The sequence below is a fragment of the Streptomyces sp. HUAS TT7 genome (assembly GCF_051550175.1).
GTDB lineage: Bacteria > Actinomycetota > Actinomycetes > Streptomycetales > Streptomycetaceae > Streptomyces.
On the sequence record NZ_CP196175.1, the window covers coordinates 2,720,822 to 2,778,492 of the forward strand.

Below are 57,671 nucleotides of genomic sequence, written 5' to 3' on the forward strand. Positions count from 1 at the left end.
GTTGCCGATGAGGGCGAGCGCGATGAACAGGCGCTGCTTCTGTCCGCCGGACAGCTTGGCGAAGCGGGTGTTCAGCTTCTCGCCGAGTCCGAGGCGTTCGGCGAGCGGGCGCCAGTCGGCCGGGTTCGGATAGAAGGCGGCGTACAGTTCGAGCGACTCGCGCACGGTCAGCTTGGGCTGGAGCTCGCTCTCCTGGAGCTGGGCACCCAGGATGCGGGTCACCTCGTCGTGGTCGGCGACCGGGTCGTGGCCGGCCACCCGGATCACCCCGGCGTCCGGGACGCGGAGCCCCTCGACGCACTCGACGGTGGTGGTCTTGCCGGCGCCGTTGGGGCCGAGGATGCCGAAGATCTCGCCCTCTTCGACGGCAAAGCTGACGCCGTCGACAGCGGACCTGCGGCCGTATGCCTTGCGCACTCCGGTGACTTCGATGATTGCCATGGCTTGAGAATCCCGTTCGGCGGGGGTCCGCCACATCGCCCATCGCGCTCGACCGCGCATCAACCGATCGGTTGATGGCCGGTACGACCCCCTGCGCGCCCGCTCCCGGAACGGCGCCCCCGAGCCGCCCTGCCGGTCCTAGGACCAGCGGACCAGTGGGGCCCGTCCGAAACTCGGTGGGCACTGTCAGTGGCCGTCCGTAGGCTCGGCAACGATGCCCGATACACATGCAGCTACCAAGGACCCGTCGGCCACGCGCTCGCTCCTCAGGCTCTGGCCGTATGTACGCCCCGTGCGAACTCGCCTGTTCAGTGCGGCATTTGTGGCGATCGTCGCCTCCTGTCTCGGTCTGGTGATCCCGCTCGTACTGAAGTGGATCGTGGACGGGCCGGTGGCCGACCACGACCCCGGCGGGGTGTGGCTCGGCGCGCTGTACCTGCTGCTGCTCGGGGTGGCGGAGGCGGCGCTCTTCGGGTTCCGGCGGTGGCTGGTGGCGCGGCCGCTCGCGAGCGTCGAGGCGGACATGCGGGCCGATCTGTACCGGCATGTGCAGCGGCTTCCGGTCTCCTTCCACGACCGGTGGGCGTCGGGCCAGCTCCTGTCGCGCGGCACCACGGATCTCATGCTGCTGCGGATGTTCCTGGCGTTCCCGCTGACGTTCCTCGTCGTCAACGGGGTGACGATCCTGGCCGGGTTCGCCATCCTGCTGTCGCAGCAGTGGAGCCTCGGGCTCGTGCTGCTCGTCCCGGTGATCCCGCTGGTGGTCCTCTGCTCGGTCTTCGAGACCCGGTACTCGCTGGTCGCCCGGCGGGCGCAGGACCAGGTGGGCGACCTGACGACGGTCGTCGAGGAGAGCGTGCTCGGCATCCGGATCATCAAGGGTTTCGGGCAGCACCGCAGCCAGGCGCTGGCCTTCCGCGAACTCTCCCGGCGGCTGCGCGGCACCGAGCTCGCCAAGGCTCGGCTGCTCGCCGGGCTCTGGGGCCTGATCACCACGATCCCCGAACTCGCCATCGGCGCGGCGCTGGTGCTCGGCACGGTGCAGGTGGCCGACGGGGAGCTCTCGGCCGGAACGCTGGTGGCGTTCCTGTCCACGGCGCTGGCCCTGCGGTGGCCGGTGGAGTCGATCGGCTTCCTGCTGGCGATGAGCCAGGAGTCCGCGACGGCGACGGTGCGGTTCTTCGAAGCGATGGACGTCCCCGAGGAGACCGAGGGTGCCGCCTCCCCGAACCTCCTGGGCTCCGCCCCGGACCCCGCTCCCGCCTCTTCGTCCGCGGACCGTGCGCCGGGGGCTCCGCCCTCGGACCCCCGCTCCTCGAACTCCCCCAAGGACTCCGTCCTGGGGGTACCCCCAGGGGCTGATTCTGCGCTGATCAGTGCGTCTCCGGAACGGGCTGAAGTGGCGCTCCGCGGCACCGATGGGGCGCCGCACGGCAGTACCGCGCAACCGCCGCCGGACCACCTCGGCATCCGTTTCGAGGAGGTCATGTTCCGCTATCCCGACGCTGCCCCCGGCACCTCACCGGTCCTCTCCCGGATCGATCTGCACATACGGGCGGGCGAGACGATGGCGCTCGTGGGCGGGACCGGGTCCGGGAAGACCACGCTCACCGCGCTCGTGCCGCGTCTGCACGAGGTCGGTGGGGGGCGGATCGCTCTCGACGGGGAGGACATCGCGCTCATGTCGCGGGAGCGGCTGCGCGGTCTGGTCTCCGTCGCGTTCGAGGAGCCCACGCTCTTCTCGGCCTCCGTGGGGGACAACGTCCTGATGGGCGGCGGGAGTTCGGACGATCTGGAGCGGGCGCTGGACATCGCGCAGGCCCAGTTCGTACGGCGGCTGCCGCAGGGCGTGGACACGCAGGTCGGGGAGCAGGGGCTCAGCCTGTCCGGCGGGCAGCGGCAGCGGCTCGCGCTGGCCCGGGCGGTCGTGGGGCGGCCGAGGTTCCTGATCCTCGACGACCCGCTGTCGGCCCTGGACGTCCACACCGAGGCGCTGGTCGAGGCGGCGCTGCGGCGGGTGCTTCAGGACACCACCGCGCTGGTGGTCGCCCACCGCCCGTCCACCGTGATGCTCGCCGACCGGGTCGCCCTGCTGTCGGGCGGACGGATCACCGCCGTCGGTACGCACCAGGAACTGCTGCGCGGCAACGCCGAATACGCCTGGCTGATGTCGGGCGCCGAAGAACGTCATGACGGCAAGGGGGAGGACGGGCGATGACCACGACTGTCGGGGAGGAGACCGCCACCGGGGAACAGGGGGCGCCCGCTGTCGACGATCCCTTCGATCGCGACGAGCTGCCCGCGCCTCCGGGGGCGACCGGCGCGCTGCTCAGGGCCCTGCTGCGGCCGCTGCGCGGACGGGTGGTGATCGCGACGCTGATGCTCGTCGTGCAGCAGGCCGCGGCCCAGGCGGGCCCGCTGCTCGTCGCGTACGCCATCGACCGGGGCGTGCCGGCGTTCCGCGCGCACGACTACGGGCCGCTGATCGCGGTGGGCGCCGGGTATCTGGTGTCCGCGCTGGCCTCCGGGTTCTTCCAGTACGCGTTCATTCAGACCTCCGCCCGGGTCAACCAGGACGTGCTGCTCGATCTGCGCGGGCGGATCTTCCGGCACGCGCAGGCGCTGAGCGTGGACTTCCACGAGCGGTACACCTCGGGACGGCTGATCTCGCGGTCCACCACCGACGTCGAATCGCTGCGGGAGCTGCTCAGCGAGGGCTTGCAGGAGCTGATCGGGGTGATCCTCTCCGCGGTCTACATCTGCGCGATGCTGCTCTGGCTGGACTGGGGCATCGGCGCGGTCGCGGTCGCCTCCTACGTTCCGCTGCACTTCCTGATCCGCCTCTACCAGCGCCGCGCGGGCGCGGTGTTCGCGGCCAGGTCCACCGCGATCGCCGCCGTGATCGTCAAGTTCGCGGAGACCCTGAACGGCATACGGCCGGTGCAGGCGTTCCGGCGCGAGCGGGCCAACGACGCCGAGTTCCGGGAGCTGAACCGCCGTCACGAGCGGACGAACGGCGACGCGATGCTGGAGATGGCGCGCTACGTGGTGGGCTCCCGGCTCGTCGCCAACACGGCGGTCGCGGCGATGGTGCTGTGGGGCGCGACCCGGGTCGCGGACGGCGACCTGGAGCTGGGTGTGCTCGCGGCCGCGGTGCTGTACCTGCGCCGCCTGTACGACCCGATCGACCGGCTCGGCATGTTCCTCAACTCCTACCAGTCGGCCGCGGCCTCGCTGGAGAAGGTCGCCGGGCTGCTGGCCCAGACCCCGTCCGTCCCGGAGCCCGCGCAGCCGACCGCGCTGCCGGAGCGGAAGGCCGGACTCCCGGGCCGCCGCGTCGAGTTCGAGCAGGTCGGCTTCGGCTACCGGACCGGCGGCGAGGTGCTGCCCCGCTTCGACCTGACCATCCCGGCGGGCCAGACCGTCGCCGTGGTCGGCTCGACGGGCGCGGGCAAGTCCACCCTCGCCAAGCTCCTGGCCCGCTTCTACGATCCGACGGCTGGTCACGTGCTGCTCGACGGCACGGATCTGCGCGAGCTGTCCGTACGGGATCTGCGGCGCGGGGTCGTCATGGTCACCCAGGAGGCGTTCCTGTTCTCCGGCACGGTCGCCGAGAACATCGCGATCGGCCGCCCGGACGCCACCCGGGACGAGATCGAGCAGGCCGCGAAGGCGATCGGCGCGCACGACTTCATCGCGGGCCTGCCCGACGGCTACGACACCGACGTACGCAAGCGGGGCGGCCGCATCTCGGCCGGGCAGCGCCAACTCGTCGCCTTCGCACGGGCGTTGCTCGCCGACCCCGCCGTCCTGATCCTCGACGAGGCGACCAGTTCCCTCGACATCCCGGGCGAGCGGGCGGTACAGCGCGCCATGCACACCGTCCTCAAGGGGCGTACGGCGGTGGTGATCGCGCACCGCCTGTCCACGGTCGAGATCGCGGACCGGGTCCTGGTGATGGAGCACGGCCGCGTCGTCGAGGACGGCTCCCCCGCCGACCTGATCGCGGGCACCGGCCGCTTCGCCGACCTGCACCGCGCCTGGCGGGACAGCCTGGCCTGACCTGTGGGTTTCCCGGTACCTGCCGCGTGGCGACCGGAAGGGAGTTCGTAGGATCGGGGCGTGGCAACGGGGACGGGTACCAACTGGGCGGCGCCTACGGAGACGGAGTGGCTGCTGCACTCGGCGGGGCTGCGCGGCGATGTGACGGCGCAGTTGCGGGTGCTCGCCCGCGAGGAGCTCTACATCGCCGCGCCGAAGGCCGAGGTCGACGCGCGGCCAGACCTGATCCGCTGGCCCGCCTACCGGGACGCGTCGGGCTGGCTGTGCAAGCCGGTGCTGACCCGGGGGATGCTGCCGCCGTGGCATCCGGACTGGGTGTTCCACGGGGTCTCGCTCAAGTGGATCGCCGACTCGGGCCTCCTGGACGCAGGGACGCTGCTCGCGGTCAACGCCGGCACGCCGGCCCAGCTGTTCCTGCCCACCGCCGCCGACCACCTGGCCCTGTGGCGCCGGCTCCACGAGGAGGTCGAGCGTCCCGACCGGCTGATCGGCCTGCGGCACGGCGCGCTGCGCGGACCGCTCGCGTACGGCCTCGCCTGCGGCGCGCATCTGGCGGTCGGCAACGATGTGCCGTGGAACGAGGTGGGCTCGGTCTATCAGGAGTACACCAGCGAGCTCCGGATGCTCCGCGAGTCCTGGGACATCACCGACCGGGCGGGCTGGCAGCAGCAGTTGGACTTCCTGCTGGACGCGCGCAACAGCCCGGCCGAGCCCGACTTCGTACTCCGCGTGCGCGAGGAGCTGCGGGCCGGTCTCGACGAGGCGCCGCCCGTCGATCTGTGGCGCGAGACGGCCGCCGGGCACGCCCAGGACATCGGCGTCGGCCATGGTGCCGTCAAGGACATCGAGGAGCTGGTGCGGCGCATCATCCGGTACGAGGCCCGGTTCCGGGCGGACGGGCTGCTCGCGCCGGACGGCCGGGTCACCACCACCGTCGCCTACGACTACGGGCGAGCCGTGAACCTGGCACGCTGGGGGCTCTCTGCCCGGTTCTGCACCCCGCACGAGGCGGAGCAGGCGATCGTGCACGCGGGCGCGCTCAGCAGGTCGGCGTACCGCTCGTGGGAGGACTTCTCGGCGGGGTACGCGCTCGGCCGGGTGCTGCGCTTCGACGAGGAGTCCTACGGCCGCTACTACCGGCAGAACGTCGACGCGCACCGGATCCTGACCGAGCACGAGGCCAGCCCCTGGCGGAACATCCCCTGGCGCTGAGCGCGGCCGTCAGGCCCCCACGGTTCCGTCGATGCCCTCGCGCAGGAGGTCGGCGTGGCCGTTGTGGCGGGCGTACTCGTGGATCATGTGCAGCATCACCATGCGCAGCGACACGTCCTCGCCCCAGCGCGGCTGGTGGCCCGCGAGGTCGAGGGATTCGGCCTCGCGCTCGATCCGCCGGGAGTGCTCGACCTCGGCCTCCCAGGCCCCGAACGCCTCGGCCCTGGTGGAGTTGCTCGCGTCGTACGCCGCCTGGAAGTCGATCTTGTCCGACCACACCATCGGGATGTCCTGGTCCTCGAAGACCCGCCGGAACCAGGTCCGTTCGACCTCGGCCATGTGCCGTACGAGGCCGAGCAGCGAGAGCGTGGACGGCGGCATCGACCGGCTGCGCAGTTCCTCGTCGCCGAGTCCCTCGCACTTCATGGCCAGCGTCGCGCGGTGGTAGTCGAGAAAGGCGCGCAGCATCTCGCGCTCGCTGCCGAAGTGGGGCGGGCCTATGCGGTGGTCGGTCACGGGTGGCGCTCCTCGCGGTGTGCTGGCTTGGCGGCTCGAACATACCCGCTCACTGGGCCGGTGTGATGAGGTGGCGGTCATGACAGCCATGGAGACGATCACGGTTCCGGCCCACCTCCAGGGGTACCCGGGGGTGGCTTTCGGCGGCTATGTGGCGGGCGTGCTCGCCGGGCGGGCGTTCCCCAAGCTCTCAACTGCGTTCGAGCAGGGGAGACCTCAACCGAAGACGGTACGGGTGGACTTCCGGCAGCCGGTGCCGACAGGTGTGCCGGTGCGGCTCGCCGAGACCGCGGACGGCGGCGCCGAGCTGACCTCCGGCGAGAAGGTGCTTGCCTTCGCCCTCCCGGCCGAGCAGAGCGTCGAGGCGCCCGAGGCGCCGTCGTGGGCCGAGGCGTCGGCCGCGGCCGAGGCCTACCGGGCCGCGCCGCCGTCCGGCAGCGTCGACTGCTTCGGCTGCGGCCTGGACCGCACGCCCGACACGGGCCTGCGCCAGCACTGCGGCCCGGTCCCCGGCCGCGCCCTGGTGGCCACGGCCTGGACCCCTGGTCCCCAACTCGCCGACGCGGAGGGCATGTTGCCACCCGAGCTGGTGTGGGGCGCGCTCGACTGCCCGGGCAACGCGGCGGGCCGCCTCCTCGGCACCCAGCGCCCCGGCGCGGTGACGGCCTCCCTCACGGCGACCCTGTTCCGCCCGGTGGGGGTGGGCGAGCGGCTCATCTCGTACGCCTGGCTCCGCTCCGAGGAAGGCCGCAAACACCACATGGGCGTGGCCCTTGCCTCGGCTTCGGGCGACCTGTGCGCGGTGGCGACGTCGCTGTGGGTCGACCCCAGGGTGTAGGGGGCCGCACCGCTGCGTTCGACTGCGGACCGCGCGTGGCCGGTCGCGCAGTTCGCCGCGCCCCCAAAGGGGATGCCACTCAGCCGAACACCCACCCCGCCCCCCCCGGGGCGGGGACTGCGCGCCCAGCCCTCGACCACCCGCAGCCGAAACACCCCACACCCGGCCGAACGCCGAACCCCGCCAGCCCACACCCCCAGGGGCGCGGGGAACTGCGCGCCCAGCCGCGGACGACCCGCAGTCGAAGCAACCGCAAGCCCCCGAGCGAGCGGAACCCTCCGCACCTCACCTCCCCGAGGGAGCAGAACCCCCCTCACCCCGCCTAGCCCTCAGCAGCGTCAGGGCCAGCACCGCCGCCCCCGCCATCAGCGCGGCAGCGCAAAGCGCCGCGTAGTCCAGGCCCCGGGTGAACGCCGAGAACGCCGCCTCCAGCGCACCCCCGTGGACGCTCGCCACCGCCCCGCCCAGCGTCTCGCGCGCCGCGGCCGGCGCGTCCGCCATGCCGTGGCGGTAGACCGCCGCCCCCACCGAGCCGAGAACCGCCATCCCCAGCGCGCCGCCCAGCTCCTGCCCGGATTCCAGGACGGCCGCCGCGGACCCGGCTCGCTCGGGCGGGGCCGCGCCCAGGGCGAGTTCGTTGGCCAGGGACATGGCCGCCACCAGGCCCGAGGTGTAGACGGCGCAGGCGGCGAGGGTGAACCAGAGCGGCGAGTCCGTACGCACCCATGCCAGTGCCCCGAAGCCGCACGCGGAGACCGCGAAGCCGCCCGCCATGACCGCCCCCCGGTCGAAGCTCCGGGCCAGCACCGCCCCGGTCGGCGCCCCCACGAACGCGCCCGTCGCCGGGACCAGGCTCCACAGCGCCGCCTCGAACGGGCTCTTGCCCAGCACCGACTGGAGGTACTGGGTGAGGAACACCGCCATGCCGATGGTCGCCGCGATGGCGAAGAGGTTGGCGAGCACCGCGCCGCCGTAGCTGCGCCTCCTCAGCAGTTCCAGGTCGACCAGAGGGTGGGCGAGCCTCGACTGGCGCCGGACGAACACGTACAGAAGAACAGATCCGGCCATGATCATCAGTACGGGCGGCAACTCCACCCCGTCCCGGGCCAGTTCCTTGACTCCCTGGATCACCGGGAGCAGCCCGGCCAGGGACAGCACCGCGCTCGGCCAGTCGAAGCGGCCGGAGGACGGCTGCTTCACCTCGGGCAGCAGCAGCGGCGCCAGGATCAGCAGCAGGAGCATCGCGGGCAGGTTGATGAGGAACACCGAGCCCCACCAGAAGCGTTCGAGCAGGGCCCCGCTGACGACCGGGCCGAAGGAGATGCCGGCCGTCATGACGCCGGTCCAGGCGGTGACCGCGGTGGCACGCTGCTTCTCGTCGTGGAAGAGGTTGCGGATCAGGGCGAGCGTGGAGGGCATGAGCGCCGCCCCGCCGACACCGAGCAACGCCCGTACCGCGATGAGGAGTTGGGGAGAGTCGGCGTAGGCCGCCGCCACCGAGGCGAGGCCGAACACGCCCGCCCCGGCGAGCACCAGCTTGCGGCGGCCCATGCGGTCACCCAGCGCACCCATCGTGATGAGCAGCCCCGCGAGCACGAAGCCGTACATGTCGAGGATCCACAGCTGCTGGGTGGAGCTGGGCGCCAGGTCCTCGCTGATGAAGGGGATGGCGAAGTAGAGGACGGAGACGTCCATCGAGACGAGGAGCAGCGGCAGCATGAGGACGGCGAGCGCGGTCCATTCCCTGCGTCCGGCGCGCTGCGCGGCCGGGTCCGTGCGGCCCGCGAGGGGGCCGGTCGTAGTGTCCATGCCGGGTAGCGAAACAGCCTTGCGCGTACGGCGCCATCAGTGGGCTAGTACACCCCTGGAACTCCCTTGTCCTCACTGGGCATTACGCCGTCCCGCGCACTAGTACACTGCCCGCCGTGACCGAGCAGCCGCCCTACCTCGCCATCGCCGCCGGCATCCGGCGCCGCATCGCTTCCGGGGAGCTCGTGCCCGGCGACCGGGTGCCGTCCACGCGGGCCATCGTGCGCGAGTCGGGGGTGGCGATGGCGACCGCGACCAAGGCGCTCGCGGCCCTCGCGCGCGAGGGCCTGGTGCGGGCGGTACCGGGTGTCGGCACGGTGGTCGCCGAGGCGCGTCCGGCGCGCGCCCAGGACGAAACGGCGCCGTTGAGCCGCGAGGCCGTGGTGGCCACCGCCGTCCGGATCGCGGACGCCGAGGGCCTGGCCGGGCTCTCGATGCGGCGGGTGGCCGGCGACCTCGGCACGTCCACTATGGCGCTGTACCGGCATGTGCCGAGCAAGGGCGAGCTCGTACGGCTGATGACGGACGTGGGGTTCAGGGAGGCGCACCCGGGCCGGCCGACCGGGGACTGGCGGGACCAACTCGCGCACGCCGCACGAAAGTTGTGGGCGACCTATCGCAAGCACCCGTGGATGGCGCGGGCGATGGCGTCGTTCATCCGGCCCGATCCCATGCCCGAGGCGATGAAGTACACCGAGTGGACCCTGCGGGCCCTGCGCGGCACCGGCCTGGGCGTGCACCAGGTCATGCACGCGCATCTGACCCTGATCGCCTTCGTCCAAGGCCTGGGCGTGGCCATGGAGTTGGAGGGACACGCACTCCAGGACACCGGCGTCTCCAACGACGAATGGATGGACCGGAACGGGGGTCGCTTTGCGGCCATCGTGTCGGGCGGCGGCTACCCCGTCCTGACCACCATCTTCGAACACGAGCCGTTCGAGCTGGACTTGGACTCGCTCTTCGGTTTCGGGCTCGACCGACTCCTCGATGGCATCGCCGTCATCATTGCCGAAACGTCCGCTTAACGAACGGCAACCTTCGGACAACGGACGTTTTTCGGCCAACTTATTGACGCGCTCCTGACAGTAGTTCTCCTCTGCTGGCACTCTCTCCCCGTTCCACGCACAAAGTTTTCACGCACAACACGTTGTTGCCGCACTCGCTCCGCACAGCTCTGCCCGGCCGACCCCACCCAGTCGACCGGAACCCCCTCGCAGAAGGAGTTCGCGTGAGATCCACGCACCGTCGTCGTGCCACCGCCACCGGCGCCCTGATCGCCGCAGCCGCCATGCTCAGTGTCGGCGTCCAGGCAGGTAGCGCCAGCGCACGCCCCGACGACTCCGCGGCCACCGCGGCCCTCAAGGCCCAGGCGGTACGCAACCCGGGCGCCCTGCCCGCCGGCCTCAGCCCCTCCCAGCGCGCCGAGCTCATACGCCAGGCCACGGCCACCACGGCGGCCACGGCCAAGGAGCTCGGGCTCAGCGCACAGGAGAAGCTCGTCGTCCACGATGTGTCCAAGGACCAGGACGGCACCACGCACACCCGCTACGAGCGCACCTACGACGGTCTGCCCGTCCTCGGCGGCGACCTGATGGTCGACACCGCGGCCGGCAAGACCAAGGGCGTCAGCAAGGCCAACAGCGCGCAGCTGAAGGGCATATCGACCGCCGCCCCCGCCAACGCCCCGGCCGCCGCCGAGGGCCAGGCTCTCAAGGCGGCCAAGGCCGCCGGCTCGAAGGCGGACAAGGCCGACAGCGCCCGCAAGGTCATCTGGATGGTGAAGGGCGCGCCGACCCTCGCGTACGAGACGGTCGTGGGCGGGCTGCAGGACGACGGCACCCCGAACCAGCTGCACGTCATCACGGACGCCAGGACGGGCGCCAAGCTGCACCAGTGGCAGGGCATCGAGACCGGTGTCGGCAACACCCACTACAGCGGTCAGGTCACGCTCGGCACCTCGCAGTCGGGGTCGAACTACACCCTGACCGACGCCGGGCGCGGCGGGCACAAGACGTACAACCTGAACCACGGTTCGTCCGGTACGGGCTCGCTGTTCACCCAGACCAACGACACCTGGGGCGACGGCACCAACTCCAACGCCGCGACGGCGGGTGCGGACGCCGCCTACGGCGCCGGCGAGACCTGGGACTTCTACAAGAACGTCTTCGGCCGCAGCGGCATCCGCGGCGACGGCGTCGGCGCGTACTCCCGCGTCCACTACGGCAACGCGTACGTCAACGCGTTCTGGGACGACAGCTGCTTCTGCATGACGTACGGCGACGGCTCGGGCAACAACGACCCGCTGACCTCGCTGGACGTGGCGGGTCACGAGATGACGCACGGCGTCACCGCCGCCACCGCGGGCCTGAACTACGCCGACGAGTCGGGCGGCCTGAACGAGGCGACCTCCGACATCATGGGCACCTCGGTGGAGTTCTACGCGAACAACGCGTCGGACCCGGGTGACTACCTCATCGGCGAGAAGATCAACATCAACGGTGACGGCACCCCGCTGCGCTACATGGACAAGCCGAGCAAGGACGGCGGCTCCGCGGACAGCTGGTACTCCGGCGTCGGCAACCTCGACGTCCACTACTCCTCGGGCCCGGCGAACCACTGGTTCTACCTGGCCTCCGAGGGCAGCGGCGCCAAGGTCATCAACGGCGTGAGCTACGACTCGCCGACCTCCGACGGCCTGCCGGTCACCGGCATCGGCCGCGACAAGGCCCAGCTCATCTGGTACAAGGCGCTGACCACCAAGTTCAACTCCAGCACGGACTACGCGGGCGCCCGCGACGGCACCATCGCCGCGGCGACCGAGCTGTACGGCGCGAACAGCGCCGAGGTCACCAACATCACCAACGCCTGGGCGGCCATCAACGTCGGCGCCCGCGCCGGCGGCGGCGACCCCGGCGGCAAGGTCTTCGAGAGCACGGCGCAGGTGGCCATCCCGGACTACCCGGGCGCGGCGGTCACCGACCCGGTCACCGTCTCGGGCATCACCGGCAACGCGCCGTCCGCCCTCAAGGTCGGTGTGAAGATCACCCACACCTACATCGGTGACCTCCAGATCGACCTGGTGGCCCCGAACGGCACCTCGTTCCGTCTGCAGAACTCGTCCTCGGACTCGACCGCGAACCTGAACAAGACGTACACCGTGAACGCCTCCAGTGTCGCGGCGAACGGCGTGTGGAAGCTGAAGGTCCAGGACAAGGCGCGGCAGGACGTCGGCACCATCACCGACTTCAAGCTCTCCTTCTGAACCGCTTCGGTTCAGAACCGCTCCGACTCCGAACTCCCGGCAATCTCCCGGAAGTTCACCCTCTGGAAGCTCACCTTCTGACCAGGCGGCTGGCCGGAAAGTGAAGGTGCCCGGAGCCCACGAGGCTCCGGGCACCGCCCATGTCCGCGGGTGTACGCGGCTCAGCGCATGAGCACGCCCGCGCCCTCCCCGGTCGCCTCCGTCGGGCCCGCCATCAGGCCCAGCTCCGCGTGGGTGGCCAGGTGGCGGTGGGCGGGCAGCACGCGGACCGTGTAGCCGAACGGGCCCGTGCGGTCGAGCGCGAGGGGGCCCTCGTACATCCAGCGGCCCTCCAGGTCCGGGCCGCCCGCCGGTTTCAGCGGGAAGGTCGCCGCGTCCGCGATGGTGTCGGCCGCGTCCACCCGGCCCGCCACCGCCTGCACCTCGACGTCGTCGGGCCCGAGCTCGCCGAGTGCGACGCGGACCCGCAGCGCGAGGGTGGAGCCGAGCTCCGCGGTGCCGTTGGGGGCCGCTGCCGCCGGGGCCAGGGCCTCGACGTGGTCGACCGCGACCCGCGGCCAGGCACCCCGCACCCGCCCCTTCCAGTGCGCCAGCTCCCTCGCCGTGGAGGGGTCCAGGGCCCGGTGGGCCGCGGCGGCGGGCGCGTACAGGCGGGTCACATACTCCCGCACCATCCGCCCCGCGAGCACCTTGGGGCCCAGGGTGGTGAGGGTCTGGCGGACCATTTCGATCCAGCGGTCGGGGAGCCCCGCCGGGCCCCGGTCGTAGAAGCGCGGGGCGACCCGGTCCTCGATGAGGTCGTACAGCGCGTTGGCCTCCAGCTCGTCGCGCCGGTCCTCGTCGGTCGACGCGCCGTCGGCGGTCGGGATGGCCCAGCCGAAGTCGGGCTCGAACCACTCGTCCCACCAGCCGTCCAGGACGGACAGGTTGAGGCAGCCGTTGAGGGCCGCCTTCATGCCGCTCGTCCCGCAGGCCTCCAGGGGCCGCAACGGGTTGTTGAGCCACACGTCGCAGCCGGGGTAGAGCTTCTGGGCCATGCCCATGCCGTAGTCGGGCAGGAACACGATCCGGTGGCGGACCCTCGGGTCGTCGGAGAACTTCACCAGCTCCTGCACGAGCCGCTTGCCGCCGTCGTCGGCGGGATGCGCCTTGCCGGCGACGACGATCTGCACCGGCCGCGTCGGATGAAGCAGCAGCTCCATCAGCCGGTCCCGGTCGCGCAGCATCAGCGTGAGCCGCTTGTACGAGGGAACGCGCCGGGCGAAGCCGATGGTGAGCACGTCGGGGTTCAGCACCCCGTCGATCCAGCCGAGCTCGGCCGACCCCGCGCCGCGCTGGCGCCAGGAGGCCCGCAGCCGCTCGCGGGCCTCGATGACGAGCTGTTCGCGCAGCTCCCTGCGCAGCTCCCAGATCTCGGAGTCCGGGATGTCGGCGACCGCGTCCCAGCGCTCGGAGCCGCCGACGGTCAGCGCGTCCTCGGTGCGGCCCGCGCCGATCTGACGTGCGCCGAGCCGGAAGACCTCGGGCGCGACCCAGGTCGGGGCGTGCACGCCGTTGGTGACGGAGGTGATCGGCACCTCCTGCGCGTCGAACCCCGGCCAAAGGCCCGCGAACATCTCGCGGCTGACCGCGCCGTGCAGGGTCGAGACCCCGTTGGCGCGCTGGGCGAGCCTCAGGCCCATGACGGCCATGTTGAAGAGGTTGGGCTCGCCGCCGGGGTAGGTCTCCATGCCGAGCTGGAGGATCTGCTCGACGGGCACCCCGGGCAGCTCGCCGTCGTCGCCGAGGTGGCGGGCGACCAGCTCGCGGTCGAACCGGTCGATTCCGGCCGGCACCGGGGTGTGGGTGGTGAAGACGGTCCCGGACCGCACCGATTCGAGGGCGGCGTCGAATTCCAGCCCTTCGCCCGCGAGCTCACGGATGCGTTCGAGCCCGAGGAAACCGGCATGGCCCTCGTTGGTGTGGAACACCTCGGGCGCCGGGTGCCCGGTGAGCCGGCAGTACGTCCGCACCGCCCGCACCCCGCCGATGCCGAGCAGCATTTCCTGGAGCAGCCGGTGCTCGCTGCCGCCCCCGTAGAGCCGGTCGGTGACGTCGCGTTCGCCGGGCGCGTTCTCCTCGACGTCGGAGTCGAGCATGAGCAGCGGCACCCGGCCGACCCGGGCCTGCCAGATGACGGCGTGCAGGGCGCGGCCGCCGGGCAGCACGAGGGACACCCTGGCCGGGGTGCCGTCCTCCTCGCGCAGCAGCGAGACGGGCAGCTCATTGGGGTCGAGCAGGGGGTAGTGCTCCTGCTGCCAGCCCTCGCGCGAGAGCGACTGGCGGAAGTAGCCGTGCCGGTAGAGGAGGCCGACCCCGATGAGCGGTACGCCGAGGTCGCTGGCGGATTTGAGATGGTCGCCGGCGAGGATGCCGAGCCCGCCGGAGTACTGCGGCAGGGCCGCGGTGATGCCGAATTCGGGAGAGAAGTAGCCGATGGCACAAGGGAGTTCGCCGCTCTGCTCCTGGTACCAGCGGCGGCCGTGCAGATAGTCGTCGAGGTCGTCGGCGGCGGCGGTGAGCCTGCGCAGGAACCGGCGGTCCTGGGCGAGCGAGTCGAGGCGGGCGGCGCCGACGGCACCCAGCAGGCGCACCGGGTCCTCACCCGCCGCCCGCCAGCCGTCGGGGTCCACGGACTGGAAGAGTTCTCTGGTCTCGGTGTGCCAGGACCAGCGCAGATTGCGCGCGAGGTCGCTGAGCGGCCGGAGGGCGTCGGGCAGGACAGGGCGCACGGTGAATCGACGGATTGCCTTCACGCTTCCACCTTTGCAGGGGACCTACGTACCGGGGTGGGCACACCGCGATGTGCGCCCCTCCTTCACCCCCGAAGGTAGTGCCGGTGCGCCCTCGTCAACCACAGCGCCTCGCGGCCCGGCCCCGCCGATTTCGACCATCACCTGACGGAGCATCACATGACCTACGGGTAGGCAAAGTTTGGGCCGTTGTCGTCGAAAGGCACGGCGCTTTCCTTGTCTGAACCGTTACGCGCAGGTAGTTAACAAACTGCCGGAATGCCCACCCGCACACCGTGGAAGGCTCCCCCGGTGACGCATTCCCGCAGTCTCTCCCGCACGCCATTCGAGTGAACGCGGACAGGAGCGGCCATGCCCGCAGCCGGTCAGCCGTCAACGGAGCAGCTAAAAAGGACAGATTCCCGCAAACGCGGCAAACCCTACCAATCACCCGCAGGTGAGCCCGTGAACCCGAACCCGTCAATCGGCCGCATCCCCGTGCTCGACGTACACCCCGCCGTCGAGTGCGGCACAAGGCCCGCGAAGGCGGTGGCAGGCGAGAGCTTCCAGGTCACCGCCACCGTCTTCCGCGAAGGCCACGACTGTGTCGCCGCCAATGTCGTACTGAGAGACCCGGGAGGCAGGCCGGGCCCCTGGACCCCGATGCGCGAGCTCGCCCCCGGCACCGACCGCTGGGGCGCCGAGATCACCCCGGCGGCCGAGGGCCGGTGGACGTACACCGTCGAGGCCTGGAGCGATCCGGTGGCGACCTGGCGCCACCAGGCCGCCATCAAGATCCCGGCCCGCCAGGACACCGAGCTCGTCCTCGCGGAGGGCGCCGCGCTGTACGAGCGGGCCGCGGCCGGGGTGCCCAAGGCCGAGGGCCGCGAGGCGGTGCTCGCCGCGGTGGACGCCCTGCGCGACACGAGCCGCACACCGAGGAAGCGGCTCGCGGCCGCCCTCGCCCCGGCCGCGGTGGCCGCCCTCGCGGCGCATCCGCTGCGCGAGCTCGTCACCTGCTCGGCGCCCATGCCCCTGCTCGTCGAGCGCGAGCGCGCGCTGTTCGGGTCCTGGTACGAGCTGTTCCCGCGCTCGGAGGGGGCAGTGGTCACCAAGGGTGCCCCGCCGGTCTCCGGCACCTTCCGCACCGCGGCCGAGCGGCTTCCCGCGGTCGCCGCGATGGGCTTCGACGTGGTCTATCTGCCGCCCATCCACCCCATTGGCTCCACCTATCGCAAGGGCCCCAACAACAGTCTGAAGGCGGGGCGTTGGGATGTCGGCGTGCCCTGGGCGATCGGCTCGGCCGACGGCGGGCACGACGCCGTCCACCCCGACCTCGGCACCCTCGACGACTTCGACGACTTCGTGGCCGCCGCCCGCGACCTGCGCCTGGAGGTGGCCCTCGACTTCGCCCTCCAGTGCTCCCCCGACCACCCCTGGGTCGACAAGCACCCCGAGTGGTTCCACCACCGGGTGGACGGCACGATCGCGTACGCCGAGAACCCGCCGAAGAAGTACCAGGACATCTACCCGATCGCCTTCGAGCAGGACATGCCGGGCCTCATCGAGGAGACGGTGCGGCTGCTGCGGTTCTGGATGGGGCACGGCGTTCGGATCTTCCGGGTCGACAATCCGCACACCAAGCCGGTGGTCTTCTGGGAGAAGGTCATCGCCGAGATCAACGGCACCGACCCGGACGTGATCTTCCTGGCCGAGGCGTTCACCCGGCCCGCGATGATGCGCACCCTCGCCAAGATCGGCTTCCAGCAGTCGTACACCTACTTCACCTGGCGCAACACCCGGCATGAGCTCACCGAATACGTCACCGAGCTGGCGGGCGAGTCCGCGCCCTACATGCGGCCCAATTTCTTCGTGAACACCCCGGACATCCTGCACGGCTACCTCCAGGAGGGCGGCCGGCCCGCCTTCGAGGTGCGGGCCGCGCTCGCCGCGACGCTCTCCCCCGCCTGGGGTGTCTATGCCGGATACGAACTGTGCGAGAACACCCCGGCCAAGCCCGGGAGCGAGGAGTACCTGAACTCCGAGAAGTACCAACTGAGGCCCCGCGACTGGGAGTCGGCCGAGCGCGAGGGCCGCTCCATCGCCCCGCTGATCACCTCGCTGAACCGCATCAGGCGCCGCAACCCGGCGCTGCGTCAGCTGCGCTCGGTCCACTTCCACGACACCGGCAACGACGCGCTGATCGCGTACAGCAAGCGCGCGGGGTCGAACACCGTACTAGTGGTCGCCAACCTCGACCCCCACCACACCCAGGAGGCCACGGTCTCGTTGGACATGCCGGAACTCGGCCTCGCATGGGACGAGTCCTTCCCGGTGCGCGACGAGCTCACCGGTGAGACCTATCACTGGGGCAGGGCCAATTACGTGCGTCTGGAGCCGGGCCGAGCACCCGCGCACATCCTGGTCCTGCGACCGTCCCCGCCGATCGGAGGGTCACCCACACCATGATCGTCAACGAGCCCGTCCACGACACCTTCGAGGACACCCCCGCCAAGGACCGCGACCCCGAGTGGTTCAAGCGAGCGGTGTTCTACGAGGTGCTCGTGCGGTCCTTCCAGGACAGCAACGGCGACGGCGTCGGGGATCTCAAGGGCATCACCGCCAAGCTGGACTATCTCCAATGGCTGGGCGTCGACTGCCTCTGGCTGCCGCCGTTCTTCAAATCGCCGCTGCGCGACGGCGGTTACGACGTCTCGGACTACACCGCGGTCCTGCCCGAGTTCGGCGATCTCGCCGACTTCGTGGAATTCGTGGACGCCGCCCACCAGCGCGGCATGCGCGTGATCATCGACTTTGTCATGAACCACACCAGCGACCAGCACCCGTGGTTCCAGGAGTCGCGCAAGGACCCGCAGGGCCCGTACGGCGACTACTACGTCTGGGCCGACGACGACAAGCAGTTCCAGGACGCCCGGATCATCTTCGTCGACACCGAGACGTCGAACTGGACCTTCGACCCGGTCCGCAAGCAGTACTACTGGCACCGCTTCTTCTCCCACCAGCCGGACCTCAACTACGAGAACCCGGCCGTGCAGGAGGAGATCGTCTCCGCCCTGCGCTTCTGGCTCGACCTCGGCATCGACGGCTTCCGCCTCGACGCGGTGCCCTACCTGTACCAGAAGGAGGGAACCAACTGCGAAAACCTTCCGGCGACGCATGAGTTCCTCAAGCGGGTACGGGCCGAGATCGACGCGAGCTACCCGGACACGGTGCTGCTCGCCGAGGCCAACCAGTGGCCCGAGGACGTCGTCGACTACTTCGGCGACTTCGCCAAGGGCGGCGACGAGTGCCACATGGCCTTCCACTTCCCGGTGATGCCGCGCATCTTCATGGCGGTGCGCCGCGAGTCCCGCTACCCGGTCTCGGAAATCCTCGCCAAGACCCCGGCCATTCCGCGCAACGCCCAGTGGGGCATCTTCCTGCGCAACCACGACGAGCTCACCCTCGAAATGGTCACGGACGAAGAGCGCGACTACATGTACGCCGAGTACGCCAAGGATCCCCGGATGCGCGCCAACATCGGCATCCGGCGCCGACTCGCCCCGCTGCTCGACAACGACCGCAACCAGATCGAGCTGTTCACCGCGCTGCTGCTCTCGCTGCCCGGCTCGCCGATCCTGTACTACGGCGACGAGATCGGCATGGGCGACAACATCTGGCTCGGCGACCGCGACGCGGTGCGCACCCCGATGCAGTGGACCCCGGACCGCAACGCGGGCTTCTCCTCCTGCGACCCGGGGCGGCTCTATCTGCCCACGATCATGGATCCGGTCTACGGCTATCAGGTGACGAACGTCGAGGCGGCCATGGCCTCGCCGTCCTCGCTCCTGCACTGGACCCGGCGGATGATCGAGATCCGCAAGCAGAACCACGCCTTCGGGCTCGGCTCGTACACCGAGCTGATGTCGTCGAACCCGGCCGTCCTCGCCTTCCTGCGCGAGTCCGGCGACGACCTGGTGCTGTGCGTGCACAATTTCTCGCGCTTCCCGCAGCCCACCGAGCTGGACCTGAGGGCGTTCAACGGAATGCATCCGGTGGAGCTGATCGGCGGGGTGCGCTTCCCGGCGATCGGCGAGTGGCCGTACCTCCTCACCCTGGCCGGCCACGGCTTCTACTGGTTCCGGCTGCGGAAGGACCCCGCCGTCACTTGACCCGTAGCGCCGGGCGGAGCGGTTTTGGCCGCTCCGCCCGGGGCACTCTGAACCCCGAACCCCGCGCGCCGCCGGACAGCTTCTGTTGCAATCCGGGACACTCTGCGCAACTCGATGTGTGCCCGGGGAAAGGATGCGCCGCCATGCCGAAGGCCGCACCGCCCCGTTCCACCGGCCTCCCACTCGCCCGGCTGCTGACCTCGCTCGCCCCGCTCCTGCACGAGTGGCTGCCCCGGCAGCGCTGGTTCGCCGGCAAGGGGCGGCCCGTCACGGACTTCGTCCTGCTCACCGCGACCGAGCTGCTGCCCGGCTTCCTGCACCTGCTTGTGCGCACCGAGCACGCCCCGGTGCCGCTCCCCGCCGACGCCGCGCCGGTGCCCGCCGACTGCTACCAGCTCCTGATCGGGGTGCGCGACCAGCTGCCGCCGCGGCTCGCCCCCGCCCTGATCGGCCGGGCGGACAAGGGCCCGCTGGCCGGGCGCACGGTGTACGACGCCCTCCAGGACCCGCAGTCCGCGGCCCTGCTCCTGGAGCGCCTGCGCACCCCGGGCACGGTGGGCCCGCTGTCCTTCGAACTCGCCCCGGAGGTGAAGGTTCCGCCGGGTCTGGCACCGCGCCTGCTCGGCGTCGAACAGTCCAACTCCTCGCTGGTGTACGGGGATACGTTCATCCTGAAGGTGTTCCGCCGGGTGCAGCCGGGCGTCAATCCCGACCTGGAGCTGCCGTGGGCGCTGGCCCGCCAGGGCTGTGCGCGGGTACCCGCGCCGGCGGCCTGGTTCCGCACCTCCCAGCCCCAGGACGCGACACTCGGCGTGCTCCAGCCGTTCCTGCGCGGCGCCGACGACGGCTGGACCCTGGCGCTCGCCTCGCTCGCGGCGGGCCGCACCTTCACAAGGGAGGCGTACGAGCTCGGGCGGGCCACCGCCGAGGTGCACCTGGCCCTCGCCGACGCGTTCACGCCGGTCACCCTCGGCCGCCCGCAGACGGCGCTGATCGCGGCCGCGATGGCCGAGCGCCTGGACGCCACCGCCCAGGCGGTGCCCGCGCTCGCGCCGTACGTTCCGGGCCTGCGGGCCGCGTTCGAGGCGGTCGCGGCCCTCGACTCGGCGGGCACGGCCCAGCGCGTCCACGGCGATCTGCACCTGGGCCAGGCCCTGCGGCCCGCCGAAGGCCCCTGGTCGGTGATCGACTTCGAGGGCGAGCCCGCCCGCCCGCTCGCGGAGCGGCGCCGCCCGCAGCCCCCGGTCCGCGACGTCGCGGGCATGCTGCGCTCCTTCGACTACGCGTCCTGCTCGGCGCGCCCGCCGAACCCGCGCTGGGCCTCGGACTGCCGGGCCGCCTACTGCGCGGGCTATGCGGCGCGCTCCGGCTCGGACCCGCGCGAGTCACTCGAGCTGCTGCGCGCGTACGAGACCGACAAGGCGGTGTACGAGGTGCTCTACGAGGCCCGGCACCGCCCCGACTGGCTGCCCGTGCCGATGGCGGCGATCCGCCGCCTGGCCGGGGCTGAAGTTGTGAACTCCGGTGAAAATGACGCCACTTGAGGAGGCAGACCCCGTGACCCCCCGCCCCGCCCGCAGCTCCTCCGAACCCGCCCCGCGCACCGCCGAGCCGGCGACGCCCGCGGCGAAGCCGGCCAAAGCGCCGCCCGCGCCGCGCCGGGCCGCGAGCCGCGGCGTACGGCCCGCGCCCGCCCTCGCCGCCGCGGACCGGGGGCGCCTGCTCGCGGGCGGGCACCACGATCCCCACTCCCTGCTCGGCGCGCACCCGGTGCGCGGCGGGGTGGCGTTCCGGGCTCTGCGCCCGTACGCGCAGGCGGTGACGGTGCTCGGCAAGGGGCTGCGGGCCGAGCTGCACAGCGACGGCGACGGGCTGTTCTCCGGGGTCCTTCCGCTGCGCGAGATCCCTGACTACACCCTCCTCGTCACCTACGAGGACACCGAGATCGAGGTGCACGACCCGTACCGCTTCCTGCCCTCGCTCGGCGACCTCGACCTGCACCTGATCGGCGAGGGCCGGCACGAGGAGCTGTGGACGGCGCTCGGCGCCCGCCCCATGGTTCACCAGGGCGTGACCGGCACCCGGTTCACGGTGTGGGCACCGAACGCGCAAGGCGTCAGAGTCACGGGCGACTTCACTTACTGGGACGGCACCGCGCACCCGATGCGCTCGCTCGGCTCGACCGGGGTGTGGGAGCTGTTCCTGCCCGGGGTGGGCGACGGGGCCCTCTACAAGTTCGACATCATGCGCCCCGACGGCAGCCACACCCTGCGCGCCGACCCGATGGCCCAGCGCACCGAGGTGCCCCCGGCCAACGCCTCGATCGTCACCGAGTCGCACCACGTCTGGCGGGACGCGGACTGGATGGCGAGGCGCGCCGAGCGCCCGGTGCACGAGGCCCCGTTCTCGGTGTACGAGGTCCACCTGGCGTCCTGGCGCCCTCGCCTGACATATCGTCAGCTGGCTGACCAACTCCCGGCCTACGTAAAGGACTTGGGCTTCACCCACGTGGAGTTCCTCCCGGTCGCCGAGCACCCCTTCGGCGGCTCATGGGGCTATCAGGTGACGGGCTTCTACGCCCCGACATCGCGCATGGGCACCCCGGACGACTTCCGCTTCCTCATCGATGCGCTGCACGAGGCGGGCATCGGGGTGCTCGTGGACTGGGTGCCGGCGCACTTCCCGAAGGACGACTGGGCGCTCGCGGAGTTCGACGGCCGGACGCTCTACGAGCACGAGGACCCGGCCCGCGCCGAGCACCCCGACTGGGGCACCCTCGAATTCGACTACGGCCGCAAGGAGGTCCGCAACTTCCTGGTCGCCAACGCGACGTACTGGTGCGAGGAGTTCCACGTGGACGGCCTCCGCGTGGACGCGGTGGCCTCGATGCTGTACCTGGACTACTCCCGCGAGCACGGCGAGTGGACCCCCAACGAGCACGGGGGCCGCGAGAACCTGGACGCGGTGGCCTTCCTCCAGGAGATGAACGCGACGGTGTACCGCCGCTGCCCCGGCGTCGTGACCGTCGCGGAGGAATCCACGGCGTGGGACGGCGTGACGCGGCCCACCGATCACGGGGGCCTGGGCTTCGGCCTGAAGTGGAACATGGGCTGGATGCACGATTCGCTGGGCTACGTCCAGCACGAGCCGGTGCACCGCAAGTACCACCACAGCGAGATGACGTTCTCGATGGTGTACGCGTACAGCGAGAACTATGTACTGCCGATCTCGCACGACGAGGTGGTCCACGGCAAGCGCGCGCTGGTCTCGAAGATGCCCGGCGACTGGTGGCAGCAGCGCGCCACCCACCGCGCCTACCTGGGCTTCATGTGGGCCCACCCCGGCAAGCAACTCCTCTTCATGGGCCAGGAGTTCGCACAGGGAGCGGAGTGGTCGGAGGGCCACGGCCCGGACTGGTGGCTCCTGGACCCGTCGTACAGCGCGGAGTCGGACCACCGCGGCGTACGCGACCTGGTCCGTGACCTGAACGCGGTGTACGCGGCGGAGCCGGCCCTGTGGGAGCGCGACACGGACCCGTCGGGGTTCGCGTGGGTGGCAGGCGACGCGGCGGAGGACAACGTCTTCGCCTTCCTCCGCTACGACGCGGGAGGCACCCCGCTCCTGTCGATCTCCAACTTCTCCCCGGTGGTCCGGGCGGAGTACCGCCTGGGCGTCCCGGAGTCGGCGGCGGCATGGGGGGAGCTCCTGAACACGGACGAGGTCCGGTACGGGGGCGGCGGGGTGGGCAACCCGGACCCCCTGAAGCCGGAGCCGGTCCCGTCGCACGGGCGGCCGGTGTCCCTGTCCTTGACGCTGCCCCCGTTGGGGACGGTCTGGCTGCGGGGGGTTTGAGGGCGGGGCTCGGGCTCCATCGACGAACCCCGCCCGGCCGATCACGGCACGGGCGGGGCGGGGTCATGGGGTGGTGGCCGTCAGACGCCGACCGTGTCCGCGTACGCCGCCGGCGCCTCGGTCTGCCGCAGTGCCCCACCGCCGGCGAACCCGGTCCGGAAGGCGCCCGGCTCCACGGTTGCCACATCCAGCCGGGCCCCCGGCGGTGGGCCCGAACCCACCGCCGGGACGGCCCGCTCCCGCTACGACCGCTTGAACCGCAGCGTCCGCAGTTCGAACGGCCTGAGGGTCACCTCCACCAGTCCCTCCGTCGACTCCGGCTCTGCCAGCGGGCGTTCGAGGAGATCCGTTGCCACGACCTCCTCCGTCGAGAAGCCCAGCGTCAGCCTCCCCCGCGCCCGCCCCCCGGCCGCCTCGTGGAAGCGGACCACCACATCCCCGCTCCCGTCGTCCGCCAGCTTCACGGCGGTGACCACGATCGCGTCGTTGTCGACGGCCACCAGGGGCTCGACCGGACCCGCCCCGGGCAGAGTGCGCTCCGGGAGGTTCACCCCGTACCCCTCCCTCACCGCGTCCCCGATCGTCGCGCCCGGCACCAGCGCATGGCGGAAGCAGTGCAGGCCCTGGTCGGTTTCCGGGTCCGGGAAGCGGGGGGCCCTCAGGAGGGAGACCCGCAGGGTTGTCGTCGTGCCCGTGTCCTCCGTGCGGACCGTGCGCGTCACATCGTGGCCGTACGTCGAATCCGTCACCAGGGCCACGCCCCAGCCCGGCTCCTCCACGTGGACAAAGCGGTGGTTGCACGCCTCGAACTTCGCCGCCTCCCAGCTCGTGTTCGTGTGCGTCGCCCGGTAGAAGTGGCCGAACTGGGTCTCCGACGCGTACCGCTCCGCGTGCACGTCCAGCGGGAACGCCAGCTTCAGGAATTTTTCCGTCTCGTGCCAGTTCACCTCTGTGAGGATGTCCAGGCGGGCGGAGCCTGGTGCCAAAGTCAGCGTCTGGGTCACCTTCGACGAACCGAACGACCTCACCACCCGCACCGACGCGTCGGTCTCCCCCGGCGCCACCTCATCCGCCTCCACCAGATCCGTCACCGTGTTGCGGTAGAACGCGTCCACGTCCCACGCGTCCCACATGTTCGGGAAGTCGGGGTGGATCTGCAGCAGGTTCGCCGGGCTGTCCGGCGCGATCGACTCCCGGCCGGCGAGCAGGTCGTACGCCGACACCACCAGACCGCGCTCGTCGATCTCCACCCGCAGTCGGCCGTTGGACAGCACGAAGCCGCCGCCCGGGCGGGCAGAGAGTTCGGAGTGGGCATCCCCGACCGGGGAAGACGCCCCGCCCGCCGCCACCCCGTGCCGTGCATGCGGAGCCGCGTTGAAGACCAGAGCCTCCGCGCCCTCCCCCGCCAGTGCGCGCTGGGCCTTCTCGATGATGGCGGTCAGTTCCGCGGCCAGCGCCGCGTACGTCTTCTCCGCCTCCCTGTGCACCCACGCGATCGACGACCCCGGCAGAATGTCGTGGAACTGGTGCAGCAGTACCGTCTTCCAGATGCGGTCCAAGTCCGAGTAGGGATAGGCGAATTCCTCGGACCTCACCGCCGCCGTCGCCGACCACAGCTCCGCCTCCCGCAGCAGATGCTCGCTCCGGCGATTGCCCTGCTTCGTCTTCGCCTGGCTCGTCAGCGTCGCCCGGTGCAGTTCCAGGTACAGCTCGCCCACCCACACCGGCGGGTTCGCGTACTCGGCCTCCGCCTTCGTGAAGAACTCCGCCGGGGTCTCCCAGACCACCTGGGCGCTGCCCTCCAGGTTCCGCAGCCTCGCCGCCTTCGCGATCATCTCGCGGGTGGTGCCGCCGCCCCCGTCGCCCCAGCCCGTCGGCGCGAGCGAGTGCCTGGCCACCCCCTTGTCCTTGAAGTTCTTGGCGGCGTGGGCGATCTCGCTGCCCTTCATGGCGCAGTTGTACGTGTCGACCGGCGGGAAGTGGGTGAAGATCCGGGTGCCGTCGATGCCCTCCCACTGGAAGGTGTGGTGCGGGAACTTGTTGGTCTGCGACCAGGAGATCTTCTGGGTGAGGAGCCACTTCGAGCCCGCCGCCTTGATGATCTGCGGCAGGCCCGCCGCGAACCCGAAGGTGTCGGGCAGCCACGCCTCGTCGTTCTCGACCCCGAACTCGTCGATGAAGAACCGCTTTCCGTGCACGAACTGCCGGGCCATCGCCTCCGAACCCGGCATGTTCGTGTCCGCCTCCACCCACATGCCGCCCGCCGGGACGAACCGGCCGTCCGCCACCGCCTTGACCACCTTCGCCCACACCTCCGGCCGGTGCTCCTTGATCCACGCCCACTGCTGGGCCTGCGACATCGAGAAGATGAACTCGGGCTCGTCGTCGAGGAGGGCCGTCATGTTCGACGTCGTACGCGCCACCTTGCGTACCGTCTCGCGCAGCGGCCACAGCCACGCCGAGTCGATGTGCGCGTGGCCCACCGCGCTGATCCGGTGCGCCGACGGCTCGGCCGGCGAGGACAGGACCCCCACCAACTCCGAACGGGCCGCGCCCGCCGTGCCGTTCACGTCCTGGAGGTCGAGCGCGTCCAGCGCCCGGTCCACCGCGCGCAGGATGTCCCAGCGCCGCCCCGACTCGACGGGCAGCTCCCCCATCAGCTCGCCCAGCACCTCCAGGTCGATGACCAGGCGCCACACCGTCTCGTCGAAGACCGCCAGGTCCATCCGGGTCAGCTTGTACAGCGGGTCCCGGTGCGACGTCTCGATGTCGCCCAGCCGCGTCGACAGGAAGGGGTGGTAGTCGAGCAGCACCGGGTTCGAGGCGGCCTCGATGTGCAGGCGCACCTCTTCGCCGCCGTCCACCGGGGCTCCGATGCGTACCCACTGGTTGCGCGGGTTGAGCCCCTTCACCGGGGTGCCGTCGGGGCGGTAGACCAGGCCCTCGCACTGGAAGCCCGGCATGTTCTCGTCGAAGCCGAGGTCCAGGATCGCCTCCACCGACTTGCCCGCCCACTCCCGCGGTACGGTCCCGGTCACCCGGAACCAGCTGGTCCCCCAGGGCGGGCCCCACATGTCGCCGACCGCGACCGGCGTCACCGCGGCGGCCAGGCCCTCCTCCACCGGCACCGGCTCCCCCGGCGCGTTCCACACCGCGACCTCCAGCGGCACCGATTCCGGGTACACGGCGGGGCGGATGCGCTCGTCCAGAACGCGCTTGAGGCGGGCTTCGACCAGGCCGCGGTCGTCATGCATGAGGGGACTCCGTTTCGGGGTGGGATGGGTCTACCGGGTGGAGGAGGCGTGCGGGTTCACGGGGTGCCTCCTGGCGGGAGCGTTACCGGACCTGGTCGGGAGTGGCGACTTCGGTGATGCCGCGCGCGGCGAGGTGCGCCTTGTCGTCGGCCCGGGTCGCGAGGACGGTGGTGGGGCGGGCGCCGTCGGCGGTGAGCCGGAAGAACGCCTCGAAGACGGCGCCGCCGGGGGCGCACACGGAGCGGGCGGCCGGGTCGTCGGGGACCACGAGCGCGGTCGTGCGAGGTGCCGGGGCGTAGGTGCGTACGCCGTCACGCAATGCGGCGGCGGTCCGGGCGAGGACCCGGGCGGTGTCCTTGGGGTACCGGTCGTTGGTCAACAGGCCGAGCCCGTATTCGAGTTCGGGGAAGTCGGCCAGGTCGCGCGAGACGTCGTGGGAGCACCACCAGGTGATCCCCCACAGGTCGGGGCAGTCCAGGGCGTTCTCGACCGTCGCCTCGGTGAAGGCGGCGGCGTGCACGGGCGGCACCAGCGGGGCGGGGGCGCCGACCTCCTGGAGCCAGACCGGGCGGCGCGGGTCGTCCGCCCACGCCTTGGACAGCTCGATGAGGTAGGCGGCGTGGTGCTCGGTCGGTACGGAGATCCGGCCGTGCCGCTGCGCGGTGCCGTTGAAGACCCAGGAGTGCACGGCGGTCAGCGTGCCGTGCCGGGCCGCCTGGGCCGGGGTGAACGGCATGTCGTCCTGGTACCAGCACGCGTCGTACTCGGCATGCAGATGGAGCTTCCCCGGCGCGCCCTCCTCGCAGGCCGCCAGCATCCGCCGGAGCCAGCCGTCGACCTCGGCCTCCGTGGCCCGGTCGGGGTCGGGGTGCGGGCCGGCGGAGAACTGGTTGACCTCGTTGCCCAGCGTCATGCCGATGAAGTTGGGCCGGTCGGCGAGGGCCGCGGCCAGCGTGCGCAGATAGGCGGCCTGCCCGTCGGCGACCTCGGGGTCGGTGAACAGGTTGCGGCGGTGCCAGGTGCGGGTCCATGCGGGCAGGAAGTCGAAGCTCGACAGGTGCCCTTGCAGGCCGTCGACGTTGACGTCCAGGCCGCGTTCGGCGGCGGCGTCCGCCAGGTCGACGAGGTGCTCGACGGCTCGGGGCCGGATCAGGGTGCGGTTGGGCTGGAAGTAGGGCCAGAGCGGGAAGACCCGTACATGGTCGAGGCCGAGCGCGGCGATGGAGTCGAGGTCGGCCCGCACCGCGTCCGGGTCGTAGTCGAGCCAGTGGTGGAACCAGCCTTGGCTGGGCGTGTAGTTGACGCCGAAGCGGGGGGCTGCCATGGGGTGAGCTCCAAGGTAGTTCTACGGAAAGGGAGTTGACGTATCGAAGGGTTCATCCCTTGACCGCGCCCTCGCCGACCCCGCGGAAGAAGTACCGCTGGAGGCAGGCGAACATCACGATCAGCGGGGCGACGGCGATGATGGTGCCCGCCGCGACGACGCGCTGGTTGTTGGAGAACGTGCCGTGCAGGAAGTTGAGGCCCACGGTCAGCGTGAAGTGGTCGGAGTCGGAGAGCACGATCAGCGGCCACAGGAAGTCGTCCCAGGCACCCATGAAGGAGAAGATCGCGACGACCGCGAGCGTCCCCTTCACGGCGGGCAGCGCGATGCGCGTGAAGCGCTGCCACACGTTGGCGCCGTCGACGATGGCCGCCTCTTCGATCTCGTACGGGATGTTGTCGAAGGCGTTCCGCATGAGCAGCACGTTCATCGCGCCGATGCAGCCGGGCAGCACCACGGCGACCAGGGTGTTGTTGAGTTCGAGCGAGCGCATCGTCGCGAACTGGGCCAGCATGATCGCTTCCATCGGCACCAGAAGGGCGAGTACGAAGACGATCCCCGCGGCGCCTCGGCCCTTGAAGCGGAGCCGGGAGAGCGCGTACCCGGCCATCGCGGCGCCGACCACGTTGGTCAGGACGTTGCTGAGCGCCACCTTCACGGAGTTCAGGATGAAGTCCCAGACCGGGATGATGTCCGCGACGCCCCGGTAGTTGGCGAAGGTGGGGTGCTCGGGCAGCAGCCGGGGCGGCGAGGTGTAGATGTCCTCGGTGGCGCCCTTGAGCGAGGTGGACAGCTGCCACAGGAACGGCCCGATCATGATCAGCAGCACGACGACGAGGGCCGCGTACCGCAGGGCCCTGCGCCAGCGGGGGGCGCGGGTGCGGCGGGGTCCGGCAGGGGTGCGGGCATCGGCGGGCGCAGGGGCGTGGGCGACGGCGGCCATCAGTGACTGTCCTTCCGGTCGGCCATCAGTCCTTGTCCTTCCGGTCGGCCCGCAGTACGAGGAGCATCAGGACCAGGGTCAGCAGGAAGAGCACGATCGACATGGCGGAGGCGTAGCCGGTGCGGCCCTGGAGGCCGGTGCCGGCCCGCTGGATGAGCATGACGAGGGTGGTGTCGGCGCCGCCGGGTCCGCCGGTCGGCCCCGCGATCATGAAGACCTCGGTGAAGACCTTGAAGGCGGAGACCGAGGAGAGCGCGCCGACCAGGACCATCGTGGAGCGCACGGACGGCATGGTGATCGCGAAGAAGCGGCGGATCGGCCCGGCCCCATCGACCTCGGCGGCCTCGTGCAGCTCCTTGGGTACGTTCGCGAGCGCGGCCAAGTAAATGATCATGTAGTAGCCGAGGCCCTTCCACACGGTCAGGGCCATGGAACTGAGCAGCAGCAGCCACTCGTTGGACAGGAACGGCACCGGGTCCACACCCACCATGTGCAGGACACCGTTGATGAAGCCGCGGTCGTCCAGCATCCACACCCACATCAGGGCGACGACCACGACGGACGCCACGACCGGCGTGTAGTAGGCGGACCGGAAGAAGGCGATGCCGGGGATGTGCCGCTGTACGAGGAGCGCGAGCAGCAGCGGCAGGAAGACCAGGCAGGGCACGACCAGGACCACGTACAGCGCGCTGTTGCGCAGGGCGACCCAGAACTGGTCGTCGTGGACGAGCGCGGTGAAGTTGTCGAAGCCGACGAAGCTGCCGGTGGTCAGGGTGCGGGCGTCGGTGAACGACTTCCACACCGTGGCGAGGAACGGGTAGAGGTTGAAGGCGAGCGTGATCAGGAGGCCGGGTGCCAGGAACAGCCAGGGGCTGAAGGCCTTGTGCGTACGGGCCGTGGTGTGGCCGGCGCGCCGGCCGGGGGCGGCGGTGCGCGGGCGTCCCGCGGCCCCCTTCGCGGCGACGGTCGGGGGGGAGGTGGTCATCGCCGGTACCGCCGGGTCGGTGTCGAGGTGCTCATCGCCAGGACCGAGGAGTGGCTCATTTCTCGTTCCACCGGGTCACTTCTGCTGGATCAGCTTGGTCATCTGGTTCGCCGCGCTGTCCAGGGCCTCCTTCGGGGACTCTTTGCCCTGGAGGCACTTGGCGATCTCGTTGCGCAGGATCGTCTTCATCTCGTCGCTGAACAGCACCGGCGTGTAGTTGACGGCGGTCGGCAGCATCTTGGCCGAGGCGACCCGGATCTTGCCCTCCTCCGTACTGTCGGCCTTGGTCCAGTACTCCTTGCCGAGGGAGCCCTTGGTGCTGGGGAAGACGGCGACCTTGTGGCCGAAGTCCTCCTGGTTCTTCTGGTCGGTGACGAAGTGCGCGAAGGCGAGGGCGGTCGCGGCGTTCTTGCTCTGCGAGTTGACCGAGAGACCCTGGAGGTACATGTTCTGCTTGCCGGTGTTGGTCGGTACGTCGGTGATGCCGAGGCTGTCGTAGAGCGTCGGGGCGTTCTTCTTGAAGGTCTCCAGGTCGTGGGCGCTGCCCGGGTTCATGGCGACCTCCTGCTGGAGGAACTTCTGCCCGGCCGTCTCGGCGGTGAGCGTGAGCGCCTGCTTGTGCAGCCCGCCCTCCTTGAACATCTCCTGATACTTGGTGAGGAATTCGACGCCCTTGGCGTCGTTGAAGGTGAACTTCGTCCCGTCCTTGCTCATGATGTCGACGCCGTACCGTCCGAAGTCCTCGACCGTCGGCGGCTGCGCGAGGGTGGCCTTGCCCTTCTTCGCCAACTGGGCGGCGTCCGAGAAGAGTTCGTCGAACGTCTTCGGCGCCTTGTCCGGGTCGAGGCCGGCGTCCTTGAACATGGACTTGTTGTAGAAGAGCGGGCCGGTGTTGAGGTACCAGGGGAAGGCGTACGAGCCGTCGAGCCCGGGCATGTCGAAGCCCTGCCAGGCGCCGTCCAGGTACTCGGGCTTGAACTTTGCGGCGACCTTGTCCTTGTCCAGGTTGAGCAGGGTGCCCGCCTTGGCGAGCGGGTAGGCGAGGTCCGGGGAGAGGTTCACGACATCGGGGAGGGTGCCGGCGGTGGCGTCGGCGCTCAGCTTGTCGGCGTAGTTGTCGGCGGGCTGGTCGACCCATTTGACCTTGGTGCCGGGGTTCGCCTTCTCGAAGTCCTTGATGACACCTTCGAAGTAGTCCTTGAAGTTGGCGCGGAGGTTCCAGGTCTGGAACTTGATCTCGCCCTCGACCTTCCCGTCGGTGGACGAACCCGCACCGCCCCCGCCGCCCCCGCACGCGGTGAGCACGGTGAGCGAGAGGGCCGCGCCGAGCCCGACGGCCGTCCGGATCGCGACTCTGCGATGAATGGACATGAGTGGCTGACTCCTTCGCCTCGTCCCGATGACGTTGCCGCACACCATGCAGCGCGAATTAATTGGACGTCAATGGTGAATAAGTGAGCTGATTCACTAAACATGCAGGCCAGCGAAGCTAAAAAGGACTAAAGTCCCGAATATTTGGCGACTACTAACGCGGTTTAGGACAGATCAACTAAACCGCGTTACTTGCGCGTTGCTACGGCTACCATCGGCCCATGAGCGAGATCGAAAGCGATGCGCCGCCGCCCCGCCGTCCGACCATGAAGGACGTGGCCAGAGAGGCCGGCGTCTCCACCAGCGCGGTCTCCTTCGCGCTCAACAACCGGCCCGGAGTGTCCGATTCGACCCGCCGCCGGGTCATACGGGTCGCGGACCGGCTCGGCTGGCGGCCGAGCTCCGCCGCGCGTGCGCTCTCCGGCGAGAACGCGGGCGCGATCGGGCTGGTCCTGGCCCGCCCGGCGGACAGCCTGGGCGGGGAGTCGTTCTTCCTCCAGCTCGTCTCGGGCATCCAGGCGAGCCTCGCACCGTGCGACCAGGCGCTGGTGTTCCAGATGGTGGACGACGTCCAGGCGGAGTGCGAGCTGTACCGGCGCTGGTGGGCGCAGCGGCGGGTCGACGGGGTGATCGTGGTCGACCCCCGGGTCTCGGACCCCCGCCCCGAGACCCTCGCGGTACTCGGCCTGCCGGCCGTGATCATCGGCGGCATGGAGGCACCGGGGAACCCGGGCGCACCCCAACTCCCGCGCCAGGCACGGCTTTCCAACATCTGGGCCGACGACTCGGGCGCGATGGACCTGATCGTCCGGCACCTGTACGCACTGGGCCACCGCCGCATCGGTCACATCGCGGGTACGCCGGGCTTCGCCCATACGGCGCGCAGGATCGCGTCGCTGCGGGCGGCCGGGCGTCGGCTCGGTCTGGAGCAGGCGGTGTCGGTGACGACGGACTTCACGGACCGCCAAGGAGCCAAGGCAGCACGGCGGTTGTTCTCCGCACCGGTTCCGCCCACCGCGCTCATCTGCGACAACGAGGTGATGGCGGTGGCGGCGGTCAGCGTCGCGGCCGAGCGGGGGCTGCACATCCCGCGGGACGTGTCGGTGGTGTCCTGGGAGGACTCGGTCATCTGCCACACGCTGCACCCCCAACTCACGGCGCTGGTCCGCAAGGCGGACGAATTCGGTCACCGTGCGGCGGGGGAGCTGCTGGCTCTGCTGGACGGCGGCGCGGCCCGGCAGGTCCAGGACCCGTTGCCGCGGCTCCAGCCGAGGGAGAGCACGGGGGCGCCGCCGGCGTGAGGGGGGTGGGGCAGCCCCGGCGCCCCCCGGCATCACCCGCCGAGCCGCAGCCGCCCCGATCCCCCCGCCCCCGGAGCCACGCGGCACAACCGCAGAGTGTCACAGCCGGGGAGGGGCGGGGTGGGGGAAGTTCAGGCCGCCAAACCCCCCAGCGCCCCCGGCAACACCCCCGAATACAGCACCCCCAGCCTCTGCGTCGCCCGGGTCAGCGCGACATACAGGTCGCTCACCCCGTACTCCCCCGGCTCCACGACCAGCACCGCGTCGAACTCAAGACCCTTCGCCTGACGCGGGTCGAGCAGGACGACCTCCCGAGTGAGGTCGGGGGCGGCCCCCGACGCCGCGTCGGGCAGCGCTGCCAGGAGCGGGCCGTGCAGCGAACCCGGCGCGATCACCGCGAGCCGGCCCGAACCCCGCCACGCCGCCACCGATTCCGCCACCGCCGAGGGGAGGGCAGCGGGGGCCACGGCACGGGCCCAGGGCCGTACGCCCGTGGACCGCACCGAGCTCGGCGGCACGAAGGACGGGTCCGCCGCCCGGCACACCTCTGCCGCCACCGCCATGATCTCCGCCGGCGTGCGGTAGTTGACGCCGAGGCGGACGTGCTCCCAGTTCCCCTCCGCGACGTACGGCGACAGGATCCGTTCCCACGAGCCCACCCCCGCCGCGTCCGCGGTCTGCGCGGGGTCGCCGACCAGCGTCATCGAACGGGTCGGGCAGCGTCGCATCAGCAGCCGCCAGGCCATCGCCGACAGCTCCTGCGCCTCGTCGACGATGATGTGCCCGAACGCCCACGTGCGGTCCGCCGCGGCCCGCTCGGCCGCGCTGCGGTGGTCGGCCTCCTCGTGCCGCTCCGCCATCCGCTCGGCGTCGATGATGTTGTGCGCCGCGAGCACCTCGGACTCCTCGTCCTCGAACTCGTACGACTCCGAGCCGGCGGAGAGGTCGAGCACGCCTTGCGCGTAGGCGATCCGCTCCTGCCGTTCCGCCTCCGCGGCGGCCCGCGCCGCGCTGTCGTCCTCGCCCAGGATTTCGGCCGCCTCGTCGAGCAGCGGCACATCACCCGGTGTCCACTCGCCGCCCTCGCGCCGGATCAACTTGGCGTCGGAATCCGGGAGATGGGACGGTTCGGCCAAGAAGTCCGCTACGAATTCCTCCGGCGTCAGCTTCGGCCACAGCTCCTCGATCGCCGCGTGCACCTCGCCGCTCGTCGCGATCTCCTTGCCCATCTGGGCCGCGTCGTCCGAGCCGAGCAGGTTCGGGCCGCCGAACGGGTCCGCGCCGATCCGCTCGACCAGTTGCGCCGTGAGCGCGTCGATGATGTGGAACGCGAAGTGCGGCCGCGCCAGGTTGTGCGGAAGCCCGCTCTCGCGCGCCCGCCACCTCGCGTCCTCGGCCATCGCCCGGTCGAGCTGGATCGTGCCGTACCCGTCGTGCGGGATCTCGATGGCCCACTCGGGCACGGTCTGGCGGTCGCGTACGGCCGCCGCGAGCACCTCGGCCATGGCGGCACGGCCCTTGACCTCGGCTGCCTCCGGGGTGTCGGTGCCGGTCGCGTGCACGCCGGGGAACAGCTCGGACATCGTCGACAGGAGCACCCCGGTCTCGCCGAGCGAGGGCAGCACGTCGCCGATGTAACCGAGGAACGCGGGGTTGGGCCCGACGACGAGCACCGCCCGGCGGGCGAGCAACTCCCGGTATTCGTACAGGAGATACGCCGCCCGGTGCAGCGCGACGACGGTCTTGCCGGTGCCGGGACCGCCCTCGACGACGAGCACTCCGCGGTGCGGGGCCCGGATGATGCGGTCCTGCTCGGCCTGGATGGTCTGCACGATGTCGTGCATCCGGCCGGTGCGGGCGGCGTCCAGGGCGGCGAGCAGCACCTCGTCGGCGTTGGCGCCCTCGTGCCCGGTGCGCTCCGCGTCCGTCAGGTCCAGGAGTTCATCGTGGAGCGCGGTGACGGTGCGGCCCTCGGTGGTGATGTGCCGCCTGCGCCGCAATCCCATCGGTGAATGTCCGGTGGCGAGATAGAACGGGCGAGCCACTTCGGCACGCCAGTCGATCACCAGCGGAGTGCGTTCCCGGTCGTTCCTGCGGATTCCGATACGTCCGACGTGGTGCGCCGTACCGTCCTGGAAATCCAGCCTCCCGAAGCACAGCCCGTTCTCGCCCGCGTTGAGCGCGCCGAGCAGGCCGGACTGCTCGGCGACCATCACATCCCGTTCGAGCCGGGCCTGAAGACCCGTGCCGACCTGCGACAACGCCGACTGCACCGCGGCCTCGGCCTGATCCCGCAGATCATCGAGGCGGGCGTAGAGGTCGGTGATGAATTGCTGTTCCTTCCGAAATTCCTCGGTTGACAATTCCACTCCTGACGCGATACAGTGCTTCCATAAGGCTTCTTCATGACTTCTTTTATGCGAAATCGCGAAACACCTAATATACGCAAGGGAATGCCCCGGATGTCAATTCATCCGGGGCATTTTCTTTGGCCGCGGCAAGCCGCCCGAAGGGGCTCAGTCCCGTACCGGCGGCAGCAGCGGCTTGCCTTCGCGGCCGCCCACCGGTGACGACAGGACGATCGACGTGGTCGTGCGGCCAAGGGCCGAGGTCTGCTCCAGGATCTCCTCCAGGTGGATCGTGTCGGCGACGGCCACCTTGATGATCCAGCAGTCCTCGCCCACCACGTGGTGCACCTCGACGACCTCCGGCCGCTCCATCAGCTCCAGGGTCCTGGGGTGCTTGAGGTTGTAGCCGCCGTGCGGACTGACCCGGATGAAGGCCTGGATGCCGTAGCCGAGCCGGACCGGGTCGACCCGCGCCCCGTACCCGGTGATCGCCCCGCTCGCCTCCAGCCTGCGCAGCCGCTCGGTGACCGCGGCCGGGCTCAGCCGGACCCGCCGGCCCAGCTCACTGAGCTTGATCCGCCCCTCCCGCTGGACGACTTCGAGGAGCTGCCGGTCGACCTGATCGAAGCCCCCTGACGAATCGTTGGCGATGGCGCGCGAATGCCGTGGTTCTTTCGGTACGGCCGCGAGATCTCCCATGTTTCCCCCTTTAGTCCCGGAGCCGTCAACGTAACACTGGTACCCGGGAAAACCGCTGGTGGGAAGGGGATTGAGGACATGCACGAGGTACTGGTCATCGGGGGCAACCGCTACTTCGGGAAGCGGCTCATCGCGCGGCTGCTCGCGGCCGGTGACCGGGTGACGGTTCTGAACCGGGGCTCGGCGCCGCCCCCACCGGGCGCCCTCCAGCTGATCGCCGACCGCGACGACGAGGCGTCCCTTACGGCCGCGCTCGGCGGGCGCACCTTCGACGTGGTGGTCGACCAGGTCTGCTACACCCCGCGCCAGGCGGCGATCGCCCGCCGCGTCTTCGCCGGACGCACCGCGCGCTACGTCATGACGTCGACGGTCGAGGTGTACGAGTACGAGGACTCCGCCGGGCTGGTCGGCGAGGATGTCCTGGACCCCGCCACGGTCGTCGTCACACCCCAACTCCCTTGGCAGGAGCCGGAGTTCGTTGCCGAGCACTACGGCGAGGGCAAGCGGCAGGCCGAGGCGGTGTTCGCCGCGGCACCCGTCTTCCCGTATGTCGCGGTGCGGGTGGCGCACGTCCTGGGCGGGGCCGACGACTTCACCGGGCGGCTCGCCCACTACGCGGACCGGATCCGCGGCGGCGAGCCGGTCGCGGTGCCGGCGACGAACCACCCGGCGACGTACATCGACGTCGAGGAGATCGCGGAGTTCCTGTTCTGGGTGACCCGGCAGGACTTCACCGGGCCCGTGAACGCGGCCTCGCACGGGCCGCTGAGCACCGAGGACATCGTGGCGGCGGTCGCGGCCGCGCTGGGCGGCGAGCACCGGCCCGTGCGGTACCAGCCGGTGGAGGTCGGCGCGGTCTCGCCGTTCTCCTTCGCCCGCTCGTACGGGATGGACACCACCCGCGCCGAGTCGCTCGGCTTCACTTTTTCGCACACCGAGAGCTGGCTGCCGCGTGCGGTGGCCGAGACGATGGGGGTCAACTGACATGCGGACGCGCACACTTGGACCGTACGAGGTCGGCACCATCGGCTATGGGGCGATGCCTCTGTCGATCGAGGGCCGGCCCGACGAGGCGCGGGCCGTCGCCACCGTGCACGCCGCGCTCGACGCGGGCGTCACACTCATCGACACCGCCGACTCCTACTACGCGCCCGGTGGCGAGCCGGGCCACAACGAGCTCCTCGTCGCCCGCGCCCTCGCCTCGTACGGCGGCGCCACCGACCACGTTCTGGTCGCGACCAAGGGCGGCCGGGGGCGCACCGACGACGGCGGCTGGACGGTGAACGGCGACCCGGGCCATCTGCGGCGGGCCGCCGAGGGCTCGCTGAAGCGGCTCGGCGTCGAGGCGATCGGCCTCTATCAGCTGCACAAGCCGGACCCGGACGTCCCGTTCGCCGAATCCCTGGGCGCGCTTGGGGAGTTGGCGGAGGAAGGCAAGATCCGTACGGTCGGGATCTCCAACGCCGACACGGGCCGGATCCGGGAGGCGAGGGCGGTCCTGGGCGACCTGCTCGTCTCCGTACAGAACCGCTACTCGCCCGCCGTACGCGACGGCGAGCCCGAGCTGCGGCTCTGCGCCGAGCGCGGGCTCGCCTACCTGCCGTGGAGCCCACTGGGCGGGATCTCGCGCAGCGCCCTCGACGGTCCGGGCGGACCGGAGGCCCGATCCGCATTCCATACGGTGGCCGAGGCACGGGGCGTCAGCCCTCAACAGGTGGCGCTGGCCTGGCTGTTGACGCTGTCGCCGACGCTGATCCCGATCCCGGGAGCCAGCCGCCCCGGGTCGATACGGGATTCGGCGGGAGCGGCCGATCTCGTACTGACCGGGGCGGAACTGGCCCTGCTGCCCTGAGTCACACCGACACGGGCTCGCGCTCCGAGCCGTCCGAAGCCTGCTCCTGCTGCGCTGCGTCCTTGTCGCGGCGCGGCAGCAGGACGGCGACCAGGACGGTTCCCACGCCCAGGATCACCGCGCCGACGAGGCTGGTGTGGGCGACCGCGTCGGAGAAGGCGGAGCCGACCGCGTGGCTCATCTGCTGCGCGCCCGCGCCGAGTTGTTCGGCCTGGGCCTTGAGCTGGGCGGCCTGCTGCGGTGTTCCGGCGTGCAGGGCCTGCGCGCCGAGCTGCTTGGCCTGTTCGCCGATGCCCTGGGCGACGGCGTATCCGGCGCCGACCGAGTCCTGCGCCGTGGCGAGCGCGGAGGCGGGCAGCTTGGAGCCCGCGGTCGCGTCCGCGAGGTGCGAGGAGTAGGAGCCCGCGAGCACCGAGCCGAGGATGGCGATGCCGAGCGAGCCGCCGAGTTCGAGCGAGGTGTCGTTGACGGCGCCGCCGACGCCGAGCTCGGACTCCGGGAAGGCGCCCATGATCGCGTCGGTGCAGGGCGACAGGGCGAGCCCGATGGCGACACCGAGGATGATCAGCGGGGCGAGGAAGTCGCCGTACCCGGAACCGGCGTCGACCCGGGTGAGCAGCGCGAGCGCGACGGTTCCGGCGACCATCCCCGCGGTGACCGTGACCTTCATGCCGAGCCGCGGGGTGAGGAACCCGGTGAGCGCGGAGCCCACGAAGACCGCGCCGGCCAGCGGCAGCATGCGGATGCCGGTCTCAAGGGGGGTGTAGCCGAGCACGAACTGGAGGTGCTGGGTGAGGTAGTAGAAGGCGCCGAACACCGCGAGGAAGAAGAGCGCGACGGCGAGCAGCGAGCCGGAGAACATGCGGTGCGCGAAGCGGCGTACGTCCAGGACGGGCCGCGGGTGGCGCAGCTCCCACAGCACGAAGACCACGAAGCCGAGCCCGGCGACGACGGCGGCGGATATCGCCTTGGCGTCCCAGCCGAAGTGCGGGCCCTGGATGATCATGTAGACGAGCGCGCCGACGGAGACGACCGAGAGCAGCCCGCCGACGTAGTCGATGCGGTCGTGGTGGGCGGCCTTCGACGGCGGTACGAGGACGAACGCGCCCACGACCGCGAGCAGCGCGATCGGCACGTTGATCAGGAACGTCGAGGCCCAGCCGTGGTTCTCCAGAAGCGCCCCGGCGACCAGCGGACCGGCGGCGATCGCGATCCCGGCGGTCGCGGTCCACAGCAGAATCGCCTTGGCGCGCTCCGCGCGCGGGAACGTCGAGGCGAGCAGCGACAGGGTCGCGGGCATGATCAGCGCGGCGCCGACACCCATGACGGCGCGGGACGCGATGACGCCGGTGGAGCTGTCGACGAGCGAGCCGGCCACGGACGCACCCGCGAAGACGAGCAGACCCAGCACGAGCGCGCCGCGCCGGCTGTACTTGTCGCCGATCGCGCCGAGCAGCAGCATCAGCGCGGCGTACGGGACGGTGTAGCCGTCGATGACCCACTGGAGGTCGGAGCTGCTGAGCCCGAGGTCCTTGGTCATGTCGGGCGCGGCCACGGTGAGGGCGGTGTTCGCCATCACGATGATCAGCAGGCTGAGGCAGAGCACGAGCAGCGCCCACCAGCGCCGCCGGTAGGGCGCCCCCATCTTCTCGACGGGCTGGTTGATGACGAGACCCACGACGTCTCACCCTTCCTCGGTCTTGCTTCCCCCGGAGGCCTGGCGTCCCCCGGGCCCCACAGGGGCAGATCCACTTGCACACCACTGTGCAACTACACACTGGTGTGCAATTTACGCCGCTGCACGCCGCTGTGCAAAATAGGGGCGTGACTGCTACCCCTGCCGCCCCCTCGGGGGGCCGCGCCGACGCGAACCGCCGCCGCATCATGGAGGTGGCCTTCGCCGAGCTGGTCCGCGACCCGGACGCGTCGATGGACCAGATCGCCCGGGCGGCCGGTGTCGTACGGCGCACGGTGTACGGGCACTTCCCCAGCCGGGACGCGCTGATCGCGGCGCTGGTGGACGAGGCGGCGGAGACCGTCGCGGACGCGCACCGCGAGGGGCGCGAAGGCGTCACCGACCCGGCCGAGGCGCTGGCCCGGGCCACCCTCGCGGTGTGGGCGATCGCCGACCGCTACCGGCTCCTGGTGGCACTGGCCCAGCGCAGCGTCACGATGGCGGGCATCAAGCAGCGCCTGGCCCCGGTCCGCAAGGAGTGCGTGGACCTGCTCCAACTGGGCCTGCGCGAAGGCGTGTTCACCTCCCCTCTCCCTCCGGCGGCCCTTGCCTATGTGCACGAGCAGTCCCTGTTCGGCCTGATGGAAGCGGTCAACGAGGGCGCCCTGCCCGCCTCGGAAGCGGGCCGCTCGGCCGCGACGACGCTGCTGCTCTCCGCGGGGGTCCCGGCGGGGCGGACGGCGGAGGTAGTGGCGGCAGCACTCACGCGGTGACCACGCGGGCCCCAGGCCGGGCTCGCGGCAACCGAGTGCCCCACCACCAGGGGTTCTTCCGGCTGCGGCGGCGATGGCGGCGAGGACCAGCGGCCGCACCGGTCCACCGTCTTTCAGGCTCCACTGAATCTGTAGCGCCCGCGTAGCCCGTGAGGCCAGAGTGACGGCACGTCAACCGCCCCTCTCCCCCACGGAGTTCAGGATGCGCCGTCGTACCACCCTGAGCGTGACCGCGACCGCGGCCCTCGCCCTCGCCGCCCTCGCCACCGCCCCGGCCCAGGCCGCCCCGGCAGACAAGGCGCAGGTGCTCGCCTCCTTCACGCAGACCAGCGCGACCAGCTCGGACGCCTTCCAGGCCGCCCGCAACGACCAGTCCCGCTGGTCCGCGTACGGCTTCGACTGGTCGACGGACTACTGCTCGGATTCCCCCGACAACCCCTTCGGCTTCCCTTTCAAGCTGTCATGCGCACGCCATGACTTCGGTTACCGCAACTACAAGGCCGCAGGCCAGTTCCCCGCCAACAAGGCCCGCATAGACAGCGCCCTGTACGAGGACCTGAAGCGTGTCTGCAACGCGTACAGCGGCGCGAAGAAGACGTCGTGCAACGCGACGGCGTGGACGTACTACGAGGCGGTGAAGAACCTGGGCAGCTGACCCTGCCTCGCCCCTGCCCTCCCCGGCTCGACCCTCCGGTCGCCGGGGCGGCAGCATGGCCCCGTGACACACGCACCCCATGACGAGCCCGAGCACCACCCCGAGCACCGGCCGCTGCCCGCCTGGCTGCGGGTCACCCAGGGCGAGACCCGGTGGGCCTCGACCCTTGCCGTGCTCACCGCCGTCGGCCTGCAATGGGCACTGCCCGAGCGGCTGACCATCCATCCCGGGTGGCTGCTGCCCGCCCTGGAGATCGCGCTCATGGTCGCGCTGATCGCGGGCAACCCCGTACGCATCGAGCGCGCCTCGCGGCTCTACCGGCTGGCCGGGCTCGTACTGATCGCGTGCATCAGTGCCGCCAACGGCTGGTCGGCGGTGCGGCTCGTCGTCGGGCTCGTGCGGGGGCAGGAAGGCGCCGATGCCGCCGCCCTGCTGGTGACGGGCGGCGGCATCTGGCTGACCAACGTGATCGTGTTCGCGCTCTGGTACTGGGAGTGGGACCGGGGAGGCCCGGTCGCCCGGATGCAGGCGACCCGCGCCTTCCCCGACTTCCTCTTCCCGCAGATGCAGAGCCCCGAACTGGCCCCGCCCCACTGGGAGCCGGCCTTCCCCGACTACCTGTACCTGTCGTTCACCAACGCCACCGCGTTCAGCCCGACCGACGTCATGCCGCTGAACCGGTGGGCGAAGATGCTGATGATGGTGCAGTCGGCTGTTTCGCTGCTGACTGTCGTGCTCGTGGTCGCTCGCGCCGTCAACATTCTCAAGTAGACGCCCCTCTCAGGCAGGCACCTCTCTCAACCAGCCACCGGAGACGGCGACTTGCCCTCCTCGCGCTGCTCCGGCACGGTCTCCTCCCCCGTCGTCAGCATCCGCTCGTCGAACGGCAGCCGGCCCGCCAGGACCTCCGCGACCCGGGCCCTGTCGATCTCCTTCGTCCACGTGCCGACCAGCACGCACGCCACCGCGTTGCCCGCGAAGTTGGTCAGGGCCCGCGCCTCGCTCATGAAGCGGTCGATGCCGACGATCAGGCCGACTCCGTCGACCAGTTCGGGGCGGTGCGACTGGAGGCCGCCGGCCAGCGTGGCGAGGCCCGCGCCCGTGACGCCCGCCGCGCCCTTAGAGGCGATGATCATGAAGAGGAGCAGCGAGATCTGCTCGCTCGCGCCCAGCGGCTTGCCCATCGCGTTGGCGATGAACAGCGAGGACATCGTCAGGTAGATCGCGGTGCCGTCCAGGTTGAACGAGTAGCCCGTCGGCACCGTGATGCCGGCCACCGAGCGGCTGACTCCCAGGTGCTCCATCTTCGCGATGAGCCGCGGCAGCGCGGACTCCGACGAGGACGTGGACAGGATCAGCAGGAACTCCCTGGCCAGGTACTTCAGGAGGCTGAAGATGTTCACGCCGGTCATCAGCTTCAGGATCGCGCCCAACACCAGGAACACGAACAGGGCGCACGTGATGTAGAAGCCGATCATGATGACCGCCAGGGCCTTCAGGGCGTCCACGCCGGTCTCGCCGACCACCCCCGCGATCGCGCCGAACGCGCCGATGGGCGCGACCCACATCACCATCGCCAGGATGCGGAAGACGAGCCGCTGGATGTGCTCGACGCCGCGCAGCACCGGCTGCCCGGCCGAGCCGAGCGCCTGGAGGGCGAAGCCCGCGAGCAGGGCGATCAGAAGGGTCTGGAGGACCTGGCCCTCGGTGAAGGCGGACACCATGGTCTTCGGGATGATCCCGAGCAGGAAGTCCGTCGTCGACTCGCTGGCGCCCGCGGCCTGCTTCGCCCCCGCGTGCCGCGCGGCCTCCGTCAGGTGCAGACCGGAGCCGGGCTCCAGGACGTTGCCGACCAGGAGCCCGACGGCGAGCGCCACCGTGGACATGACCAGGAAGTAGCCGAGGGCGAGGCCGCCCACCGCGCCCACCTTGGCCGCCTTCCGTACCGAGCCGACGCCGAGCACGATCGTGCAGAAGATGATGGGCGAGATCATCATCTTGATCAGGTTCACGAACCCGGTGCCGATCGGCTTCAGCTCGACGGCGACCCCCGGCGCCGCGAAGCCCACGACGATGCCGAGCACTACCGCGCCGATCACGGCCAGGTAGAGATAGTGGGTGCGTTCCCGGTGGGCGGCTGGCTCTGCCACGGGGGTTCCTCCTAGATAGCGGCTGCGGCTGGCGGCCATGTCCCGATGGCCGATTCAGCGATCCCCGCGACTATCCAGCACACTGTGACGCCGGTCACCCTTACGTGCATTTCGTTCATGCAGATCCAGCCAGCACACTTACCGGATGCGTCTCCCCGGACCCCGCTCCCTCGCCGGCCAGCTCTTCGCCATGCAGGTGGTCCTGGTCGCCGCGATCGTGGCGGGGTGCGCGCTCTTCTCGTACGTCACCGACCGGCACCAGGCCGAGGAGACCGCACGGCGCCAGGCGATCGCGACCGCGACCTCGGTCGCCGCGTCCCCCGCGGTCGTCGAGGCGGCTCGCACCAAGGACCCCACGCCCGCCCTCCAGCCGTACGCGGAGACGCTGCGCACCACGACCGGCGTGGACTTCGTCGTGGTCATGGCCCCGGACGGGACCCGCTGGACGCATCCCGTACCGGGCGAGATCGGCAGGAAATACCTCGGCGACACCGCTCCGGCACTGCGCGGGAAGACGTTCACCGAGACGCACATGGGGGTGCTCGGGCTTTCCGTACGGGTCGTGGCGCCGGTCCGCGACCAGAATGATCATGGCCGGATCACCGCGCTCGTCAGCGCGGGCATCACCGTCGACAGGATCAGCGAGCAGGTGCAGAAGCAGCTGGTGGCGCTGGTCGTCATGGCGGGCGGCGCGCTCGCGCTCGGCGGCCTCGGAACGTACGTGATCAACGCGCGCCTGCGCCGCCACACGCACGGCATGAACGCCGCCGAGCTGAGCCGCATGCACGACTACCACCAGGCCACCCTGCACGCCGTGCGCGAGGGGCTGCTCATGCTCGACGGGGAGCGGCGGATCGCGCTGATCAACGACGGCGGGCGGGAGCTGCTCGGGCTCGGCGAGGACGCGGTGGGCCGCCCGGTGGCCGGGCTCGGCCTGCCCGCCCCGCTCGCCGGAGCGCTGCTCGCCCCGGAGCCCAGGGTGGACGAGGTCCACATGACGGCCGACCGGATCGTGGTCCTCAACACCCAGCCGGTGTCCTCCGGAGGGCGGCGAGGCACCGTGGTGACCCTGCGCGACCACACCGAACTCCAGGAGCTTTCAGGGGAGTTGGACTCCGAGCGCGGTTTCACACAGGCCCTGCGGGCACAGGCCCACGAGGCGGCGAACCGGCTGCACACCGTGGTCTCGCTCATCGAGCTGGGCCGCGTCGAGGAGGCCGTCGAGTTCGCGACCGCCGAGCTGGAGCTGGCCCAGGCGCTCACCGACCAAGTGGTCACGGCGGTCGGCGAGCCGGTCCTGGCGGCGCTGCTGCTCGGCAAGGCCGCGCAGGCCAACGAGCACGGCGTGGAGCTGGTCCTCACCGAGGGCAGCGCCATCGGCGACGGCCTCCTTCCTGCCACGCTGCCCGCCCGGGACCTGGTCACCGTCCTCGGCAACCTGCTCGACAACGCGGTGGACGCGGCGCAGGGCAGCGCCGCCGCCGAGGTCGCCGTCACGCTCACCACCGAGGACGGGCAGCTCCTGGTGCGGGTCGCGGACAGCGGGCCGGGCATCGACCCGGCCGCCGCCGAGGCCGTGTTCGAGCGGGGGTGGTCGACGAAGAGTCCGGGGCGCGGCCTCGGCCTCGCCCTGGTGCGGCTGGCGGCGGCCCGGCACGGCGGCACCATCGCGCTGGATCAAGGTCCGTACGGGGGAGCCGAGTTCACCGTACGGCTGCCTCTGGAGCAGGGAGTGCGCGCATGATCAGGGTGCTGGTCGTCGAGGACGATCCCGTCGCCGCCGAGGCGCACCGGCTCTATGTCGGCCGGGTGCCCGGCTTCACCGCGGTCGCGGTGGCGCACTCGCGGGCCGAGGCGCTGCGCGCCCTGGAGCGGACCGAGGTGGACCTGCTGCTGCTCGACCTGTACCTGCCGGACGGCCACGGCCTCCAGCTCGTACGCTCGCTGCGGGCGGCCGGGCACAGCGCCGATGTGGTCGCGGTGACCTCGGCCCGGGATCTGACGATGGTGCGCGAGGGCGTCTCGCTCGGGGTCGTCCAGTACGTACTGAAGCCGTTCACGTTCCCCACGCTGCGCGACCGGCTCGTGCGGTACGCCGAGTTCCGGGCGACGGCCGGGGAGGCGAGCGGCCAGGAGGAGGTCGACCGGGCGCTCGCCGCGCTGCGCGCCCCGCAGCCCTCCGCGCTGCCCAAGGGCCTGAGCGCGCCCACCCTCCAGGCCGTCACGCGGACGCTGCGCGAGGCGCCGGAAGGGGTGACCGCTGCCGAGACCGGCCTCGTGGTCGGCATCTCGCGGATCACCGCACGCCGCTACCTGGAGCACCTGGTCACCACCGGCCGCGCCGAGCGCACTCCGCAGTACGGCCAGATCGGCCGCCCCGAGTTGCAGTACCGCTGGCTCAACTCCCCGCATGGTCACGGCAGTTGACAAGGTTGTCGGGCGGGGGTGGGCGCGGGGTTGACCTTGCCTGCGGGCGCCCTTACGTTCACCGGGCAGCCAAGTGCGGCCGTGGCCATGGCCGCACGCCTGGCCAGAGGAGGTCGTGCCCGTGCGCCCCACCGCCCCCGCCACAGACTCCGTGTCCAGAACCCGACACCGGCTCTCCCTGATCCTCGCCGCCGCCCTCGCCGCCGGAGCGCTCGCCGGGTGCAGCAGCGGCTCGGGCAGCGACGCGAACACCGTGCAGATCGCGTACAACCGCTCCACCGACAACAAGATCCGCTTCAAGGACGCGTTCCTGGAGGACGTCAAGAAGCAGTTCGAGCGGGAGCACCCCGGCAAGAAGGTCAAGCTGGTGCCGATCCAGGCCGCCGACAACGACTACGCGGCCAAGGTCCAGCAGATGATGCGCTCCCCGAAGACCGCCCCTGACCTGCTGTACGAGGACACGTTCCGCATCAACTCCGACATCGGGGCGGGCTATCTGCGCCCGCTGGACGACCATCTGGCCAAGTGGGACATGTGGGGCCAGTTCGTCGACACCGCGAAGGCTGCGGCCCGGGCCGAGGACGGCAAGACGTACGGGGTGCCGGACGGCACCGACACCCGGGGCCTGTGGTTCAACAAGCAGATCTTCGCGAAGGCGGGTCTGCCCGCGAACTGGCAGCCCAGGAACTGGGCGGAGGTCCTGGACGCCGCGCGCACGGTGAAGCAGAAGGTCCCCGGCGTCATCCCGCTCAACGTCTACACGGGCAAGGCGGCCGGCGAGGCGGCGGCCATGCAGGGCTTCGAGATGCTCCTGTACGGGACCGGCGAGAACCCGCTGTACGACCCGGCCGGCAAGAAGTGGGTGTCGGGCACGCAGGGCTTCAAGGACGCCCTCGACTTCGTACGGACGGTGTACGCGGAGAAGCTCGGCCCCGATCCGTCGGACGCCCTCGACCCCAATGTGGGCACGCACCTGGCGACGGACTGGATGCCGAACGGCAAGCTGGCGATCGCCCTCGACGGCTCCTGGCTGGGGCAGAACTGGATCAACAAGGGCCCCAAGGAGTGGCAGGCCTGGTCGACCGCGCTCGGCCAGGCGCCGATGCCGACGCAGCACGGCCAGGCGCCGGGCAAGGTCTCCATGTCGGGCGGCTGGACCTGGGCGATCCCCGCGAAGGCGGGCAACCCCGACCTCGCCTTCGACTTCGTCAAGACGATGCAGACGAAGGAGAACGCGGTGAAGTGGGACGTGGCCGATGCCCAGATCGCGGTCCGGGGGGACGTCGCGGCCGACCCGACCTATCTGAACTCCATGCCGGGCATCACCTTCTTCACGGGCCTGGTCCCCTTCACGCACTACCGGCCCGCGCTGCCCGTCTATCCGCAGGTGTCGACGGCGATCGGCGAGGCGATGGAGTCGGTGACGACCGGCGGCTCGGCGGCCTCGGCCGCGAAGGCGTACGACGATCAGCTCAAGTCGATCGCGCGGTGAGCCGGTTGAGCGCATCGGTTGCGACGGGCAGGCGGCGGACCCGTGCGGTGCGCTGGCTGCCGATCGCGCCCGCGACCCTGCTCCTGCTGCTGTTCCTGGCGGGGCCGATCGGCTACTGCGTGTACATCGCGTTCACGGACATGCAGCTGACCGGCTCATCGGCGGTCGACTTCGTCGGCTTCGCGAACTTCCGGCGGGCGTTCGCCGACCCCGCGTTCCGCAACGCGGTCTGGCTCACCCTCGTCTTCACCGTCCTGTCCTCCCTCGTCGGCCAGAACACGCTGGGCCTGGCGCTCGCCGCGCTGATGCGGCGGGCCTCGCGCCCGGTGCGGACGGTGACCGGGGCGCTGGTCATCACGGCCTGGGTGCTCCCGGAGATCGTGGCCGCTTTCCTCCTGTACGCCTTCTTCCGGCGCGAGGGCACGCTGAACGCGATCCTCGACTGGCTCCATCTGCCCACCCAGAACTGGCTGTTCACGCTGCCGGTCCTCGCGGTGTCGTTCGCGAACGTGTGGCGCGGCACCGCGTTCTCGATGCTGATCTACTCGGCCGCGCTCGCCGAGATCCCCCAGGACATCGAGGAGGCCGCCGAGGTCGACGGGGCGAGCGGGGCGCGCCGGTTCTGGCACATCACGCTGCCGATGATCCGCCGCTCGATCGGCACCAACCTCATGCTCAACACCCTGCAGACCCTTTCCGTGTTCGGCCTGATCTGGGCGATGACGCGGGGCGGCCCGGGCGACCGCAGCCAGACGCTGCCCGTGTTCATGTACGACCAGGCGTTCCTGAAGAGCCTGATCGGCTACGGCACGGCGGTCGCCCTGCTCCTGCTCCTGGTCGGCTCGCTGTTCTCGGTGGTCTATCTGCGGCTGATGAAGGTGGACGCGTGAGAGCCGGCCGATCGCGCCGCCGCACCCGGCAGCGGCTCGCCGCGGACACGGCCCTGCTCGCGCTGGCGGCGGCCTTCGCGGTGCCGCTGCTCTGGCTGGTGCTCGCCTCCGTCGACACCCAGGCCGATCTGCGCGTACAGGTCCCGGGCTCGGCCACCCTGGACAACTTCTCGGCCGTCCTGACCCCGGACATCACGTTCACGCCGATGCTCAACAGCCTTCTTCTGTGCGGGAGTTCGACCCTGCTCACGGTGGCATGCGCCGCGCTCGCGGCGTACCCGCTCTCGCGCTACCGCTCGCGCCTCGCCCGCCCATACCTCCTGACCATCCTGTTCACGACGTGCCTGCCGATCACGGCGATCATGGTTCCGGTGTACGGGCTCTTCGTGCAGGTGAACCTCATCGACACGATGTACGGCACGGCGCTCTTCCTCGCCGCCTCCCAACTCCCGTTCGCCATCTGGCTGATGAAGAACTTCATGGACGGCGTGCCGGTCACCCTGGAGGAGGCCGCCTGGACGGACGGCGCCTCGATGCCGCAGACGCTGGTGCGGGTGGTGCTGCCGCTGATGGGCCCGGGTGTGACCGTCGTGACGATCTACACCTTCATCATGCTGTGGGGGAACTTCTTCGTCCCCTTCATGCTGCTGCTCTCCCCCGACCGGCTCCCGGCCTCGGTCTCGATCTTCACCTTCTTCGGGAACTACGGCTCGGTGGTCTACGGCCAGCTCGCCGCCTTCTCGATCCTGTACTCGACGCCGGTGCTCCTGCTGTACGTCCTGATCGCGCGGCGGCTCGGCGGGGGTTTCGCGCTGGCCGGTGCGGTGAAGGGTTAGCGCTGGAGAGCACACGCTTACCCAACCCTTAGGTAACCCGGACGCCACCAAAACCGTACTTTCCTACAATTCACCTTCTTTGGTGGAACACACCGTAGGCAGATGTCACTTACCGTCCTACGGTGTGCGCGTGCACCCCACCCCACCCTTCAATGCCCTCGCGGCCCGCCGACTGCGGGAAGCCCTGGGCATGGCCCCCGGCCATGTCGCCTATGGCATGCGCGCCCAGTACGGCCTCCTGGTGTCGCCCGACACCGTGCTGGCGTGGGAGCGGGGGCTCGCGGCGCCCGAGGCGCGGGAGCTGACCGCGCTCGCGGGCGTCCTGTGGTGCTCCCCCGGCGACCTCATGGCGGCCGCCTCGACCCTGCGCGAGCACCGCCTCGCGCGCGGCCTGTCCATCGACGACATGGCCCGCCGGGTCGGGCTCGACGCGGGGGCGTACCGGCGCATGGAGGACGCGGGGCGCTGGCGCGGCAACGAACGCCAGTCCGCGGCGCTCGCCGATCTGCTCCAGCTGCCCCTGCGCGACTACGTGACGGCGACCGGCCAGAACGCGGACCTCTCGGAGCTCCTGCGCAGCGCGGTGACCACCCGCTGGCAGGCGTACGTCAAGCCGACGGCGAAGCTGCTCCCGCTCTCCAAGCAGCAGCTTGAGCAGGTGCTCGGCGCGTTGCACGCGGAGTACCAGGAAAAGATGGTGGGCACGCTCAACTGGGGCTCGGCCAACGACACGGGCGACGCGGGGCGAGCCTTCCTCGACGGCATCGTGGACCGCTTCTGGGAACTGGCCCACGGCTGACCCCTAAAGGGGCGCGGGACTGTGACATTGTGCGGCTCCGCCGCGTGGGCGCGACCAGCCACACAGGACGCGAGGCCGAAATCGGGTTTAGGGGCGCGGGGAACTGCGCGACCAGCCCCCACCGGCCCGCGGTGAAATGACGGCACTTCCCGCGAAGCGGGCGTCGACAGGGCCTCGCCCAAGAGGGGGCCGGGGGACCTTCGCCCCCCAGCATTGAGGGCCAAAGTCCCGCCGGGTCCGGCTAGAAGACGGACTCGGCCTCGTACATCCGGTTGTCCGGCACCGTCTTGAGCGTGGTCACCGCATGGGCGAGCGGCGCCATGACGATGTCCGTACCCCGCAGAGCGGTCATGTTGCCGAAGTCACCGCGGTGCACGGCCTCCACGGCGTGCCAGCCGAACCGCGTCGCGAGTACGCGGTCGTATGCGGTCGGCACGCCGCCGCGCTGGACGTGGCCGAGGATGACCGGGCGGGCCTCCTTGCCCAGGCGCCGCTCCAGTTCGACGGCGAGCCGGTTGCCGATGCCGGCGAAGCGCTCGTGGCCGTACTGGTCGATCGCACCCTTCTCGTACGGCATCGAGCCCTCGGCGGGATGCGCGCCCTCGGCGACGCAGATGACGGCGAACTTCTTGCCGCGCGAGAAGCGCTCCTCGACCATCTTGACCAGGTCGTCGACCTCGAAGGGCCGCTCGGGCAGGCAGATGCCGTGGGCGCCGCCGGCCATGCCCGACTCAAGGGCGATCCAGCCCGCGTGCCGCCCCATGACCTCGACGACCATGACGCGCTGGTGGGATTCGGCGGTGGTCTTGAGCCGGTCGATGGCCTCGGTCGCCACGCCCACGGCGGTGTCGAAGCCGAAGGTGCGGTCGGTGGCGGAGATGTCGTTGTCGATGGTCTTCGGCACGCCGACGACGGGCATCCCGGCGTCGGACAGCAGGCGGGCCGCGGTCAGCGTGCCCTCGCCGCCGATCGGGATGAGCGCGTCGATGCCGTAACGCTTCGCCAGCTCGGCGCAGTTCTCGGATGCTTCGCGCAGCCGGTCGCGCTCCAGGCGGGCCGAGCCGAGGATGGTGCCGCCGCGGGCCAGGATGCCGCTCACCGCGTTGAGGTCGAGCGGGCGGAAGTGACCGTCGAGCAGGCCCTTGAACCCGTCCTCGAAACCGATGACTTCGTCGCCGTGGCCGACCACGGCGCGGTGCACGACCGACCGGATCACTGCGTTCAGGCCGGGGCAGTCGCCGCCTGCGGTGAGAACTCCGATGCGCATCGTGGTGAATCTCCTGCTTCGCTGGTCCAGGGACGTCACGCCCGAATCCCCCGTAACGTGAGCAATTCAGATTGTCCCACGCACCATGGGCCACCCGCCCATCCAGCTACTCCGACCATGATGGACCGGGGGCCTTCGGACCCTCCCGCCAGGCCTTTCGTCCGGCGGGCGCCTTATCCATCCGCAGAGGTATTGTCAAGGGGGCAAGACCGCCCTATATGGACAATTTCCTGCAACGCAGAACAGGAGAGCACGCGTGACGCGCAGCGTGTACGTGACCGGGATCGACCGGGGAGACGGCCGCCAGGTCATCGAGCTGGGAGTCATGGAGCTCCTGACCCGTCAGGTGGACCGGGTGGGCGTCTTCCGCCCCCTGGTCCACGACGGACCAGACCGCCTGTTCGACCTGCTCCGCGCCCGCTACCGGCTGGCGCAGGACGCGGCCACGGTGTACGGCATGGACTACCACGAGGCGTCCGCGCTCCAGGCGGAGCAGGGTACCGACGAACTCGTCTCGCAGCTCGTCGAGCGCTTCCACCGGGTGGCCCGCGACTACGAGGTCGTCCTGGTCCTCGGCACCGACTTCGCCGACACCCAGCTCCCCGACGAGCTGGCGCTCAACGCCCGGCTCGCGAACGAGTTCGGCGCCTCGGTGATACCGGTGGTCGGCGGCAAGGGCCAGACCGCCGAGTCCGTACGGGCCGAGGCGCGCAACGCGCACCGGGCCTACGACGGGCTCGGCTGCGACGTGCTCGCGATGGTGGTCAACCGGGTCGCCCCGGCCGACCGCCACGAGATCGAGGAGCGCCTGGCGGCCCGGCTCCCCGTGCCCTGCTACGTGCTGCCGGACGAGCCCGCGCTCTCGGCGCCCACCGTCGCCCAGATCACCGCGGCCCTGGACGGCACGGTGCTGCTCGGCGACGACGCCGGGCTCGCGCGCGACGCCCTCGACTTCGTCTTCGGCGGCGCCATGCTGCCGAACTTCCTGAACGCGCTGACCCCGGGCTGCCTGGTCGTGACCCCGGGCGACCGCGCGGACCTGGTCGTCGGCTCGCTGGCCGCGCACAGCGCCGGTACGCCGCCCATCGCCGGCGTGCTGCTCACCCTCGACGAGCGGCCGGGCGAGGCGATCCTGACGCTCGCCGACCGGCTCGCGCCGGGCACGCCGGTGGTCGCGGTCAGCCACGGCTCCTTCCCCACCGCGCAGGAACTCTTCGCCCTGGAAGGGAAGTTGAACGCGGCGACCCCCCGCAAGGCGGAGACCGCGCTCGGCCTCTTCGAGCGGCACGTGGACACCGCCGACCTGCTGCGCCGGGTCTCGGTGGCCCGCAGCGGCCGGGTCACCCCGATGATGTTCGAGCACGAGCTCCTGGAGCAGGCCCGCTCGAACCGCCGCCGGGTCGTGCTGCCCGAGGGCACCGAGGACCGGGTGCTGCGCGCGGCCGACGTACTCCTGCGCCGGGACGTGTGCGAGCTGACGCTGCTCGGCGACGTCGAGGCGATCCGCAAGAAGGCCGCCGACCTCGGCATCGACGTCGTCAAGTGCCAGATCATCGACCCACAGGCCTCCGAGCTGCGCCAGCGCTTCGCCGAGCGCTACGCCCAGCTGCGCGCCCACAAGGGCGTCACCGTGGAGCTGGCGTACGACGTGGTCGCGGACGTGAACTACTTCGGCACGCTGATGGTCCAGGAGGGCCTGGCCGACGGCATGGTGTCGGGGTCGGTGCACTCCACCGCCGCGACCATCCGCCCCGCCTTCGAGATCATCAAGACCAAGCCGGACGCCTCGATCGTCTCGTCCGTCTTCTTCATGTGCCTGGCGGACAAGGTGCTCGTGTACGGCGACTGCGCGGTCAACCCGGACCCGAACGCCGAGCAGCTCGCGGACATCGCGGTGCAGGCCGCCGCCACCGCCGCCCAGTTCGGCGTGGACCCGCGGATCGCGATGCTGTCGTACTCGACCGGCACCTCGGGCTCGGGCGCGGACGTCGACAAGGTGCGCGAGGCCACCAAGCTGGTGCGCGAGGCGCGTCCCGACCTGCGCATCGAGGGCCCGATCCAGTACGACGCGGCCGTCGAGCCGTCGGTCGCCGCGACCAAGCTGCCGGAGTCGGAGGTGGCCGGGCAGGCCACCGTGCTGATCTTCCCGGACCTCAACACCGGCAACAACACCTACAAGGCCGTGCAGCGCTCGGCCGGCGCCGTGGCCGTGGGCCCGGTGCTCCAGGGCCTGCGCAAGCCGGTCAACGACCTGTCGCGCGGCGCCCTCGTCCAGGACATCGTCAACACCGTCGCCATCACGGCCATCCAGGCCCAGGCGCAGGGGCAGGAGGCCTCCGCATGACCACCGCCAACCAGGGCACCCGCGTCCTCGTCCTCAACTCCGGGTCCTCGTCGGTGAAGTACCAGCTCCTCGACATGACCGACTCCTCGCGCCTGGCCGTCGGCCTGGTCGAGCGGATCGGCGAGCAGACCTCGCGGCTGAAGCACACCCCGCTGGCCACGGGAACCGATGCAGCGGCCCGCAGGGCCTCGGTTGAGGGTGGTGGTGGGCGACGGGCGGGCGAGGCCCGCGAGCAGAACGGCCCGATCGCCGACCACGCGGCCGCGCTCAAGGCGGTGGCCGCGGAGCTGGCGGCGGACGGACTGGGCCTGGATTCCCCGGAGTTGGCGGCCATCGGCCACCGGGTGGTGCACGGCGGGCTCAAGTTCAGCGCGCCGACGGTGATCACGGACGAGGTGCTCGCGGAGATCGAGCGCCTGGTGCCGGTCGCCCCGCTGCACAACCCGGCGAACATCACCGGCATCCGTACCGCCCGGGCCCTTCGCCCGGACCTGCCGCAGGTCGCCGTCTTCGACACCGCCTTCCACACGACGATGCCGGAGTCCGCGGCCCGGTACGCGATCGACGTGGCGACGGCGGACGAGCACCGCATCCGCCGCTACGGCTTCCACGGCACCTCGCACGCGTATGTGTCGCGCGAGACGGCGAAGCTGCTCGGCAAGGCACCCGAGGACGTGAACGTGATCGTGCTGCACCTGGGCAACGGCGCCTCCGCGTCCGCGGTCCGCGGCGGCCGGTGCGTGGACACCTCGATGGGGCTGACCCCCCTGGAAGGCCTGGTCATGGGCACCCGGTCCGGTGACATCGACCCGGCGGTCACCTTCCATCTCGTGCGCAACGCCGGAATGTCCGTCGACGACGTCGACGTACTGCTCAACAAGAAGAGCGGCCTGGTGGGGCTGTGCGGTGACAATGACATGCGGGAGATTCGCCGCCGCTGCGACGAGGGCGACGAGAAGGCGCAACTCGCCTTCGACATCTACATTCACCGGCTGAAGAAGTACATAGGCGCCTATTACGCCGTACTCGGCAAGGTCGACGCGATCGCGTTCACGGCGGGTGTCGGCGAGAACGCCGCCCCGGTCCGCGAGGCCGCGGTCACCGGTCTGGAGGAGCTGGGCCTGGCGGTGGACGGCGAGCTCAACGCCGTGCGCTCCGAAAGCCCGAGGCTGATCTCCCCCGAGTACGCCCGGGTCGCGGTGGCCGTGGTGCCGACGGACGAGGAGCTGGAAATCGCCCAGCAGACGTATGCCCTGGTGACTCCGGCGCTGAATTCCTGACCGGATTTCCGGTTCGCCCGGACGACACCTGAGCGTCATCCCGCCCATTTGTACATTCCACCAGACGGAATATTCCGCAGCGAAACAAACCGATAGGATCCGCCTTATGCGCCGTTCCAAAATCGTCTGCACACTGGGCCCCGCCGTCGACTCTCATGAGCAGCTCGTCGCTCTGATCGAGGCCGGCATGAGCGTGGCCCGCTTCAACTTCAGCCACGGCTCCCAGGCCGAGCACCAGGCCCGTTACGACCGGGTCCGCAAGGCCGCCGAGGAGACGGGCCGCGCGGTGGGCGTGCTCGCCGACCTCCAGGGCCCCAAGATCCGCCTCGCGAAGTTCGCCGAGGGCCCGGTCGAATTGGTCCGGGGTGACGAGTTCACCATCACCGCCGAGGACGTCCCGGGCGACAAGTCGATCTGCGGCACCACCTACAAGGGCCTGCCGGGCGACGTCGTCAAGGGCGACCCGATCCTGATCAACGACGGCAACGTCGAGCTCAAGGTCGTCTCGGTCGACGGCCCCCGGGTGAAGACCATCGTCATCGAGGGCGGTGTCATCTCCGACCACAAGGGCATCAACCTGCCCGGTGCGGCGGTCAACGTCCCGGCGCTGTCCGAGAAGGACATCGAGGACCTGCGGTTCGCCCTGCGGATGGGCTGTGACCTGGTCGCGCTCTCCTTCGTTCGCGACGCCGACGACGTCAAGGACGTCCACAAGGTCATGGACGAGGTCGGCCGCCGCGTGCCGGTCATCGCCAAGGTCGAGAAGCCGCAGGCCGTCGCCAACATGGAGGGCGTCGTCGCCGCCTTCGACGGTGTGATGGTGGCCCGTGGCGACCTCGCGGTCGAGTACCCGCTGGAGAAGGTCCCGATGGTGCAGAAGCGCCTCGTGGAGCTCTGCCGCCGCAACGCCAAGCCGGTGATCGTCGCGACCCAGATGATGGAGTCGATGATCACCAACTCGCGGCCGACCCGCGCCGAGGCGTCCGACGTCGCCAACGCGATCCTGGACGGCGCGGACGCGGTCATGCTGTCCGCCGAGTCCTCGGTGGGCGCGTACCCGATCGAGACGGTCAAGACGATGTCGAAGATCGTCGAGGCAGCCGAGGAGGAGCTCCTGTCCAAGGGTCTCCAGCCGCTGGTGCCGGGCAAGAAGCCGCGCACGCAGGGCGGTTCGGTGGCCCGCGCGGCCTGCGAGATCGCGGACTTCCTGGACGGCAAGGCGCTGGTCGCGTTCACCAAGTCCGGTGACACGGCCCGCCGTCTGTCCCGCTACCGCACCTGCCAGCCGATCCTCGCGTTCACCACGGACCCGAGCACCCGCAACCAGCTCGCGCTGAGCTGGGGCGTCGAGACCCACGTCGTCCCGCACGTGGACTCCACCGACGCGATGGTCGACCTGGTCGACGCCGAGCTGCTCAAGCTCAAGCGCTACAACAAGGGCGACACCATGGTCATCACGGCCGGTTCGCCCCCCGGCATCCCCGGCACCACCAACATGGTCCGGGTGCACCACCTCGGCGGCGGCGAGAAGGAATAGCCGTCGGCCGTACGTCCTTGGAGGGCGGCATCCCGTGGCGTACGGGTGCCGCCCTCCGGCGTACCCGCTCCCGGACGGGATGGCACGCTTGTCCGTTCCATGAACAAGGCGTGGCAAATTCCACGGGCGGACGAATCAATTCCATGACACCTCCTGGGGTACGTTCACATTCATGCGTCTTCCCATATCGCCGCAGGTCCGACGCGCACTCGTGGCGCTCACCGCCACCGCGGTCACCGCGGGCACCGCCGTCGGCCCGGCCGTGGCGAGCGGTCACCCCGCGAAGCCGCCCAAGTCGGCGACGCCGGGGGCGCCCGGCGGCGAGGCGAAGAAGGAGCCGCCGGCGGCCATGTCGCAGGCGGGCGGCGCGCAGTTGGGCAAGCCGGGCGATCAAGTGGGCGCGGGCGCACCGGCCTTGCCCCCGGGACTCTCCGCGCTGTCCTGGGTCGTGGCGGACGCCGACACCGGCCAGGTGCTCGCGGCGCGTAACGCGCACTGGCCGCTCCCCCCGGCCAGCACCCTGAAGATGCTCTTCGCGGACACCGTGCTGCCCGGGGTGCCGCACGACGCGAGCCGCAAGGTCGGCGACGAGGACCTCAAGGGCATGGGCGACGGCAGCAGCGCGGTCGGCATCGTGCCCGGCCAGACGTACAAGGTGCCCGACCTGTGGCGCGGGGTGTTCCTGCGCTCGGGCAACGACGCGGTGCATGTGCTCTCGGCGATGAACGGCGGCGTCGACAAGACCGTCGCCGACATGCAGAAGAAGGCCGAGAGCCTCGGCGCCAAGGACACCCACGTGCTGAGCCCGGACGGCTACGACGCGCCCGGCCAGGTGTCCTCGGCGTACGACCTGGCCCTGTTCCTGCGCTCGGGCCTGAAGAACAAGGACTTCAAGGAGTACTGCGGTACGGCCTCGGCCGAGTTCCCCGGCGGCCCCAACACCAAGGGCAAGCCGTTCGGGATCTCCAACACCAACCGCATGCTGTCCGGCATCGAGGGCGTCGCCAAGTACCCCGGCCTGATCGGCGGCAAGAACGGCTACACCACGAACGCGGGCAACACCCTGGCCGAGGCGGCCCAGCGGGACGGCCACACGCTGGTGGTGACGGTGATGAACCCGCAGGAGGCCAAGCGCGACAAGGTCTACACCGAGATGCGCCAGCTCCTGGACTGGGGCTTCACGGCGGTCGGCAGGGCCACCCCGGTCGGCACCCTCGACACGGCCGCACCCGCCTCCGGTGACGGCAAGGCAGGCACGGCGACGGGCGCCGCGGCCGGCTCGTCCGACTCGGGCCTGGGCGCGCTCGGCTGGGCCGGCATCGGCGCGGCGGTGGTCGTGGCGGGGGGCGCGGGCGTCCTGGTCCTGACCCGCCGCAAGAAGGCGAAGTCTCAGACCGACGCGGTGATCTGAGCCGGGGTCCCGGCGCCCAGCATCCAGTCGATGACCTCGGCGGCCGTATAGGGGCGGCCGTCCGGGCCGATGTCGTCGAGGAACCCGAGGTCCTGCCCGATGGTGACGACGGGCGGCTCGTCCGCCCCGCCGGGCCTGCGCTGCCCGAGCCCCACGGTCGCGAGCAGCCCGTTGCACAGACACACCCGCCCGGCGGTGTCCACGGCGTCGCCGCCCTTGCGCACGTACGCGGCGATCGGCTCGGCGGCACAGCGGTAGACCAGCGCCCCGCTCGCCGCGCGGGCCGGCGTGCGCAGATACCCGAGGTCGCACACGGGCCTCCTCGCCGCCCGCACCGCCTCCTCGGACAGGGTTCCGGGGAGCTCGGCCACCTTGAACGGGAAGGCGGTCGGCGAGGCCCGCGGATCGTTGCGCACCCTCAGCGTCCCGGCCCGGGCCCGCGCCCTCAACTCCCTGCGCAGATCGTCCCGCAGCCCCGACTCCTCGCAGAGCGCGAACACGCTGCCGAGCTGCACGCCGACCGCCCCCAGGGCCCGCGCCCCGGCCAGCCGCTCGGGATGCGCGGCACCGCCCGCGAGCCAGAACGGGATCCCGAGGGCGGCGACCTTGGCGAGGTCGGGATGGTCGCGCGGCCCGTACACCGGCTCGCCTCCCGCATCCAGCGAGAGCTTCCCGCGCGGCGGGGCGCTGTGCCCGCCGGCCCGGTGCGTCTCGATGACGAACCCGTCGGGCCGGGTGGCCGGATCCCGGACGAGATAGGAGGCGAGGACGGGCAGCGAGACGATGGCAAGCACGTCCGGGCGCTTCAACTGGCGTGTTGCGGGCGGTAGTTGAGCCATGACCCCACCCACCGGATCGAAGGTGTAAGGGAGCGGCTCCTCATCCCCTTCCACACCGACCAGGGTGGTGACGGATTCCGCGCGGGCGAGTCGCGAGGCGAGGGCGGGGATCTGCCCGGGGATCCCCGCGCCGACCAGGACGTGGTCGACCCCGGCGAGGATCGCGCCGAACAGGGCGGGCGCGGTGGCGAGCTGGATCTTCGCGAGGTAGTTGACCCCGACGGGCCCGTCGTGCCCCTCCTTGGCAAGCCAGACCTCGACGAAGTTGCCGAGCACGGTGAGGA

Annotated in this window: 41 protein-coding genes (2 of these 41 running past the window's edge); 26 read left to right on the forward strand and 15 right to left on the reverse strand. The window is 70.9% G+C overall.

Annotated features, from left to right (window positions below; genetic code table 11):
- Positions 1–441: the 5' end (the start) of an ABC transporter ATP-binding protein gene (locus tag ACSHXC_RS12035; RefSeq protein ID WP_438291572.1), read on the reverse strand. Its footprint begins 462 nt before the window's first position; the window shows 441 of its 903 coding nt (coding positions 1–441); the start codon lies at positions 439–441; its stop codon lies beyond the left edge, outside the window.
- 214 nt (positions 442–655) lie between these two features.
- Here ACSHXC_RS12035 and ACSHXC_RS12040 point away from each other — a divergent pair, with 214 nt between their 5' ends.
- Genes ACSHXC_RS12040 through ACSHXC_RS12050 form a run of 3 tightly spaced genes read left to right on the forward strand, consistent with a single transcriptional unit; the run spans position 656 to position 5,715 of the window.
- The gene (locus tag ACSHXC_RS12040; RefSeq protein ID WP_438291573.1) at positions 656–2,659 is read left to right on the forward strand and encodes an ABC transporter ATP-binding protein; all 2,004 of its coding nucleotides are present in this window, start codon (positions 656–658) and stop codon (positions 2,657–2,659) included.
- Positions 2,656–4,503 carry an ABC transporter ATP-binding protein gene (locus tag ACSHXC_RS12045; RefSeq protein ID WP_438291574.1) on the forward strand — a complete coding sequence of 616 codons (1,848 nt, stop codon included), beginning with the start codon at positions 2,656–2,658 and terminating at the stop codon, positions 4,501–4,503. Before ACSHXC_RS12040 ends, ACSHXC_RS12045 begins: the two co-directional genes overlap by 4 nt.
- Positions 4,504–4,563: 60 nt before the next feature.
- Positions 4,564–5,715, forward strand: coding sequence for a DUF1266 domain-containing protein (locus ACSHXC_RS12050; protein ID WP_438291575.1), 1,152 nt, complete (start codon positions 4,564–4,566; stop codon positions 5,713–5,715).
- Between the two features lie 9 nt (positions 5,716–5,724).
- On the opposite strand, the gene ACSHXC_RS12055 is transcribed toward ACSHXC_RS12050, so the two are convergent.
- Positions 5,725–6,183: a DinB family protein gene (locus ACSHXC_RS12055; protein ID WP_438296544.1), complete on the reverse strand. Its 459-nt coding sequence runs from the start codon at positions 6,181–6,183 to the stop codon at positions 5,725–5,727.
- 127 nt (positions 6,184–6,310) lie between these two features.
- Here ACSHXC_RS12055 and ACSHXC_RS12060 point away from each other — a divergent pair, with 127 nt between their 5' ends.
- Complete coding sequence (locus tag ACSHXC_RS12060) at positions 6,311–7,069, forward strand: PaaI family thioesterase (protein ID WP_438291576.1); 759 nt, start codon at positions 6,311–6,313, stop codon at positions 7,067–7,069.
- Between the two features lie 285 nt (positions 7,070–7,354).
- Here ACSHXC_RS12060 and ACSHXC_RS12065 read toward each other — a convergent pair whose 3' ends face one another.
- The gene (locus ACSHXC_RS12065) at positions 7,355–8,878 is read right to left on the reverse strand and encodes an MFS transporter (protein WP_438291577.1); all 1,524 of its coding nucleotides are present in this window, start codon (positions 8,876–8,878) and stop codon (positions 7,355–7,357) included.
- Between the two features lie 116 nt (positions 8,879–8,994).
- On the opposite strand from ACSHXC_RS12065, the gene ACSHXC_RS12070 reads away from it, so the two are divergent.
- Complete coding sequence (locus tag ACSHXC_RS12070) at positions 8,995–9,903, forward strand: TetR/AcrR family transcriptional regulator C-terminal domain-containing protein (RefSeq protein WP_438291579.1); 909 nt, start codon at positions 8,995–8,997, stop codon at positions 9,901–9,903.
- 203 nt (positions 9,904–10,106) lie between these two features.
- Positions 10,107–12,140, forward strand: a complete 2,034-nt coding sequence (locus ACSHXC_RS12075) for a M4 family metallopeptidase (RefSeq protein WP_438291580.1) — start codon at positions 10,107–10,109, stop codon at positions 12,138–12,140.
- A 161-nt stretch (positions 12,141–12,301) separates the two neighbouring features.
- On the opposite strand, the gene glgP is transcribed toward ACSHXC_RS12075, so the two are convergent.
- Entirely contained in the window at positions 12,302–14,935 is a 2,634-nt protein-coding gene (gene glgP / locus ACSHXC_RS12080) for an alpha-glucan family phosphorylase (RefSeq protein WP_438291581.1), read from the reverse strand.
- Between the two features lie 348 nt (positions 14,936–15,283).
- Here glgP and ACSHXC_RS12085 point away from each other — a divergent pair, with 348 nt between their 5' ends.
- The 4 genes from ACSHXC_RS12085 (at position 15,284) to glgB (ending at position 22,935) form a co-directional block, all read left to right on the forward strand.
- Positions 15,284–17,380, forward strand: coding sequence for an alpha-1,4-glucan--maltose-1-phosphate maltosyltransferase (locus ACSHXC_RS12085; RefSeq protein ID WP_438291582.1), 2,097 nt, complete (start codon positions 15,284–15,286; stop codon positions 17,378–17,380).
- The gene (gene treS, locus ACSHXC_RS12090; protein ID WP_438291583.1) at positions 17,377–19,083 is read left to right on the forward strand and encodes a maltose alpha-D-glucosyltransferase; all 1,707 of its coding nucleotides are present in this window, start codon (positions 17,377–17,379) and stop codon (positions 19,081–19,083) included. Before ACSHXC_RS12085 ends, treS begins: the two co-directional genes overlap by 4 nt.
- Positions 19,084–19,226: 143 nt before the next feature.
- Complete coding sequence (locus ACSHXC_RS12095) at positions 19,227–20,627, forward strand: maltokinase N-terminal cap-like domain-containing protein (RefSeq protein ID WP_438291584.1); 1,401 nt, start codon at positions 19,227–19,229, stop codon at positions 20,625–20,627.
- Positions 20,614–22,935 (forward strand): 1,4-alpha-glucan branching enzyme, encoded by a 2,322-nt coding sequence (glgB, locus tag ACSHXC_RS12100; RefSeq protein WP_438291585.1) that lies wholly within the window; start codon positions 20,614–20,616, stop codon positions 22,933–22,935. The genes ACSHXC_RS12095 and glgB overlap by 14 nt, the downstream gene beginning before the upstream one ends.
- A gap of 242 nt (positions 22,936–23,177) precedes the next feature.
- On the opposite strand, the gene ACSHXC_RS12105 is transcribed toward glgB, so the two are convergent.
- The 5 genes from ACSHXC_RS12105 to ACSHXC_RS12125 all read right to left on the reverse strand — a co-directional run bounded on the left by ACSHXC_RS12105 (position 23,178) and on the right by ACSHXC_RS12125 (position 30,812).
- Positions 23,178–26,189: a glycoside hydrolase family 38 C-terminal domain-containing protein gene (locus ACSHXC_RS12105; protein WP_438291587.1), complete on the reverse strand. Its 3,012-nt coding sequence runs from the start codon at positions 26,187–26,189 to the stop codon at positions 23,178–23,180.
- An 82-nt stretch (positions 26,190–26,271) separates the two neighbouring features.
- The gene (locus ACSHXC_RS12110) at positions 26,272–27,513 is read right to left on the reverse strand and encodes a glycoside hydrolase 5 family protein (RefSeq protein ID WP_438291588.1); all 1,242 of its coding nucleotides are present in this window, start codon (positions 27,511–27,513) and stop codon (positions 26,272–26,274) included.
- A 52-nt stretch (positions 27,514–27,565) separates the two neighbouring features.
- Entirely contained in the window at positions 27,566–28,456 is an 891-nt protein-coding gene (locus ACSHXC_RS12115) for a carbohydrate ABC transporter permease (protein ID WP_438291589.1), read from the reverse strand.
- A 25-nt stretch (positions 28,457–28,481) separates the two neighbouring features.
- Positions 28,482–29,441, reverse strand: coding sequence for a carbohydrate ABC transporter permease (locus ACSHXC_RS12120; RefSeq protein ID WP_438291591.1), 960 nt, complete (start codon positions 29,439–29,441; stop codon positions 28,482–28,484).
- 75 nt (positions 29,442–29,516) lie between these two features.
- Positions 29,517–30,812 carry an ABC transporter substrate-binding protein gene (locus tag ACSHXC_RS12125; protein ID WP_438291592.1) on the reverse strand — a complete coding sequence of 432 codons (1,296 nt, stop codon included), beginning with the start codon at positions 30,810–30,812 and terminating at the stop codon, positions 29,517–29,519.
- A gap of 221 nt (positions 30,813–31,033) precedes the next feature.
- Here ACSHXC_RS12125 and ACSHXC_RS12130 point away from each other — a divergent pair, with 221 nt between their 5' ends.
- Positions 31,034–32,113, forward strand: coding sequence for a LacI family DNA-binding transcriptional regulator (locus ACSHXC_RS12130; protein ID WP_438291593.1), 1,080 nt, complete (start codon positions 31,034–31,036; stop codon positions 32,111–32,113).
- Positions 32,114–32,244: 131 nt separating this feature from the next.
- Here ACSHXC_RS12130 and ACSHXC_RS12135 read toward each other — a convergent pair whose 3' ends face one another.
- On the reverse strand, positions 32,245–34,476 hold the full coding sequence (locus ACSHXC_RS12135) for a HelD family protein (protein ID WP_438291594.1): 2,232 nt from the start codon (positions 34,474–34,476) through the stop codon (positions 32,245–32,247).
- Positions 34,477–34,629: 153 nt separating this feature from the next.
- The gene (locus ACSHXC_RS12140) at positions 34,630–35,160 is read right to left on the reverse strand and encodes an Lrp/AsnC family transcriptional regulator (RefSeq protein WP_438291596.1); all 531 of its coding nucleotides are present in this window, start codon (positions 35,158–35,160) and stop codon (positions 34,630–34,632) included.
- A 78-nt stretch (positions 35,161–35,238) separates the two neighbouring features.
- Between ACSHXC_RS12140 and ACSHXC_RS12145 the strand changes: the two genes are divergently transcribed.
- Both ACSHXC_RS12145 and ACSHXC_RS12150 read left to right on the forward strand, forming a co-directional pair.
- Positions 35,239–36,144 carry an NAD-dependent epimerase/dehydratase family protein gene (locus ACSHXC_RS12145; protein ID WP_438291597.1) on the forward strand — a complete coding sequence of 302 codons (906 nt, stop codon included), beginning with the start codon at positions 35,239–35,241 and terminating at the stop codon, positions 36,142–36,144.
- Between the two features lies 1 nt (position 36,145).
- Entirely contained in the window at positions 36,146–37,012 is an 867-nt protein-coding gene (locus tag ACSHXC_RS12150; protein WP_438291598.1) for an aldo/keto reductase, read from the forward strand.
- 1 nt (position 37,013) lies between these two features.
- Here the strand turns inward: ACSHXC_RS12150 and ACSHXC_RS12155 are convergent, their stop codons facing one another.
- On the reverse strand, positions 37,014–38,690 hold the full coding sequence (locus ACSHXC_RS12155) for an MFS transporter (protein ID WP_438291599.1): 1,677 nt from the start codon (positions 38,688–38,690) through the stop codon (positions 37,014–37,016).
- A 206-nt stretch (positions 38,691–38,896) separates the two neighbouring features.
- Between ACSHXC_RS12155 and ACSHXC_RS12160 the strand changes: the two genes are divergently transcribed.
- The 3 genes from ACSHXC_RS12160 (at position 38,897) to ACSHXC_RS12170 (ending at position 40,886) form a co-directional block, all read left to right on the forward strand.
- Positions 38,897–39,460 (forward strand): TetR/AcrR family transcriptional regulator, encoded by a 564-nt coding sequence (locus tag ACSHXC_RS12160; RefSeq protein ID WP_385998891.1) that lies wholly within the window; start codon positions 38,897–38,899, stop codon positions 39,458–39,460.
- 202 nt (positions 39,461–39,662) lie between these two features.
- Positions 39,663–40,115 carry a phospholipase gene (locus tag ACSHXC_RS12165; protein ID WP_438291600.1) on the forward strand — a complete coding sequence of 151 codons (453 nt, stop codon included), beginning with the start codon at positions 39,663–39,665 and terminating at the stop codon, positions 40,113–40,115.
- Between the two features lie 63 nt (positions 40,116–40,178).
- Complete coding sequence (locus ACSHXC_RS12170; protein WP_438291601.1) at positions 40,179–40,886, forward strand: hypothetical protein; 708 nt, start codon at positions 40,179–40,181, stop codon at positions 40,884–40,886.
- A 26-nt stretch (positions 40,887–40,912) separates the two neighbouring features.
- Here the strand turns inward: ACSHXC_RS12170 and ACSHXC_RS12175 are convergent, their stop codons facing one another.
- Entirely contained in the window at positions 40,913–42,265 is a 1,353-nt protein-coding gene (locus tag ACSHXC_RS12175) for a cation:dicarboxylate symporter family transporter (protein ID WP_438291602.1), read from the reverse strand.
- A 145-nt stretch (positions 42,266–42,410) separates the two neighbouring features.
- Between ACSHXC_RS12175 and ACSHXC_RS12180 the strand changes: the two genes are divergently transcribed.
- The 6 genes from ACSHXC_RS12180 (at position 42,411) to ACSHXC_RS12205 (ending at position 48,709) form a co-directional block, all read left to right on the forward strand.
- Positions 42,411–44,009: a sensor histidine kinase gene (locus tag ACSHXC_RS12180; RefSeq protein ID WP_438291603.1), complete on the forward strand. Its 1,599-nt coding sequence runs from the start codon at positions 42,411–42,413 to the stop codon at positions 44,007–44,009.
- Positions 44,006–44,692, forward strand: a complete 687-nt coding sequence (locus tag ACSHXC_RS12185) for a response regulator (RefSeq protein WP_438291604.1) — start codon at positions 44,006–44,008, stop codon at positions 44,690–44,692. Before ACSHXC_RS12180 ends, ACSHXC_RS12185 begins: the two co-directional genes overlap by 4 nt.
- A gap of 115 nt (positions 44,693–44,807) precedes the next feature.
- Entirely contained in the window at positions 44,808–46,184 is a 1,377-nt protein-coding gene (locus tag ACSHXC_RS12190; protein ID WP_438291605.1) for an extracellular solute-binding protein, read from the forward strand.
- 5 nt (positions 46,185–46,189) lie between these two features.
- Positions 46,190–47,074 (forward strand): carbohydrate ABC transporter permease, encoded by an 885-nt coding sequence (locus ACSHXC_RS12195; protein WP_438291606.1) that lies wholly within the window; start codon positions 46,190–46,192, stop codon positions 47,072–47,074.
- Positions 47,071–47,910 carry a carbohydrate ABC transporter permease gene (locus tag ACSHXC_RS12200; protein ID WP_438291607.1) on the forward strand — a complete coding sequence of 280 codons (840 nt, stop codon included), beginning with the start codon at positions 47,071–47,073 and terminating at the stop codon, positions 47,908–47,910. The genes ACSHXC_RS12195 and ACSHXC_RS12200 overlap by 4 nt, the downstream gene beginning before the upstream one ends.
- A gap of 130 nt (positions 47,911–48,040) precedes the next feature.
- Positions 48,041–48,709: a helix-turn-helix domain-containing protein gene (locus ACSHXC_RS12205; RefSeq protein WP_438291608.1), complete on the forward strand. Its 669-nt coding sequence runs from the start codon at positions 48,041–48,043 to the stop codon at positions 48,707–48,709.
- Positions 48,710–48,950: 241 nt separating this feature from the next.
- On the opposite strand, the gene ACSHXC_RS12210 is transcribed toward ACSHXC_RS12205, so the two are convergent.
- A complete protein-coding gene (locus ACSHXC_RS12210; RefSeq protein WP_438291609.1) occupies positions 48,951–49,976 on the reverse strand; it encodes an ATP-dependent 6-phosphofructokinase in 1,026 nt (341 codons plus the stop codon).
- 256 nt (positions 49,977–50,232) lie between these two features.
- Here ACSHXC_RS12210 and pta point away from each other — a divergent pair, with 256 nt between their 5' ends.
- From pta to ACSHXC_RS12230, 4 genes are all read left to right on the forward strand, one after another.
- Entirely contained in the window at positions 50,233–52,320 is a 2,088-nt protein-coding gene (gene pta / locus ACSHXC_RS12215) for a phosphate acetyltransferase (RefSeq protein ID WP_438291610.1), read from the forward strand.
- Positions 52,317–53,600, forward strand: coding sequence for an acetate kinase (locus ACSHXC_RS12220; RefSeq protein ID WP_438291611.1), 1,284 nt, complete (start codon positions 52,317–52,319; stop codon positions 53,598–53,600). Before pta ends, ACSHXC_RS12220 begins: the two co-directional genes overlap by 4 nt.
- Before the next feature lie 106 nt (positions 53,601–53,706).
- Complete coding sequence (pyk, locus tag ACSHXC_RS12225; RefSeq protein ID WP_438291612.1) at positions 53,707–55,137, forward strand: pyruvate kinase; 1,431 nt, start codon at positions 53,707–53,709, stop codon at positions 55,135–55,137.
- A gap of 172 nt (positions 55,138–55,309) precedes the next feature.
- Positions 55,310–56,548 (forward strand): D-alanyl-D-alanine carboxypeptidase family protein, encoded by a 1,239-nt coding sequence (locus tag ACSHXC_RS12230; RefSeq protein ID WP_438291613.1) that lies wholly within the window; start codon positions 55,310–55,312, stop codon positions 56,546–56,548.
- Here ACSHXC_RS12230 and ACSHXC_RS12235 read toward each other — a convergent pair.
- On the reverse strand, positions 56,527–57,671 hold the 3' portion of the coding sequence (locus tag ACSHXC_RS12235) for a hypothetical protein (RefSeq protein WP_438291614.1). It continues 322 nt past the right edge of the window; the window shows 1,145 of its 1,467 coding nt (coding positions 323–1,467); its start codon lies off the right edge, out of view; its stop codon occupies positions 56,527–56,529. The two genes, ACSHXC_RS12230 and ACSHXC_RS12235, sit on opposite strands and share 22 nt — an antisense overlap.

Coding starts and splice junctions, on each gene's coding strand:
- ACSHXC_RS12055 (WP_438296544.1), bottom strand. CDS start 6,183: ATGCTGCGCGCCTTTCTCGACTACCACCGCGCGACGCTGGCCATGAAG.
- treS (WP_438291583.1), top strand. CDS start 17,377: ATGATCGTCAACGAGCCCGTCCACGACACCTTCGAGGACACCCCCGCC.
- ACSHXC_RS12115 (WP_438291589.1), bottom strand. CDS start 28,456: ATGGCCGCCGTCGCCCACGCCCCTGCGCCCGCCGATGCCCGCACCCCT.
- ACSHXC_RS12180 (WP_438291603.1), top strand. CDS start 42,411: ATGCGTCTCCCCGGACCCCGCTCCCTCGCCGGCCAGCTCTTCGCCATG.
- ACSHXC_RS12140 (WP_438291596.1), bottom strand. CDS start 35,160: ATGGGAGATCTCGCGGCCGTACCGAAAGAACCACGGCATTCGCGCGCC.
- ACSHXC_RS12040 (WP_438291573.1), top strand. CDS start 656: ATGCCCGATACACATGCAGCTACCAAGGACCCGTCGGCCACGCGCTCG.
- ACSHXC_RS12045 (WP_438291574.1), top strand. CDS start 2,656: ATGACCACGACTGTCGGGGAGGAGACCGCCACCGGGGAACAGGGGGCG.
- ACSHXC_RS12095 (WP_438291584.1), top strand. CDS start 19,227: ATGCCGAAGGCCGCACCGCCCCGTTCCACCGGCCTCCCACTCGCCCGG.
- ACSHXC_RS12160 (WP_385998891.1), top strand. CDS start 38,897: ATGGAGGTGGCCTTCGCCGAGCTGGTCCGCGACCCGGACGCGTCGATG.
- ACSHXC_RS12165 (WP_438291600.1), top strand. CDS start 39,663: ATGCGCCGTCGTACCACCCTGAGCGTGACCGCGACCGCGGCCCTCGCC.
- ACSHXC_RS12220 (WP_438291611.1), top strand. CDS start 52,317: ATGACCACCGCCAACCAGGGCACCCGCGTCCTCGTCCTCAACTCCGGG.
- ACSHXC_RS12130 (WP_438291593.1), top strand. CDS start 31,034: ATGAGCGAGATCGAAAGCGATGCGCCGCCGCCCCGCCGTCCGACCATG.
- ACSHXC_RS12060 (WP_438291576.1), top strand. CDS start 6,311: ATGACAGCCATGGAGACGATCACGGTTCCGGCCCACCTCCAGGGGTAC.
- pyk (WP_438291612.1), top strand. CDS start 53,707: ATGCGCCGTTCCAAAATCGTCTGCACACTGGGCCCCGCCGTCGACTCT.
- ACSHXC_RS12105 (WP_438291587.1), bottom strand. CDS start 26,189: ATGCATGACGACCGCGGCCTGGTCGAAGCCCGCCTCAAGCGCGTTCTG.
- ACSHXC_RS12145 (WP_438291597.1), top strand. CDS start 35,239: ATGCACGAGGTACTGGTCATCGGGGGCAACCGCTACTTCGGGAAGCGG.
- ACSHXC_RS12110 (WP_438291588.1), bottom strand. CDS start 27,513: ATGGCAGCCCCCCGCTTCGGCGTCAACTACACGCCCAGCCAAGGCTGG.
- ACSHXC_RS12065 (WP_438291577.1), bottom strand. CDS start 8,878: ATGGACACTACGACCGGCCCCCTCGCGGGCCGCACGGACCCGGCCGCG.
- ACSHXC_RS12210 (WP_438291609.1), bottom strand. CDS start 49,976: ATGCGCATCGGAGTTCTCACCGCAGGCGGCGACTGCCCCGGCCTGAAC.
- ACSHXC_RS12185 (WP_438291604.1), top strand. CDS start 44,006: ATGATCAGGGTGCTGGTCGTCGAGGACGATCCCGTCGCCGCCGAGGCG.
- ACSHXC_RS12120 (WP_438291591.1), bottom strand. CDS start 29,441: ATGACCACCTCCCCCCCGACCGTCGCCGCGAAGGGGGCCGCGGGACGC.
- glgB (WP_438291585.1), top strand. CDS start 20,614: ATGACGCCACTTGAGGAGGCAGACCCCGTGACCCCCCGCCCCGCCCGC.
- ACSHXC_RS12230 (WP_438291613.1), top strand. CDS start 55,310: ATGCGTCTTCCCATATCGCCGCAGGTCCGACGCGCACTCGTGGCGCTC.
- ACSHXC_RS12085 (WP_438291582.1), top strand. CDS start 15,284: ATGCCCGCAGCCGGTCAGCCGTCAACGGAGCAGCTAAAAAGGACAGAT.
- ACSHXC_RS12150 (WP_438291598.1), top strand. CDS start 36,146: ATGCGGACGCGCACACTTGGACCGTACGAGGTCGGCACCATCGGCTAT.
- ACSHXC_RS12125 (WP_438291592.1), bottom strand. CDS start 30,812: ATGTCCATTCATCGCAGAGTCGCGATCCGGACGGCCGTCGGGCTCGGC.